Origin of the sequence: Streptomyces sp. SID12501, from assembly GCF_010550245.1 — a bacterium.
GTDB lineage: Bacteria > Actinomycetota > Actinomycetes > Streptomycetales > Streptomycetaceae > Streptomyces.
Window position 1 is genome coordinate 1 of sequence record NZ_JAAGLU010000043.1, and the last position, 57,144, is coordinate 57,144.

The window sequence follows — 57,144 nt, forward strand, 5'->3', positions numbered from 1 at the left end:
TATCCCGCAGCAGCCCGACGCACCGGCCCCCGTCACCACGCCCGGCCAGTCCCGCCCGGCTCCACCGGCACCGGCCCCGGTGGCGCCCCAGCCCCAGCCCCCGCAGCAGGCGGCACCGGCCCCCGCACCGACGCCCGAGCCCCCGCAGGCCCCCGCACCGGCCCCGCAGCCCGCAAAGCCGGGCTCAAAACCGGGCGGAGTGTGCGTACCGCTCATCGGCCTGTGCGTGGACGCGCTGAACCACCGCCACTGAGCGGGAGGGGAGGAGAAGGCGAGGGGCGAGGGGAACGAGCGGTGGCCGGTGCTACGCGACGGGGCCGGCCCGCCGGGTCAGCAGCCAGGGTTCGACCACGCCGAGCCCGCGCACGGGCCGCTGCCACATCGGCTGGAGCGCGAAGCGGTACACCGGCGGCTCCTCGCCCTCCTTCTCCGCGGCGACCGCGGCCTCGGCCGCCTCCGCCTCGGAGGCGGGCGCGTCACCGGTACGGATCAGCTCCTCGGCGAACGCCGCGTCGACGAGCACCGCGTCCCGTGGCGCTATCGACGTCAACCGCGAGGCCAGATTCACCGTCGACCCGAACACATCACCCATACGGGTGGTCACCGTGCCGAAGGCCATCCCGACCCGCAGCTCGGGCATCGTCTCGTCGTGCGCCATCGTCTCGATCAGCCGCAGCGCGATCTCGGCGGCCACACCCGGCTCGTCCGCCGCGTACAGCACCTCGTCGCCGAGCGTCTTGACGAGCCGCCCGCCGTTCGCCGCGACCAGGTCGGCGGCCGTGGTCTCGAAGGCCTCGACGAGTTCGCCGAGCTCCTCCTCCTCCATCCGCCGGGTCAGCCGTGTGAAGCCGACCAGGTCGGCGAAGCAGACGGCGAGCCGCCGGTCGACCATCTCCTCGTCGTCGGCGGCCTGCACGACCCGCCCGGTCGCGGCGGCGAGCTGGCGCCGCCAGACGTACACGATGAACTCCTCCAGCTCGGGCAGGAGCAGCTCGATCAGCGGATACGTCACCTCGGTGCGCGTCATTCCGGGCTCGGGCGGCTCGGTCAGCCCCTCCAGGAAGGAGTCGATCTGCCACTCGGCCAGACGGGCGGTGGTCTGCCCCGTGGAGCGCGCCACCTGCACGGCCATCGCCTCGCTCAGCAGCCCCGCCTCGACGAGACCGGCGAGCCGGCGCAGCGCGAGTACGTCCGCCTCTGTCAGAGCCCTGGCCTGCCCGATGTCGGCGAAGCCCATCGCCCGCCAGAAACGGGACGCGAGTTCCATGGAGACACCGGCGCTGCGGGCCGCCTGAAAAGGGGTGTAGCGCCGCTCGGCGCCGAGGATGAGCTGTTCGAGGCGCAGGGCGAGCGGATCACCGGGGTCGGCGTCCTGGCCGTCTACCCGGCTGGCCGCCGTGTCGGAGCCCGTGTCGTCGACGGTCACGCCTGCTGCCCTTCCGATCTGTCACGGTCAGATATCGACCGCCCTCAACGATACGGCCTCACTCCGCCAGGTCCAGCAGGGACGACACACCGGAGTTGCTGTGAGCCGCGCCGGAGAACGTGCCGAGACGGGTGGACGGGTGAGAAATTCGCTCAGGCCGGCCGCAGGTGCACGACATCTCCCGCACCCACCGGCTCCTGCACCCCCTCCGCCGTGGCCAGCACCAGCCGACCGTCCCCGTCCACGGCCACCGCTTCCCCCACCACACTCCGGTCCCCCGGCAACTCCGCCCGCACCGTCCGCCCCAACGTCGCGCACTCCCCCGCATAGGCCTCCTGGAGCCCCGACGACACCGGGTCCCCCTCCACCGACCGCCACCGCACGTACCACTGCTCCAGCGACCGCAGCACCGCCCTCAGCAGCGGATCCCGGTCCGTCGCCACCGCCCCGGCCAGCGCCAGCGAGCCCGCCGTCGGCACCGGCAGCTCGTCCTCGCGCAGGGTGACGTTGATGCCGATGCCGATCACCACCGCGTCCTCGCCGGACCGCTCCGCGAGGATCCCGCCTGCCTTGCGCTCCGCGCCCTCGACGCTCACCAGCAGGTCATTGGGCCACTTGAGGGACGTATCGACGCCCGCGGCACGCGTCAGCCCCGTCGCCACCGCGACCCCGGTGAGCAGCGGCAGCCAGCCCCAGCGGGCCACCGGGACCTGCGTCGGCTTCAGCAGCACGGAGAAGAACAGCCCGGAGCGGGCGGGCGCCGTCCACTGCCGGTCCAGCCGCCCGCGCCCGGCGGTCTGCTCCTCGGCGAGCAGGATCAGCCCCTCCTCCGCCTTGCCCGCACTCACGAGCCCGACAAGGTCGGCGTTCGTGGACCCCGTACTGCGGACGACCTCCACCCCCGACCAGAGCCCGCCCTCCCGGACAAGCGCCCGGCGCAGCGCACCGGCGTTGAGGGGCGGCCGGTCGAGGTCGGACCACCGACCGTCACTGTCTGCTGAGTCATCTCGCGGCGTCATGCAAGCCACAGTAGATGTGGTAAACGCCGCACTGCCGATGGGTAGGCACGCCACTACGCTACGGATGAGTAGCCAACCCCCCTTCTGAGCACGTCACTCTTTACAGGGAGCCGCATCCCGATGGCCGAGCCGGTACAGCCGCAGCAGATCGACATCCACACCACCGCGGGCAAACTCGCCGACCTGCAGCGCCGCGTCGAGGCGGCCACGCACGCCGGATCGGGACGGGCTGTCGAGAAGCAGCACGCCAAGGGCAAACTGACGGCCCGTGAGCGGATCGAACTGCTCCTCGACGAGGACTCGTTCGTAGAACTGGACGAGTTCGCCACGCACCGCTCCACCAACTTCGGGCTGGAGAACAACCGCCCGTACGGAGACGGCGTGGTGACCGGTTACGGCACCGTCGACGGCCGTCCGATCGCCGTGTTCTCGCAGGACTTCACCGTGTTCGGCGGCGCGCTGGGCGAGGTGTACGGGCAGAAGATCGTCAAGGTCATGGACTTCGCGCTGAAGACCGGCTGTCCGGTCATCGGCATCAACGACTCGGGCGGCGCCCGTATCCAGGAGGGTGTCGCGTCCCTTGGCGCGTACGGCGAGATCTTCCGCCGCAACACCCACGCGTCCGGGGTCATCCCGCAGATCAGCCTTGTCGTGGGCCCCTGCGCGGGCGGAGCCGTGTACTCGCCCGCCATCACCGACTTCACGGTCATGGTCGACCAGACCTCGCACATGTTCATCACCGGCCCGGACGTCATCAAGACGGTCACGGGCGAGGACGTCGGCATGGAGGAACTGGGCGGCGCCCGCACCCACAACTCCGCCTCGGGCGTGGCCCATCACATGGCCGGCGACGAGAAGGACGCCATCGAGTACGTCAAGCAGCTGCTGTCGTACCTGCCGTCCAACAACCTCAGCGAGCCCCCGCTGTTCCCGGAGGAGGCGGACCTCACCGTCACGGACGAGGACCGCGAGCTGGACGTCCTGATCCCGGACAGCGCGAACCAGCCGTACGACATGCACACGGTGATCGAACACATCCTGGACGACGCCGAGTTCTTCGAGACGCAGTCCCTGTTCGCGCCGAACATCCTCACCGGGTTCGGCCGGGTGGAGGGCCGTCCGGTCGGTGTCGTCGCCAACCAGCCGATGCAGTTCGCGGGCTGCCTCGACATCGACGCGTCGGAGAAGGCGGCCCGCTTCGTCCGTACCTGCGACGCCTTCAACGTCCCGGTCATCACCTTCGTGGACGTCCCCGGCTTCCTGCCGGGCGTCGACCAGGAGCACACGGGCATCATCCGCAGGGGCGCGAAGCTGATCTACGCCTACGCGGAGGCGACCGTCCCGCTCATCACGGTCATCACCCGCAAGGCCTTCGGCGGCGCCTACGACGTCATGGGCTCCAAGCACCTGGGTGCCGACCTCAACCTCGCCTGGCCGACCGCCCAGATCGCCGTCATGGGCGCCCAGGGCGCGGTCAACATCCTGCACCGCCGCACGATCGCCGAGGCGGAGGCGAACGGGGAGGATCTGGACGTGGTCCGCGCCCGCCTCATCCAGGAGTACGAGGACCACCTCCTCAACCCCTACATCGCGGCCGAGCGTGGTTACGTCGACGCGGTGATCCTGCCGTCCGACACCCGCCGCCAGGTCGTACGGGGCCTGCGCCAGCTCCGTACGAAGCGCGAGTCGCTTCCCCCGAAGAAGCACGGCAACATCCCCCTCTAGACCGTCCGGACCGCGCAGACCGTTCAGACAGTTCAGGAGCCGTTGTGAACATCAAGGTCGTACGGGGCAATCCGACCCCCGAGGAGCTCGCCGCCGCCCTGGCGGTGGTCCGAGCCCGCGCCGTGGCGGCGTCCTCCACGCCGCCCGGCGCACCCGGCACGAAGGACGCGTGGGCGGACCCGTCCCGTATCTCCGCCCAGCACCTGCCCCACCCGGGCCCGACATCCTGGAGCCGGACCTACTGGCCGAGCTGAGCGGAACCGTTCGGGGAAGTTGAGTACGCCTACTCAGGCGCCCCGGCCCGCCAGGCCGCACGCTGGTGGAATGTTGTGGTCCGACCCCGAGAACGAGCCGCCGAAGGAACTGCGCGACGCGCAGCAGATGCTTCGGCGGCTCGGGTTTCTCATGGCGCTGGCCATGCTGCTCGCGATGATCGTGCTCGGCGTGCTGTAGGGCCTGTCGGGGCCCCGTACAGCGCCGATACCCTGGCCGCATGACCGATGATCAGCCGCGCCGCCGTCTCGTGCTCGCCTCCCAGTCTCCCGCCCGGCTCAACCTGCTCAGGCAGGCCGGACTCGACCCCGAGGTGATCGTCAGCGGGTTCGACGAGGACGCCGTGACCGCGCCGACCCCGGCCGAACTGGCCCTCGCCCTCGCCGAGGCCAAGGCGGCCGTGGTGGCCGCGCGGCCCGAGGTTCACGGCGCGCTGGTGATCGGCTGCGACTCCGTCCTCGACCTCGACGGCGAGGCGTACGGCAAGCCCGCCGACGCCGAGGAGGCCACCGCCCGCTGGAAGTCGATGCGCGGCCGGTCGGGCACGCTGGAGACCGGCCACTGCGTCCACGACACCGCGACGGGGCGCTCCGTCTCGGCGACCGCGTCCACCGTGGTCCGCTTCGGCGAGCCGACGGACGAGGAGATCGCCGCGTACGTCGCCTCGGGCGAACCCCTCCACGTCGCCGGGGCGTTCACGCTCGACGGCCGCTCGGCGCCGTTCATCGACGGCATCGACGGCGGCCACGGCAACGTCATCGGCATCAGCCTGCCGCTCGTACGCAAACTGCTCGCCGAACTGGGCGTCGGCATCACCGAGTTGTGGACGCCCCGGGCGAAGTAGCCGCCGTGACGGTGACGGTAACGGTGGCGGTCAGGGGGTGCTGGGGGCCGGCGGGGGCGTCAGCGGGGAGGCGTCCTCGGGGACATCGGGAACATCGGGGGAGCCGGGGACGTCGGGTGTCTCGGTCGCGGTGGGGTCCTGGTGGTCGTACGTCATCAGCAGGAGCACCACCAGCGTCAGCACCACGATCATGGCGAGGAACGCCTGCACGCCCACCAGCCCCCAGACGAACGCCCCCAGCAGCGCGTGCACCACGGCCACACTGATCAGCAGGATGCGGCCGAGCCCGGCCGGGGAGCGGTCGCGCCAGGCGACGAGCAGGGCCACCACACCGCACAGCGCGAAGTAGAGGCCGAAGAGCACGCCGCCGATCTTCGAGGAGATGGACATCATGTCCGGGTCGAGGCCGGCGAGGGACATCTGCTGGTTGCCGACCACGATCCCCAGGAACCAGTTCAGGGCGGCTATGCCGAACGCCTCCACGAAGAGGATGATCGCGACGATCCATGCCACCGGTCTGCGGACCACCGGCCCCCACCCACTTTCGACTGCGCACGGTCGCCGCACAGGCGCCGCACGAGCAAGGCTGCTGTTACCACTAGTACGTTCAGTTGGTACTACGTTCGGTACATCGTGAACGCTACTAACCGGTAAACGTACGGACAAGGGTTCGGGAGAGGTTCCTCGGCGGGCAAAGAATCATTGGGCCGTTCGTAGGGTGTCCACAAAGAAACCGAGTGGGCCGCAGCACGCTCTCACAGAGACCTTGACCACATCAGGGGGCTAGGGTTTCCCGATGGAGTCCCGCGTACATAGGTGCGACAAGGGATTTCACGGGTAGGGCGAGCCTCGCATCACGCTCCGTGTGGGCAAGCTCACCAGTGGGGACGGGTCGATGCGCCGTGTCGGCAGTCCCTAAACTCGGCTTGTTTCAAGGAGGGAGCCTCAATCGTGCGCAAGGTGCTCATCGCCAACCGTGGCGAAATCGCTGTCCGCGTTGCCAGGGCCTGTCAGGATGCCGGGATCGCGAGCGTGGCCGTGTACGCCGACCCGGACCGGGACGCGCTTCATGTGCGCGCCGCGGATGAGGCGTTCGCCCTGGGCGGTGACACCCCGGCGAGCAGTTATCTCGACATCGCCAAGGTGCTGCAGGCCGCCAAGGACTCGGGGGCGGACGCGATCCATCCTGGATACGGCTTCCTCTCGGAGAACGCCGACTTCGCCCAGGCAGTCATCGACGCCGGCCTGACCTGGATCGGCCCGCCCCCGCAGGCCATCCGTGACCTCGGCGACAAGGTCGCCGCCCGGCACATCGCCCAGCGTGCCGGTGCCCCGCTGGTCGCCGGCACCCCCGACCCCGTCTCCGGCGCGGACGAGGTCGTCGCCTTCGCCGAGCAGCACGGCCTCCCGATCGCGATCAAGGCCGCCTTCGGCGGTGGCGGACGCGGCCTCAAGGTCGCCCGGAACCTCGAAGAGGTCCCGGAACTCTACGAGTCCGCCGTCCGCGAGGCGGTGGCCGCGTTCGGCCGCGGCGAGTGCTTCGTCGAGCGCTATCTCGACAAGCCCCGGCACGTGGAGACCCAGTGCCTGGCCGACTCCCACGGCAACGTGGTCGTCGTCTCCACGCGTGACTGCTCGCTCCAGCGCCGCCACCAGAAGCTGGTGGAGGAGGCCCCGGCGCCGTTCCTCTCCGAGGCTCAGGTGGCGGAGCTGTACGCGTCGTCCAAGGCGATCCTGAAGGAGGCCGGCTATGTCGGCGCCGGGACCGTCGAGTTCCTGGTCGGCACGGACGGCACGATCTCCTTCCTGGAGGTCAACACGCGTCTGCAGGTGGAGCACCCGGTCACCGAGGAGGTCGCCGGCATCGACCTCGTACGCGAGATGTTCCGTATCGCCGACGGTGAGGAACTCGGCTACGGCGACCCCGAACTGCGCGGTCACTCCATCGAGTTCCGTATCAACGGCGAGGACCCCGGCCGCGGATTCCTGCCCGCCCCCGGCACCGTCACCACCTTCACCGCGCCGTCCGGCCCCGGTGTCCGCCTCGACGCGGGCGTCGAGTCCGGCAGCGTCATCGGCCCGGCCTGGGACTCACTCCTCGCCAAGCTGATCGTCACCGGCGCCACCCGCGCCCAGGCCCTCCAGCGGGCCGCCCGCGCGCTGGCCGAGTTCCAGGTCGAGGGCATGGCCACCGCCATCCCGTTCCACCGCGCGGTCGTCTCCGACCCCGCGTTCGCACCCGAACTCACCGGCTCCGACGCTCCGTTCACGATCCACACCCGGTGGATCGAGACCGAGTTCGTCAACGAGATCCCGGCCTTCGCCGTGCCCGCCGACACCGAGGCGGACGAGGAGGCGGGCCGCGAGACCGTGGTCGTCGAGGTCGGCGGCAAGCGCCTGGAGGTCTCCCTCCCCATCTCGCTGGGCATGTCCCTGGCCCGCACCGGCCTCGCCGCCGGCGCCAAACCCAAACGCCGCGCCGCCAAGAAGACCGGCCCCGCCGCCTCCGGCGACACCCTCGCCTCCCCGATGCAGGGCACCATCGTCAAGGTCGCCGTCGAGGAAGGCCAGGAAGTCAAGGAAGGCGACCTCATCGTCGTCCTCGAAGCCATGAAGATGGAACAGCCCCTCAACGCCCACAAGGCCGGCACCATCAAGGGCCTCGCCGCCGAGGTAGGCGCCTCCCTCACCTCCGGCGCCCTGATCTGCGAGATCAAGGACTGACCCGTACAGCACTGCGAGGCGCCCGGCGGACTGAGCGATCAGTCCGCCGGGCGCCTCTTTTCATGGCGTACGGTGCGCGCAGCGCCCGTACGCCAGGGGCGCGGGGCTGTATCCGATCTGCGGCTCCGCCGCGGGGCGCGACAAGCCACAACGGACCGTCAGCCCACCACGCACCGCACCCCCCACGGCGACTGGCCAATGGCATGCTGAACCCCCGGAACAAGTACAGGAAGGCCAGGTGAACCCATGGCCCAGCCGCCGGCAGGCCTCCGTGCCGACGCCCGCCGCAACTACGAGCGGCTGCTCACCGAGGCGCGTTCCGCCTTCGCCGAGCACGGGACGGACGCCTCCCTGGAGGACGTGGCACGGCGCGCCGGAGTCGGTATCGGCACGCTCTACCGTCACTTCCCCAACCGGCACGCCCTGCTGAGCGCGGTCTTCGAGGACGCGGTGAGTGACCTGCTGGCCCGCTCCCGCGAACTGCTGACCGACCCGGAGCCGTGCGCCGCGCTGGTGACCTGGCTGCGCGAGATCGTCACGCACGCCGGTGAGTACCGCGGCCTGGCACGGGCGCTCATGTCGGTGTCGTACGACGCCGACTCGGCCCTGGCCAGGTGCAGCAACCCGATGCGGGAGGCGGGCGCGGCCCTGCTCGCCCGCGCCCAGCAGGCCGGCACCCTGCGCACCGACGTCTCCATCGGCGACCTGCTCCAGCTCACCAACGCCATCGCGCTGGCGGCCGAGGAGACTCCGGACGACCCGGACCTGGCCGACCGCCTCCTGACCCTGACGCTGCGGGGCCTGAAGGCCGTACCCCGCTAACCCGGTATCCAAGTAACCCGGTAAGCCGGTAAGCCCGTTCCGTACACCCAGGTCCTTGCGCCCCGGTTCGTACGAGGGTCAGCGGCGGCGGAGGTCCGCCACCCGGGCCCGTTCCCGCTCGCGCTCACCGGGTCCGCCGGGCTGCTCGCCCAGCATCGTGCCGCGCAGCGGATGGCCCGCCGGGCCGCCGGGGAGCTGTCCCCGGCGCGGGTTGGGAAGCGGCACGTCCCGGCGCTGTTGGCGCGTGGGGACCTGCTCACCGCCCTGCGGCCCGTTTCCCGGCGAGTTGCTGCCCGAGCCCGACGATCCGGCCACGGCGATCTGCACTCCCTGGTCCGCCAGGGCCTGGAGTTCCGTACCGGCGCGGTCGTCGTGGACGGGCGGTTCGTCGGTGACGAGGCGGGTGATCACATCCGTGGGCACGGTCTGGAACATGGTGTCCGAACCGAGCTTGGTGTGATCGGCGAGCACGACGACCTCGGCGGCGGCCTGCACCAGCGCGCGGTCGACGGACGCCGACAGCATGTTGGAGGTGGACAGCCCGCGTTCGGCGGTGAGCCCGCTTCCGGAGAGGAAGGCCTTGGACACCCGCAGCCCGTGCAGGGACTGCTCGGCGCCACTGCCGACCAGGGCGTAGTTGGAACCGCGCAGAGTGCCACCGGTCATCACGACCTCCACTCTGTTCGCGTGGGCCAACGCCTGGGCCACCAGAAGGGAATTGGTGACAACGGTCAGCCCGGGGACCCGCGCGAGCCGGCGTGCCAGCTCCTGCGTGGTGGTCCCCGCCCCGACCACGATGGCCTCGCCTTCTTCGACGAAGCTCGCGGCGAGGTCGGCGATGGCCGTCTTCTCGGCGGTCGCGAGATGGGATTTCTGCGGAAAGCCGGATTCTCGCGTGAACCCGCCCGGCAATACCGCACCGCCATGCCGGCGGTCGAGGAGTCCTTCTGCCTCCAGTGCGCGCACGTCCCGCCGTACGGTCACTTCGGAGGTCTGGACGACGCGGGCGAGCTCACGGAGCGACACGGCTCCATTGGCACGCACCATTTCGAGGATCAATTGACGACGTTCTGCAGCGAACACGAAACTGACAGTAACCCCAAGGACCGTCTGCTTTCAGCAGTTTGCGCCGAATAGCAGAAGTTGTTCGCAGGTGGGTACGCGAAGTGGTATACGCGCCTATCTCCCCGGCTTATGCCGCGGGAATGGCCGACAAATCCCCGTGACCAGCGGGAAGTTGCTCTCCCTGGCGCCTCACCGGCGCCTCCCGACCGTCAGGCCTCGCCCGCCGCCTTGCGCGTGTGAAGCTGCCGGGCGACCTCGGCGATCGATCCCGAAAGGGACGGATAGACCGTGAACGCGTTCGCGATCTGCTCGACCGTCAGATTGTTGTCCACGGCGATCGAGATCGGGTGGATGAGTTCGGAGGCGCGCGGCGACACGACGCACCCGCCCACGACAATCCCGGTGCCCGGCCGGCACATGAGCTTGACGAAACCGTCCCGGATGCCCATCATCTTGGCGCGCGGATTGCGCAGCAGCGGCAGTTTGACGACCACTGCCTCGATCTTCCCGGAGTCGACATCGGCCTGGCTGTAGCCGACGGTCGCGATCTCGGGGTCGGTGAAGACGTTGGAGGAGACGGTCTTCAGGTTCAGGGGGGCCACCGCGTCGCCGAGGAAGTGGTACATGGCGATACGGCCCTGCATGGCGGCGACGGACGCGAGGGCGAAGACGCCGGTCACGTCACCGGCGGCGTACACGCCCGGGGCTGTCGTCCTCGACACCTTGTCGGTCCAGATGTGCCCGGAGTCGCGGAGCTTGACCCCGGCCTCCTCCAGGCCCATTCCGGCGCTGTTGGGAATCGCGCCGACGGCCATCAGACAGTGCGAGCCGCTGATGACCCGCCCGTCGGCGAGGGTGACCTCGACCCGGTCGCCGACGCGCTTGGCGGACTCGGCGCGGGAGCGGGCCATGACGTTCATGCCACGGCGCCGGAAGACCTCTTCGAGGACGGCGGCGGCGTCGGGGTCCTCACCCGGCAGCACACGGTCACGGGAGGAGACGAGGGTGACCTTGGACCCGAGAGCCTGATAGGCGCCGGCGAACTCGGCACCGGTGACACCGGACCCGACCACGATGAGCTCTTCGGGCAGCTCGGTGAGGTCGTAGACCTGGGTCCAGTTGAGGATGCACTCACCGTCGGGCTGCGCGTCCTCCAGCTCACGCGGGTGTCCACCGGTGGCGATCAGCACGGCGTCGGCGACGAGCGTCTCCTCGCTGCCGTCCACGGCCCGTACGACGACCTTCCGGGAGCCGTCGACGCCCTGCAGTCCGTCGAGCCGCCCGCGCCCGCGCAGGACGCGTGCGCCGGCCCGGGTGACGGAGGCGGTGATGTCGTGCGACTGGGCGAGGGCGAGGCGCTTCACCCGTCGGTTGACCTTGCCGAGGTCGACACCGACGACGCGGGCGGCCTGCTTGTCGGGTGGGGTGTCGTCCGCGACGATGATCCCCAGTTCCTCGTACGAGGAGTCGAAGGTGGTCATCACCTCGGCCGTGGCGATCAGGGTCTTCGACGGTACGCAGTCGGTGAGCACCGACGCCCCGCCCAGACCGTCGCAGTCGACGACGGTCACCTCCGCGCCGAGCTGCGCTGCCACCAGCGCCGCTTCGTAGCCGCCGGGTCCGCCACCAATGATCACGATCCGAGTCACATACCCCATTGTCCCGTACGCCCCGGGGTGCCGACGCCCCGGGGCCGCCGCACGGGTCCCGGGGCGGGTAACAGGGGGGACGGCCGACGGGTGCGGCACGGGCGAGGACGGACGTCTGTACGGGTATGGAAGGGGCGCGTGCTGCCGGAGTGGCGGCCGTGTCCGCTGCCGTACTCTCGATCCATGTCGCTCTACGCCGCCTACGCCGGCAATCTCGACGCCCGGCTCATGACGCGCCGCGCACCGCACTCGCCGTTGCGCGCCACCGGCTGGCTGACCGGCTGGCGGCTGACGTTCGGCGGCGAGCACATGGGCTGGGAGGGCGCTCTCCCGACGATCGTCGAGGCACCCCGCTCCCAGGTCTTCGTCGCCCTGTACGAGGTCGCCCCGCTCGACGAGGACTCCCTGGACCGCTGGGAGGGCGTGGGTCTCGACATCTACCGCCGGATGCGGCTGCGCGTCGACACTCTGGAGGGCAAGGAACCGGCGTGGGTGTACGTCCTCAACGGGTACGAGGGCGGCCTGCCGTCGGCCCGGAACCTGGGCGAGATCGCCGACGCGGCGGAGTCGGCGGGGGCGCCGCACGACTATGTGATGGAACTGAGAAAACGTCCCTGTTAGGACCTCCCCGTCAAGTCCTCCCCGGGCCCCCTCCACCCCTTGCATGGACTTGTATGGAAACGACAAGACAACGATCGTCATCCCGTAACCTCCGTCATCTACGCGCGTAGGCTCGAACCGGATACGCTCATGCGCGTGAACGCATCTCTTCTTCCGGACGACATCCAGGGCGACCCCTACTCCGCCGCCGACGCCGCCGCCGCGCGCCTGCGGGAGCTCACGGGCGCCGAGACCCACGACGTCGCCCTCGTGATGGGCTCCGGCTGGGCACCGGCCGTGGACGCCCTGGGCGACCCCGAGGCCGAGTTCCAGGTCACCGAGCTGCCCGGCTTCCCGCCGTCGGCGGTCGAGGGCCACGGCGGCAAGATCCGCTCGTACCGGATCGGTGACAGGCGCGCGCTGGTCTTCCTGGGCCGCACGCACTACTACGAGGGCCGGGGCGTCGCGTCCGTGGCGCACGGTGTCCGTACCGCCGTGGCCGCCGGCTGCAAGACCATCGTCCTGACCAACGGCTGCGGCGGCCTGCGCGCCGACATGCGCCCCGGCCAGCCGGTCCTGATCAGCGACCACATCAACCTCACGGCGACGTCCCCGATCGTCGGCGCGAACTTCGTCGACCTCACGGACCTGTACTCGCCGCGACTGCGTGCCCTGTGCAAGGAGATCGACCCGAGTCTTGAGGAGGGCGTCTACGCCCAGTTCACGGGCCCGCACTACGAGACGCCGGCCGAGATCCGGATGGCGCGGGCCATCGGCGCGGACCTGGTCGGGATGTCGACGGTGCTGGAGGCGATCGCGGCACGGGAGGCCGGCGCCGAGATCCTGGGCATCTCCCTGGTGACGAACCTCGCGGCGGGGATGACGGGGGAACCCCTGAACCACGAGGAGGTCCTCCAGGCGGGCCGCGACAGCGCCACCCGCATGGGCGCCCTCCTGACCAAGGTCCTGGACCGCCTGTAACGCTTGGCCCGCCCCGACCTCAGCGCTTTTAGCCCGTCCGGCGTTTGAGGACGAGGCCCGTTCAGGGCCGAAAGCGGGGGTCTGGGGGCGGCGGCCCCCAGGGATGGGACGGGTAGGGGCGGCGGGGGCGACAACAATCGACCCGCACCCGACCACGCACCGCAACCACCACAACGAGAGGCACCGACGTGCACGACGACGAACTCATCGCACGCGCCAAGGCGTGGCTGGCCGAGGACCCCGACGCCGAAACCCGTGAGGAACTCGCCAAGCTCATCGACGCCCAGGACCTCCCGGAGCTCACCACCCGCTTCACCGGCACCCTCCAGTTCGGCACCGCGGGCCTCCGCGGCGAACTCGGCGCCGGCCCCATGCGCATGAACCGCTCGGTCGTCATCCGCGCCGCCGCCGGCCTCGCCGCGTATCTCAAGGCGAAGGGCGAGACCGACGGCCTCGTCGTCATCGGCTACGACGCCCGCCACAAGTCGGCGGACTTCGCCCAGGACACCGCCGCCGTGATGACCGGCGCCGGCCTCAGGGCAGCCGTCCTCCCCCATCCCCTCCCCACCCCGGTACTGGCGTTCGCCATAAGGCACCTCGGCGCCGTCGCGGGCGTGGAGGTCACCGCAAGTCACAACCCGCCCCGAGACAACGGCTACAAGGTGTACCTGGGCGACGGCTCCCAGATCGTCCCGCCCGCCGACGCCGGGATCGCCGCCGAGATCGAAGCCGTACGCGCCCTCGCCGACGTACCGCGTCCGGAATCCGGCTGGGAAACCCTCGACGACACCGTCCTGAACGCCTACCTGGCCCGTACGGACGCCGTCCTCACCCCCGGTTCCCCCCGTACCGCCCGCACGGTCTACACCGCGATGCACGGCGTCGGCCGGGACACCCTCCTCGCGGCCTTCGCCCGGGCCGGTTTCCCCGCCCCCGAGCTGGTCGCCGAGCAGGCCGACCCCGACCCGGACTTCCCGACCGTCGCCTTCCCGAACCCGGAAGAGCCCGGCGCGATGGACCTCGCCTTCGCGAAGGCCCGAGAGACGAACCCGGACCTGATCATCGCGAACGACCCCGACGCGGACCGCTGCGCGGTGGCCGTACCGAGCGGTGACGGCTGGCGCATGCTGCGCGGCGACGAGGTGGGCGCCCTCCTCGCCACCCACCTGGTCCGGCACGGGGCGCGGGGCACGTTCGCCGAGTCGATCGTCTCCTCGTCCCTCCTCGGCCGGATCGCCGAGAAAGCGGGTCTGCCGTACGAGGAGACCCTCACCGGCTTCAAGTGGATCGCCCGCGTCGAGGGCCTGCGCTACGGCTACGAGGAGGCCCTCGGCTACTGCGTGGACCCCGAGGGCGTACGCGACAAGGACGGCATCACCGCCGCGCTCGCCATCACGGAACTCGCCTCCGGGCTGAAGGCCGAGGGCCGTACGCTCCTCGACCTGCTCGACGACATCGCGGTCGAGCACGGGCTGCACGGCACCGACCAGCTCTCGGTCCGCGTCGAGGACCTGTCGGTCATCGCGAACGCCATGCGCCGACTGCGCGAGCAGCCTCCGACGCAGCTGGCGGGCCTGCCGATCACGAGGGCCGAGGACCTGACCAAGGGCACGGAGACGCTCCCGCCCACGGACGGCCTGCGCTACACGCTCGACGGCGCCCGCGTCATCGTCCGCCCCAGCGGTACGGAGCCCAAGCTGAAGTGCTACCTGGAGGTCGTCCTCCCGGTGCCCACACACGCGGACCTTCCGGCGGCCCGCGCGAAGGCGACGGACCTGCTGGAGACGATCAAGCGGGACCTCTCCGCGGCGGCGGGCATCTGAGCGTCCGCCGGCCGGACGTACAGGAATCCCTCACCAAGTCCCTCACCCTCGATGGGGTGCCCCCGACCGGAGGCACCCCATCGAGTGATTCGCGCCCGCTCGCTGACGCGCGCTCCACCACGGGCCCCGCCCCCGGGAACGGTGACCTGCGAGCCGCCCCGGCTTCCTCGTCCCGGCCTTCCCGCTCCTGCTGCCCCTCGCGGTCGATCCCGCCCGCGCCTCCCGCCGATTCCGCGAGTGCGCGATCACGACGGCGGTGGCACTGTCGGCGTACTGCGGCGCCTACACGTCCCGGGTCCGGCCGAGCGCGCCCTGAGGCCGTCGATTCCCTGCGACCCGATCCGTCGGGCAGGCCCTGACCCGCCCGACGTACGCTCTCAGCGCGCCGCCACCAGCACCACCACCCACACCGCCGCCAGTACCGCGGTCAGCGGCCAGAGCGGCCGACCCTGTTGCGCCGCGTCGCTCTCACCGGTCGGCCGCAGCTCGGCGTCGAGGCGCATGGCGGTCAGTTCGGCGGCCAGGGCGTCGTACGGGTGGGTCAGCCCCAGGCGTCGCTGGAGCCGGCCCCAGCGGGGCGCGGAGACCGACCAGACGCCGTCCTGCCAGTCGATCCTCAGCTCCAGTGAGCGGCGTCGTACGAAACGGAGGTCGTCCCAGGGCACGTGCTGGGGCCTGCGCAGCCCACTGATCCAGATGCCGGACCGGTCGGCGGTGACGCGCCAGGCAAGCCTCATGGGGACGACCACCGCGCCCAACAGCCCATACACGGGGAGGCTTACCAGCTTCCATGTCGCGAGGTCGGGGTCGTCGAACCAGTTCCGGACCGGCCACAGGCACCACAGCACGACAAGCACGGTGGCCAGCCAGTCCAGCCACCCCGCCCGCCACCACCGCACCTTGCCGGTGGCCGCACGCTGCTCGGCCAACTCCCGCCCCTGAAGCTCCAGTTGGATGCTGTCGGCGGCGTGTTCGCGGTACCGGGCCACCCGTCTGCGGCCCGCGTCCGGCGACAGCGGCCGGACCGGCCCCGCCGACCACTCCGTCAGCGGCGGCTGCTCGGGATCCTCGTCGGCGCTGACGACGAGCACCTCGGCGCCGTCGAAGGGAGCGCCGTAGAGAACGGCCTCCCGGACCGGCCCGAGGGTGTCGTCGTCGAGGCCGAGAAGCACCCGCCGAAGCTCGTCGTCACCGTCCCCACCGGCCGGATCATCCCCGTCCTCGTCCCTATACCCCTCGTCGTCGTCCTCGTCGAAGGAGGTGAGGTCGACGGTGAACAGGGGCCGCTCGGCGGCGAGATCGTCGGCGGCGTACACCTCCGTACCGCCCTGTGCGTCGTCCCGTACGAGGACGCGCAGCACCGGCACCGGAGCCCCGCGCAGCGCGCCCGCCCGCTGCCGGCCCAGCCATGCCGAGGCCAGCGCGGTCACCCCGAGGCCGGCCAGGAAGACGGTGACGACCCAGGCGCCCTCCTGGTCCTCGGCCGAGCCCCAGCGACCGGCGGTGCTCCCGGTCAGCACGCCGAGCGCGAGGACGACGAACCCCATCGCGAACAGCAGCCGCCCACGCCGTACGGGGGCCTCGGCGCCCGGCACGGGCACGGCGACACCCCCGGCAGCCGCCACGGCCCGCTCCAGCTGCTCACCGCGCGCCCGCAGCCGTACGGCCACGACAGCCCAGGAGCCCAGCACGACCACCACTCCGAAGCCGGTCAGCGCCCACGACTTCGCGGAGGCCTCCACCGCGAGGGCGAGCAGCAGCAGGGGTGCGCCGACCCACACGAGCTCGGGCCGGGCGAGCACCCACAGCACGTACACCGCGAACCCGGCGGCGACGAACGGCCACAGGCCGCCGGCCATCGCCACCAGGGCGCCCACGCACAGCACAAGGGTGGCGAGGCCCGCCGCGACCGAGCGGCGCACCCGGAGGAAGGTCCAGCGCGGCGGCAACGCGGCCGACCAGCCCGCCGCGCGAGCAGTGGTCCAGTCCTGGCAGCCGTCGGGTATGGCTGCGGAGGGCAGCCGCAACGACTCGTCGGGGAAGGTCACGCGGATCAGCCGACCGCGAGCAGAATCGCCAGCAGAACCGCACCCGCGGCAGCGGGCGCCATGATCTCGTACGCCCACTTCACGGTCACCTCGCCCTGTGAGGTGGCCGCCTCCTCCCGGGCCTCCCGCAGCCGGCCCAGGTCGTCCATGATCTGGTCGGTCTGGGCACGGGTCGGACCGGACGGCACCAGGGGCGTCCGTCCGGCGGTGCCCCCGGCCTCGCGGGTCTGACGCATCATGGCCCGGTTGGCCCGCTTGCGGGCGCGCAGCGAGACGGGGACGGCCCAGAGCTGGTACTTGGCGCCGGACCCCACGACGACCTCGTTCGAGAAGCCCGACCGGAACCCGGCGACGGCCCCCCAGGGCAGCACGACGATCCGGAACGGGTTGCGCACGCGCAGCCGGTGGTCGTTGGCCAGCACGACGGGCCGCAGCGTGAAGGCGATCACCAGCGGTACGACGAGGAGCAGCGTGGCGAGCGCCAGCCACGGGGTCCGCCCGTGGCCGGCGAACAGCGCGTCACCGCCGAGCCAGGCCGCGATCCCGAGCAGCAGCACTCCGGCCACGAGGGCGGAGGGTGACCGGTAGACCCGGTCGGGAGACTCGGGCTGGGTAGGGCCCTGCACGGGCGACGGGTGGTCCGGGGTCGTCATGCCCCCGATTCTGCCCGACGCGCCGAACACCGCCCGCGCACGGCCCCTCCCCCACCGAAGTTCCCGGCACCCGGACAGTGCCGCCCCGGCCGCCTCACCCCTGCCTCACCCGCCTCCTTTCTGCGGATTCCTCGGGCTGTACAGCCGCTACGCGCGTAGATATGCTCGGCTTGTGACCATGCCCACCACTGCATCAACCGCACTCCCGCTCAAGGACGTGACCGCGTCCGACAGCACGCTGCGCCGCTACCTTCACGGGCTGCCCGGCGTCGACGCGGTCGGCCTGGAGGCGCGCGCCGCCTCCCTCGGCACACGTTCCATCAAGACGACGGCGAAGGCGTACGCCATCGACCTCGCCATCTCGATGGTCGACCTGACGACGCTGGAAGGCGCGGACACCGCCGGCAAGGTCCGGTCGCTCGGCGCGAAGGCGGTCCGCCCCGACCCGACCGACCGCACGGCCCCCGCCACCGCAGCCGTCTGTGTCTATCCCGACATGGTGGCCGTCGCGAAGGAGGCCGTCGCCGGGTCCACCGTCAAGGTCGCCTCCGTCGCCACCGCCTTCCCCGCCGGCCGCGCGGCCCTCGGCGTGAAGCTGGCCGACGTGCGTGACGCCGTCGCCGCCGGTGCCGACGAGATCGACATGGTCATCGACCGCGGCGCCTTCCTCGCGGGCAACTACCTGAAGGTGTACGAGGAGATCGTCGCCGTGAAGGAGGCCTGCGGGGCGTCCGCCCGGCTCAAGGTCATCTTCGAGACCGGCGAGCTGTCGACGTACGACAACATCCGGCGCGCCTCCTGGCTCGGCATGATCGCCGGGGCCGACTTCATCAAGACGTCCACCGGCAAGGTCGCCGTCAACGCGACGCCCTCGAACACCCTCCTGATGCTGGAGGCCGTACGCGACTTCCGCGCGCAGACCGGCATCCAGGTGGGTGTGAAGCCGGCCGGCGGCATCCGTACCACCAAGGACGCCGTGAAGTTCCTGGTCGTGGTCAACGAGACCGTGGGCGAGGACTGGCTCGACAACCACTGGTTCCGCTTCGGCGCCTCCTCGCTGCTGAACGACCTGCTGATGCAGCGCCAGAAGCTGGCCACCGGCCGCTACTCCGGCCCCGACTACGTGACGGTGGACTGATCACCATGACCATCGAGAAGCGGTCATCCGCATTCGAGTACGCACCGGCGCCCGAGTCCCGCGCCGTCGTCGACATCGCACCCTCCTACGGCCTGTTCATCGACGGCGAGTTCACCGAGGCCGCCGAAGGCAGGGTCTTCAAGACCGTTTCCCCCTCCACCGAGGAGGTCCTCGCCGAGGTCGCCCAGGCGGGCGAGGCGGACGTCGAACGTGCGGTGAAGGCCGCCCGCAAGGCCTTCGAGAAGTGGTCGGCGCTCCCGGGCGCGGAGCGCGCCAAGTACCTGTTCCGCATCGCCCGCATCATCCAGGAGCGCTCCCGCGAGCTCGCCGTCCTGGAGACCCTGGACAACGGCAAGCCCATCAGGGAGACGAGGGACGCCGACCTGCCCCTCGTCGCCGCCCACTTCTTCTACTACGCGGGCTGGGCCGACAAGCTCGGCCACGCCGGCTTCGGCGCGAACCCGAAGCCGCTGGGCGTCGCGGGCCAGGTCATCCCCTGGAACTTCCCGCTCCTGATGCTGGCCTGGAAGATCGCCCCGGCCCTGGCGACCGGCAACACGGTCGTCCTGAAGCCCGCGGAGACCACTCCCCTCTCGGCGTTGTTCTTCGCGGACATCTGCCGTCAGGCGGGCCTGCCCAAGGGCGTCGTCAACATCCTTCCCGGGTACGGCGACACGGGCGCCGCGCTCGTCGCGCACCCGGACGTCAACAAGGTCGCGTTCACCGGCTCGACCGCCGTCGGCAAGGAGATCGCACGCACCGTCGCAGGCACCCGCAAGAAGCTGACCCTCGAACTGGGCGGCAAGGGTGCCAACATCGTCTTCGACGACGCGCCCATCGACCAGGCCGTCGAGGGCATCGTCACCGGCATCTTCTTCAACCAGGGCCAGGTCTGCTGCGCGGGCTCCCGGCTCCTCGTACAGGAGTCGATCCAGGACGAGTTGCTCGACTCGCTCAAGCGGCGTCTGTCCACGCTCCGCCTCGGCGACCCGCTGGACAAGAACACGGACATCGGCGCGATCAACTCCGCCGAGCAGCTCGCCCGGATCACCTCGCTCGTCGAGGCGGGTGAGGCGGAGGGCGCCGAGCGCTGGTCCCCGGCCTGCGAACTCCCGTCCTCCGGCTACTGGTTCGCCCCGACGCTCTTCACGAACGTCACCCAGGCGCACACCATCGCCCGCGACGAGATCTTCGGCCCGGTGCTCTCGGTCCTCACCTTCCGCACCCCGGACGAGGCCGTCGCCAAGGCCAACAACACCCAGTACGGCCTGTCGGCGGGCATCTGGACGGAGAAGGGTTCGCGGATCCTGGCCGTGGCCAACAAGCTTCGCGCCGGCGTCGTCTGGTCCAACACGTTCAACAAGTTCGACCCCACCTCGCCGTTCGGCGGCTACAAGGAGTCGGGCTTCGGCCGCGAGGGCGGTCGCCACGGCCTGGAGGCGTACCTCGATGTCTGACCCCCGAGTGGACACACGGCCGGACGCGCGTCTGTCCGTCTTCAAGACCTACAAGCTGTACGTGGGCGGGAAGTTCCCGCGTTCCGAGAGCGGCCGGGTGTACGAGGTGAGCGACGCGAAGGGCAACTGGCTGGCGAACGCGCCCCTGTCCTCCCGCAAGGACGCCCGTGACGCGGTCGTCGCCGCGCGCAAGGCGTTCGGCGGCTGGGCCGGGGCCACGGCGTACAACCGCGGTCAGATCCTCTACCGCGTCGCCGAGATGCTGGAGGGCCGCAAGGAGCAGTTCGTCCGGGAGGTCGCCGAGGCGGAGAGTCTGTCGAAGCCGAAGGCCACCGCCCAGGTGGACGCGGCGATCGACCGCTGGGTCTGGTACGCGGGCTGGACCGACAAGATCGCCCAGGTGGTGGGCGGCGGAAACCCTGTAGCAGGCCCCTACTTCAACCTGTCCTCCCCCGAGCCGACCGGCGTGGTCGTCGTCCTGGCCCCTCAGGAGTCGTCGTTCCTGGGCCTGGTGTCGGTACTCGCCCCGGTGATCGCCACCGGCAACACGGCGATCGTGATCGCCAGCGAGAGGTCCCCGCTTCCCGCGCTCTCCCTCGGCGAGGTCCTGGCCACCTCGGACGTACCCGGCGGAGTCGTCAACATCCTCTCCGGCCGTACGGCGGAGATCACCCCGTCCCTGGCCGCGCACCAGGACGTGAACGCGATCGACCTGGCGGGTGTGGCCGCCAACGACGCCCTCGCGAAGGAGCTGGAGATCGCGGCGGCCGACAACCTCAAGCGAGTCCTGCGTCCACAGACTGTGGACAACGCTCAGTGGTTCGCCACGCCGGGCATCGAACGCATGACGGCCTTCCTGGAGACGAAGACGGTCTGGCACCCGACGGGTTCACTGGGCGCGTCGGGTTCCTCGTACTGACCGACGCCGGGTGAAACCGAGAGCCGAGGGCCGCGTCTCCCACCGTCCGGGGAGGCGCGGCCCTCTTCTGTCGTGCCGGGCGGGCGGTCAGCCGCCCAGCAGCCCCGCGGCCTGCCCCAGCACCGGAATGCTGCCGATCGACTGCGCCTGCGCGACCGGACCGGTCAGCGCCTGGGAGGTCAGGGGTTGGAAGTCGGCGAGCTGGGTGCCCACGCCGTTGTCGAGCGGGTCGACGCCCGTACCGGCGAGGGGGTTGGGCTTGAGTCCCTGGACCGCACCCGTGACATAGCCGACCGAGCCGGTGAGCGCCGCCAGGCCCGACTGCGGGTCGATGTTCCCCAGCGAGGTGGTGGGGTTCATGCGGATGGCGTCCACCGCGGGTCCACCCTCGGCGGCGGAGGCCGTCGCGGCGCCGGCCCCCAGGGCGGCGCCGGTGGCCGCGAGGGCGATCAGGGCGCGCTGGGCGGTCTGGTTCTGGGTGGACGTTCGTCGTGCCATGACTGGTGGCCGCCTTCTGGTGCGCCGGGTAATCGGATCGACACGTAGGGTAGTTGACGCGTGATGCGCCTTTCAAAGCCGACCCGCGGGGTCGGCAAGGGGGCACTCGATGCCGCACACTGGTGTCTCGTGACCTCCCACCCGCCCATACCCACGCGAGTCGTGCTGCTCTGCGGCCCTTCAGGCTCCGGCAAGTCCCTCCTCGCGGCCCGCTCCGGTCTCCCGGTGCTGCGGCTCGACGACTTCTACAAGGAGGGCTCCGACCCGACGCTGCCGCAGGTCCTGGGAAGCACCGACATCGACTGGGACCACCCGCAGTCGTGGGACGCGGACACGGCGGTCACCGCGATCACCGAGCTGTGCCGCACGGGGCGTACGAACGTCCCGGTGTACGACATCTCGCTGAGCGAGCGCACGGGCGAGGAGAGCGTCGGGATCGGCCGGACCTCCCTGTTCATCGCGGAGGGGATCTTCGCCGCCGAGATCGTCGCGCGCTGCCGGGAGGAGGGCGTCCTCGCGGACGCGCTCTGCCTGAGCCGGGGGCCGGCTCGGACGTTCCGCCGGCGCTTCCTGCGGGATCTGCGCGAGGGTCGCAAGTCGGTGCCGTTCCTGCTGCGCCGCGGGTGGCGGCTGATGCGCGCCGAGCGTTCCATCGTGGCCCGCCAGACGGCCCTGGGCGCCCACGCGTGCGACCGGGACGAGGCGATGGGCAGACTGGCGGACGCGGCGGCGGGCCGCCGCACACGGACGAGCACGGCGGCCTGACCCGCGTACGCACCCCGCACCCCGCACCCGAAACACACGTACACGAAACGCACGTACGCACACGAAAAGCGGGACTGGACGGACCCCCCGGCCCTCCAGTCCCGCTCTTTTTGTGCTTCCCCCGTGTGGTGCCACCCCCGCGGCCCCCCAGCCCCGGTGGTTCCCCCCTGGTGGTGCTCCCCCGTGCTTCCCCCCGTTTACCGCTCCCCCGTTTACCGCTCCCCCGAGCGGTGCTTCCCCCACACCCTCAGGCGACCAGCTCCCCGAAGGATTCCTCCTCGTCACGGCCGAAGCTGAGGACCTCGTCCTCACGCATCCGGCGGAGCGACCGCCAGATGCTGGACTTCACCGTGCCGACACTGATGTCGAGGATCTCCGCGATCTCCGGGTCCGTGCGGCCCTCGTAGTAACGAAGGACCAGCATCGTCCGCTGGAGTTCGGGAAGCCGGGCGAGCGCCTGCCACAGGACCGCGCGCAGCTCCGTGCCGCGCATCGCGTCCGTGTCGCCGGCCGTCTCCGGCAGCTCCTCGGTCGGGTACTCGTTCAGCTTGCGGCGGCGCCACGCGCTGATGTGCAGATTGGTCATCGTCCGGCGGAGGTACCCGCCGACCGCGGCCTTGTCACTGATCCGGTCCCAGGCCCGGTACGTCGAGAACAGCGCGCTCTGGAGCAGGTCCTCGGCCTCGAAGCGGTCACCGGTGAGGTGGTAGGCGGTTGCGTACAGGGAGGCGCGGCGCTCCTGGACGTAGGCGGTGAACTCCGCCTCCGACAGCGAACGACGCTCCCCCGTGGACTCCCTGTACGCGGCCCCCGCAACCCCCGTGGTACCGCTGCCGCTTCCCCCCGTATGTGCGTCAACCACCGACATGTACGTGGTGTGCTGACGCCCGGTGCCGCGAACGCACCCCCGTCCGTTCACGGCACCGGACTTCTCGGTGGTCCTGGTGACGTCGTGCAGACGCGTGATCACTGCGTTCGCGCTTGTGCTGTGCAGCGTGCTCATCTCGCGCCCCCCGTCGTGGACTTCCCGTCTTCGGCCCGGTCCGATGTGCTCCCTTGCCTGTGCCGAGAAGCTTGCCCACGCCACTTCATGACGGTGTCCGCCGACTGTCACAGGCGTGCAACAGGGGCACTTCTCAGGAACATGACGGCGAACAACACAGGAAGGTCACAGAGTGGCGCGGTAGAGGCCCGCCGACACCCCGAAATCGCCCGACAAGCACCTGACAGTCGCAGCCCGGCCCGGCCATGGGCCAGAATGCATCCGTGCCTTCCCTGTTGCTGATCGAGGACGACGACGCCATCCGTACGGCCCTGGAGCTGTCTTTGACCCGCCAGGGCCACCGGGTCGCCACCGCTGCCACCGGTGAGGACGGTCTGAAGCTGCTGCGTGAGCAGCGGCCGGATCTGATCGTCCTGGATGTGATGCTGCCCGGCATCGACGGATTCGAGGTGTGCCGGCGCATCCGGCGCACGGACCAGCTGCCGATCATTCTGCTCACCGCGCGCAGCGACGACATCGACGTGGTCGTCGGGCTGGAGTCCGGCGCCGACGACTATGTCGTCAAACCGGTGCAGGGGCGGGTGCTCGACGCCCGTATCCGGGCCGTGCTGCGGCGCGGGGAGCGGGAGTCCAGCGACTCGGCGACCTTCGGTTCGCTGGTCATCGACCGTTCGGCGATGACGGTGACGAAGAACGGCGAGGATCTGCAGCTGACGCCCACCGAGTTGCGGCTGCTCCTGGAGCTGAGCCGGCGGCCCGGTCAGGCGCTGTCCCGGCAGCAGTTGCTGCGGCTGGTCTGGGAGCACGACTACCTGGGCGACTCGCGGCTGGTGGACGCGTGTGTGCAGCGGCTGCGCGCCAAGGTCGAGGACGTGCCGTCGTCGCCGACGTTGATCCGTACCGTCCGCGGGGTCGGCTACCGGCTGGACTCGCCTCAGTGACCAAACCGCAGGACAAGCTCCGTGGCTGGGCCGCGGCGCGCAGGGCGATACTTTCCGGGCTGCGCTTCACCAGCCTGCGGCTGCGGCTGGTCGTGGTCTTCGGCCTGGTGGCGCTGACGGCCGCCGTGTCGGCCTCCGGGATCGCGTACTGGCTCAACCGCGAGGCCGTGCTCACACGTACGCAGGACGCGGTGCTGCGCGACTTCCAGCAGGAGATGCAGAACCGCGCGGGCATTCTGCCGACCAACCCCACACAGGGCGAACTCCAGCACACGGCGGGCCAGATGGCCGCCAGCAGCCAGCGGTTCAGTGTGCTGCTGGTCGCCGAGGACGAGAGCGGGCGGACGGTCGTCGGCAACTCCGGGGCGCTGGACCCCTTCTCACTGGCGGACGTGCCCGAGTCGCTGCGTACGGCGGTCGGGAAACAGCAGTCGATCACCTCGAACAACAAGTCCCCGTACCACCTGTACTGGCAGCGGATCATAGACGGCGACAAGCCGTACCTGGTCGCGGGCACGAAGGTGATCGGTGGCGGTCCGGCCGGCTACATGCTGAAGTCGCTGGAGCCCGAGGAGAAGGACCTCAACTCGCTGGCCTGGTCGCTGGGCATCGCCACCGGGCTCGCGCTGATCGGCTCGGCGCTGCTCGCGCAGGCCGCCGCGACGACCGTACTGAAGCCGGTGCAGCGCCTCGGTATCGCGGCCCGGCGGCTCGGTGAGGGGAAGCTGGACACCCGGTTGCGGGTGTCGGGCACGGACGAACTGGCCGACCTCGCCCGGACGTTCAACCACACCGCGGAGGCCCTGGAGAAGCGGGTCGCCGACATGAGCGCCCGTGACGAGGCCTCGCGGCGGTTCGTGGCGGACATGTCCCACGAACTGCGTACGCCTCTCACCGCGATCACCGCCGTGACGGAGATCCTGGAGGAGGAGCTGGACGCGGAGACCGGCAGCGTCGACCCGATGATCGAACCTGCGGTACGGCTGGTGGTGAGCGAGACCCTGCGGCTCAACTCCCTGGTGGAGAACCTGATGGAGGTCACCCGCTTCGACGCGGGCACCGCCCGGCTGGTCCTCGACAACGTCGACATCGCCGACCAGATCACCGCCTGCATGGACGCCCGCGCCTGGCTGGACGCGGTCGAACTGGACGCCAAGCGCGGCATCATGTCCCTGCTCGACCCGCGCCGTCTGGACGTCATCCTGGCCAACCTCATCGGCAACGCCCTCAAGCACGGCGGCTCGCCGGTACGGGTGTCGGTGCGCGCTTCCGACGGCGATGCCGATACCGACGGCGACCTGCTGATCGAGGTGCAGGACAACGGTCCGGGCATCCCCGAGGACGTCCTGCCGCACGTCTTCGACCGCTTCTACAAGGCGAGCGCCTCCCGCCCCCGCTCCGAGGGCAGCGGCCTGGGCCTGTCCATCGCCCTGGAGAACGCCCACATCCACGGCGGCGAGATCACCGCCGCCAACTCCCCGGAGGGCGGCGCGGTGTTCACCCTGCGGCTCCCCAGGGACCCGTCGGCACTGACGGAGACACCGGCCGAGCCGGACGGCGCGAACGGCGACGGGGAGAGCGCGTGACGAACGTACGAGGCGTACGAGGCGCAGGGGGCGTACGAGGTGTTCGTGGCGTGCGCCGCGGGTCGGCCGTCCCGCTGCTCGGCGCGCTCGCCCTGCTGCTCGCCGGGTGCGGGATCCGGGCGACCGAGGTCCCGACGGACTTCGGTCCGGCGCCCTCCCGCGTCCCGTGCTCCCTCTCGGACGTCTCCGCCCCCTCCACGCCCTCCACGCCGGACGTCGCCGTGGAGACGTCCGCGGGCGTCCCGGTCCAGGTGTTCCTCCTGTGCTCCTCCCAGCTCGTGACCGTCGACCGCGCGGTGCGCGTCCCGGACGGTACGGCGGAGGCGGAGCGGCGCGTCCTGGTGGCCCAGGGGCTGCTGGACGAGCTGGCCAGGACTCCGACGGCGAGCGAGACCGAGGCTCGCTACACGACGGACGTACGCGGCGGGATGAGCGTGCACGGCCCGGGCCCGAAGGACCCCGGGGACACCCTGCGCCTGAGCACGTCCCCGGCCAATCTCGCGTCGTACGCCCTCGCCCAGATCGTCTGTACGTTCTCCGACTCGGCCGCCGCCGGGGGAGACGGCTCCGTCGTCCTGGGCGGCCCGGGCACCGCCCCGCTGCGCCGGTACGCGTGCACCCCTGAAGTCCGCTCCCGGCCGGGGGCCCAGGTGCCGCCGTCGTCGGGTGTGGAAGGCGGCTAGGACCCGTCCTGGGACCCGTCCCGGCGGGGTGCCGGCTCCCGTGTGGCACATGCCTCACTCGCCTGTATGGGGGCAACCCGGAACCGATCGTGCCGGTGGCCGCGTCTTGGGGGGCGTGCAGCGTCATGGTTCTGGCGGCGAAAGTGCCGCCATTCGCATCCGTGCGGCGGGAGGTGTCCTCCTCGTCGCCCATCTCGTGCTCGTCGCCTGGATCACGCTGCGTCCGCTCGACGTCCCGTGGCAACTGCCCGCCAACCTGCAGCCCTTCGCGGGTATACGGGCCGATCTGACCCTCGGCTGGCACGAGGCGGTCCGGCGCATCGCGGAGGGGCTCGCCCTGCTGGCTCCGCTGGGGGTGCTGCTGCCGATGGCGGGCGGACGCCTCGATGTCTCCCCGCTCGCCTCGCTCGTCCGTACGGTCATGGCCGGTGCCATGATCTCGCTGGGCATCGAGCTGTTGCAGACCGGCGTGCCCGGTCAGGTCGTGGACGTCGACTCGCTGCTCCTGAACACGGTGGGCGTGGGCCTCGCGTATGTCGCCGTGGTGCCCGTCGTACGGTCCTGGCTCCGCCGCAAGAGCGACCGCAGGCGCCTGGCAGCCGTCCGCACGGAGGATGCGACTCAGGGTAGGACCCCGACGATTCCCAGGGTCGGGATCGCCCCGTAGAGCGACGCTTCGCCCGCTGTGTGTCCGTAACGTCGAGTGCAGATGAGGAGACCGGACAAGCCGGTCCCACGCACCGGACTATCCGGACTCACCGAGGAGACGCCATGACCGCCCTTGCCCGCCCCACCAACGGCCGCATGATCGGCGGAGTGTGTGCCGCGCTGGCACGGCGCTTCGGCACCTCCGCGACGACGATGCGCGTGATCTTCGTGCTCTCGTGTCTGCTGCCCGGCCCGCAGTTCCTGCTCTACATAGCCATGTGGATCCTGCTGCCCTCCGAGAAGTACGAGAACAAGGCCCACGCCGCCTGGTAGCTCACCCGGACGACCCGGACGACTCGCTGTACGGCGATGGGGCGCACCCCTGGTGAAGGGGTGCGCCCCATCGGCGCGTTCACGGGGTGGGTCAGCCGAGCGGAATGCCGTTCAGCGGGAGGCCGTGGGTGGGCAGGCCCTGCAGCGGGAGGCCGCCGAGCAGACCGGAGACCGGCGCGGTCGGGCCCTCGGACAGCACCTTCGTGACGGCAGGCTGTGCGGCGGCCACGCCCGCGCCGAGCGCACTCTGTCCCTGGGCCACGGCCTCGGCGGCACCCGGCAGCGCCTTCGACGCGCTCTCCACGGGCAGCGTCTGGGTCACGGAGCCCAGCGCGGCGGAGTCCGGGAGGGCGGGAAGGGCCGGGGCTGCGTTGGCGGCACCCGCACCCACCGCGGCGAAGGCGGCACCGAGAGCGGCGACACCGAGGGTCTTGGCAGCAGACTGCTTCATAGTGAATGCGTCCTTGAATGCGAGACGGGGATGTGAGCGGTCCATGACCGTAAACACGAGAAGCCGCCCGCCGCAAACATCGAAAAGCGGCCGAGTCGCACCGGCCCGACCGCTTCCCGGAGCCTCGGGTCAGCCCTATGTCTCGACAGAACCGCTGGTGGAGGCGGTCTGCCGGAACAACCATTCGGATTTCAGCTCGGCATATCCGGGCTTGATGACGTCATTGATCATCGCCAGTCGTTCATCGAAAGGAATGAATGCTGACTTCATAGCATTGACGGAGAACCATTGCAGGTCGTCGAGCGTATAAGCGAATGCTTCGACAAGATGCTCGAATTCCCGGCTCATTCCGGTACCCGACATCAGCCGGTTGTCGGTGTTCACGGTCGCGCGGAAGTGCAGTTTGCGCAGCAGCCCGATGGGGTGCTCGGCGTAGGAGGCCGCGGCACCGGTCTGGAGGTTGGAGCTGGGGCACAGTTCGAGGGGGATGCGCTTGTCCCGCACATAGGAGGCCAGGCGGCCGAGTTTCACCGAGCCGTCGGCCTGGACCTCGATGTCGTCGATGATGCGCACGCCGTGGCCGAGCCGGTCGGCGCCGCACCACTGGAGGGCCTGCCAGATGGAGGGAAGCCCGAATGCCTCACCGGCGTGGATGGTGAAGTGGTTGTTCTCGCGCTTGAGGAACTCGAACGCGTCGAGGTGCCGGGTGGGCGGGAAGCCGGCCTCGGCACCCGCGATGTCGAAACCGACGACGCCCAGATCGCGGTACCTGTTCGCCAGTTCGGCGATCTCCAGGGAGCGGGCGGCGTGCCGCATCGCGGTGAGCAGGGCGCCCACCCGGATGCGGTGACCGTTCTCCCGGGCCCGGCGCTCACCTTCCCGGAAGCCCTCGTTGACGGCCTCGACGACCTCTTCGAGGGTGAGGCCGCCTTCGAGGTGCTGCTCGGGCGCGTACCGCACCTCTGCGTAGATGACACCGTCCTCGGCGAGGTCCTCGGCGCACTCGGCGGCGACCCGCACGAGGGCGTCGCGGGTCTGCATGACGGCGCAGGTGTGGGCGAAGGTCTCCAAGTACCGTTCCAGGGAACCGGAGTCGGCGGCGTCGCGGAACCAGGCGCCGAGCTTGTCGGGGTCGGTCTGGGGCAGTTGGGCGTAGCCCGCGTCACGGGCCAGGTCGACGATCGTGCCGGGGCGCAGGCCGCCGTCGAGGTGGTCGTGCAGCAGGACCTTGGGGGCGCGGCGGATCTGGTCCGGGGTGGGACCGGGACCGGGGCTCACGCCGGTGTTCGCGCTCACGTTCGCGTTCTGGGCCGTCTTCTGACTCGTCGTCCGATCACTCTGGCTCGTCATTTCCGCACTCTAACTCCTACGCGCGTAGATCTCCTGTCTCCTCCTCCCTTTTTCTCCCCTTCTTCGCCTGTACGTTTCCGTCGATATGTAACGGTGACCGCGAGGACGGGTCGCGTACACCGATGCTTCTGACACTGTTCTGCCATGGCACACCAAGTGACGCCGGTACGACAGGCCCGGCTCGGAAAGGCGATGGGCCCGGAGCCGACGTCGGTGAGCGGCGTGGTCCTGCTGCTTCCCGGCGGTGACGAGGTATCGACCCGCAGGCCGTCCCCCATGCTGGCGGCCGCCTCCGTCAGGACGTTGGGCCGCCGACTCGCCCGCGCGGGCCGTACGGACGGACTGGCCGTACACGTCGTCCACTACCGCTACCGCGGCTGGAACGGCATCGAGGCGCAGCTCGCGCACGACGCGCGATGGGCCGTCGACGAGATCGTACGACGGTACGGCGACGTCTCCGTGTGCCTCGCCGGCGTCGACATGGGCGGCCGGGCGGCGCTCCGCGCCGCGGATCACGAGGCCGTCAACTCCGTACTGGCGATGGCGCCCTGGCTGCCCGAGGAGGACGTGGCGGCGCCGCCGGAACCGGTACGTCAGCTGAGCGGGCGTCGGGTAATGATCGTGCACGGCACGAACGACCAACGGACCGATCCCGAACTGTCGTTCCGGTTCGCGGCGCGGGCGAAGAAGGCGAACCGGGACATCTGCCGGTTCGAAGTGCACGCGGACGGGCACGGGTTGCATCAGTACCGGCAGGAAGTGCACGCGCTGGCCGAGGACTTCGTGATGGAGGTGCTGTTCGGGCGGGGGTTCTCCCGGCCTGTGCAGGACGCGCTGATGGCTCCGCCGCCGCTGGGGTTGAGGATGCCGTTGGCCGCGGGGTTCGGTAGGTCTTTGCGCCGATAGGTTCGGGGCGGTCGGGGTTGTGTTCGAAGTGCGGGCGGGTGGGGGCTGGTCGCGCCCACGCGGCGGAGCCGCAAATGTCACAGCCCCGCGCCCCTCAAAGCAGGGCCGTCGCCGTCACGTAGGCAGCAAGTTGCCCCTTCTTGACAGCAGGAAACGCTTGAAAGCTGCCACCGGCGGGGTGTCCGGGTGGCCGTCGAGCCAAGCGACACCGATCTCTCTCGCCGCTCTTGGTGAGGTGACCGTCAGTTCTGCGACTCCCGGGCGTGGGACCGCCGGAGGCGGGAGGAGAGCCACCCCCAGCCCGGCCGCCACCAGGCCTCTCAACGTCTCCGCCTCCTCTCCCTCGAAGGCGATCCGGGGGCGGAAGCCGGCCTGCCGGCAGAGGTCGTCGGTGATGCGGCGGAGGCCGTAGCCGGGTTCCAGGGTGACGAAGGTTTCGTCGGCCGCTTCGGCCAGGCGGACTCGTCTGCGGGTGGCGAGGCGGTGGTCGGCGGGGACGACCAGGCGGAGTTTCTGTTCGTCCAGGCGGCGGGCGACCAGGTCGGGGGCGTCCGGGACGGGCGAGGTGAGGCAGAGGTCGAGTTCGCCGGAACGCAGGCGTTCGATCATGGCCTCGCCGTAGTTCTGTACGAGGGTGAAGCGGACGCGGGGATGGTCGGCGCGGAAGGCGTGCAGCAGCCCGGGGACGGTCTCGGCGCCCATGGTGTGCAGGAAGCCGAAGGCGACCTTGCCGGTGGCGGGGTCGGCGTCGGCGCGTACCTCGTCGGCGGCCCGCCCGATCTCCGCGAGGGCCCGCTCGACGGAGGCGAGGAACGTACGGCCCGCGGGGGTGAGGGAGACGGTCCGTCCCCGGCGGGCGAAGAGGTCCACGCCGAGGTCCTGTTCGAGGCGGACCATCGCCCGGGAGAGCGTCGACTGCGGGACCTGCATCTCCTGGGCGGCGCGGGTGACGTGCTCCGTGCGGGCGACTCCGGCGAAGTAGGACAGGCGGGGGGCGAGGGCGGTCACGATGTCTTCCGTGTCACTGGACGGTGACAGGCGGGCTACTGACCTCTGCTGATGCACCATGGGAACGATTATGGGGTTTCCGTGCATTGGACGGATGAACGGGGGCGTACGTAACTTCGAGGCATGCCTGCTGCCAGTACCGGGGCGTCCACGATCGTGGCCGCCGCCCCTCCGTCGCTCCCCTCGCCCCCCGTCGTCGACTCCCGTATGGCCCCGGGTGGGCCCGGCTACCGGCGGATGAGTTTCGCGCTCTTCCTCGCGGGCGTGGCGACCTTCGCCCTTCTCTACTCCACGCAGGCGCTGCTGCCGTTGATCTCCGGCGAGTTCGGGGTGCCGGCGAGCGACGCGAGCTGGACGGTGTCGGCGGCGACCGGTGCGCTGGCCCTGTTCGTCCTCCCGATGAGCGCGCTGTCGGAACGGTTCGGGCGGCGTGCGGTGATGACGGCGTCGCTGGCCGTGGCGGCCACGGTCGGGATGCTGGTGCCCTTCGCCCCGTCGCTGGGCGCCCTCGTCGCGCTGCGGGCGGTGCAGGGCGCCGCGCTGGCGGGGCTGCCGGCGTCGGCGACCGCGTATCTGGCCGAGGAGGTCCGCCCCAAGGCGCTGATCACGGCGATCGGCCTGTTCGTGGCCGGCAACAGCGTGGGCGGGATGAGCGGCCGGGTCATCACGGGCTGGGTCGCGCAGGAGTGGGGCTGGCGGGTCGCGGTCGCCGTGATCGGCGTCGTGGCTGTGGGCTGCGCGGTGGCCTTCCGGCTGCTGCTCCCCGCTCCGCGTCACTTCCGGACGGGCTCGCTGCGTCCGCGGGTGCTGGCGCGCACGGTCCGTACGCATCTGGCGAACCCGTTGCTGCGGCGGCTGTACGCGATCGGCGCGCTGTTCATGACGGTGTTCGGCGGGGTCTACACGGTGATCGGCTACCGCCTGACGGAGGCCCCCTTCGGCCTGCCCCAGGGCATCGTCGGCTCGGTCTTCCTGGTGTACCTGGTGGGTACGGTGTCGGCGTCGACGGCGGGGAAGCTGGTGGCCCGCCTGGGGCGCCGGGGTGCGCTGTACCTGGCCGGCGGTACGACGACGGCAGGCCTGCTGCTGTCCCTGTCGGACACCCTGGCGCTGGTTCTGCTGGGCCTGGTCCTGATCACGGCGGGCTTCTTCGCGGGGCACGCGGTGGCGTCGTCGGCGGTGAGCCACACGGCGAAGGAGGGGCGGGCGCAGGCCTCGGCGCTGTACCAGTCGGCGTACTACATCGGCTCCAGCGCCGGCAGTACGTTGGGCGCGGTGGCGTTCCACGCGAGTGGCTGGTCGGGGACGGTGGCGATGGGGTTGCTGGCGGTGCTCGGCGTGGTGACGGTCACGGTGATGGGGTCCCGGGCGGCTCGGAGCGTGCGGGTGCCGGCGGCAGCGTGACCGAAGCTTCTTCCTCGCCCGAGGGCGAAAAACCTTCTCCCCGGGCCGTTGTCAGTCCCCTGCGCTAGCTTTCTTCGTGTTCGGTCGCGATGAGGCGACGAAGGCAGCCATGGGGTGGGTTGGCGATGGGTGACAGTACGGCTACTGCGACAGACCTCGACGTACAACTGGAACGGCACCGCGTCGAACTGACCGGGTACTGCTACCGCATGCTCGGCTCCTCCTTCGAGGCCGAGGACGCCGTACAGGACACCATGGTCCGCGCCTGGCGGAACCACGAGAAGTTCGAGGGGCGCTCCAGCCTCCGTTCCTGGCTGTACCGCATCGCCACCAACGTCTGCCTGGACATGCTGACCGCCGGCAACAAGCGCGCCCGCCCCATGGACCTCACCGACTCCACGCCCCTCGCCAGGGCCGCCCTCTTCCCGCGCCCCGACAACACCTGGCTGGAACCGATGCCGGACGCCCGCGTGCTGCCGACCGTCGAGGACCCGGCGGAGGCCGCCGTGGCCAAGGAGTCCGTGCGGCTCGCCTTCATGGCCGCCCTGCAGCAACTCCCCGCGAAACAAAGGGCCGTGCTGATCCTCCGTGAGGTGCTGGCCTGGAAGGCGAGCGAGGTCGCCGAACTCCTCGACACCTCGGTCGCGTCGGTCAACAGCGCTCTCCAACGGGCCCGGGCGACCCTCGCCGAGCGGGACAGTGCCACCGCCGAGGCCGGTGCCGGTGCCGCCGTCTCCGACCCGCTCAGCGAAGAGCAGCAGAAACTGCTCGAGCGCTATGTCGCCGCGTTCGAGGGATACGACATGACGGCGCTCACGGCGCTGCTGCACGAGGACGCCATCATGACGATGCCGCCGTTCGACCTGTGGCTGACCGGGCCGGAGGACATCACCGGCTTCATGACGACGCTCGGCGCCGCCTGCGCGGGCTCGCACCTCGTGCCGGTCGCCGTCAACGGGCTGCCGGGCTTCGCCCAGTACAAGCCGGACGAGGAGACGGGCGGCTACTCCCCCTGGGCGGTCCAGGTGCTGGAGATCTCAGACGGCCGGATCACCGGGTTCCACTGCTTCCTCGACACCAAGCGCTGGTTCCCGCTGTTCGGCCTCCCTCTCTCGCTCCCCCTCGACGTCGAAGCCGAGACCGACCAGGTCCAGGAAGGCGAGTAGGGCGGGCGCCGGTTCCCGGAGGCGTATCCGGCCTCCGGCCCGGCGGGCGGCCAGCTGGAGCCGGGCCAGCAGTTCCACCGTGTCCAGCCCCGGCGGCCCCAGCCCCGCCACATCGCACACCACGACCGGGTCACGACCACCACCGCCGCCGCGAGTCGCCAACAGCGCACGCACGTCCTGGCACAGCCCCGGCACACCTTCGCGGGTGACGGGGCCGGCCAGCACGAGTACAGCGGGTGTCAGGGCGTCCACGAACGGTAGACCGGACGGCCGCCCGTAACTCATCGCTCGCGCGTTGGAGCCCACCCGCTGAAGCCCACCCGTTGAGATCGCTTTGACGCGCGCCCCTCCTCCCCCGGAGGGTTGCGTGTATGCCCCACGAACCGTCCCCGCCCGTGATGTCGCACGGCCGCCTCCCTTCCGCCTCCGTGAAGGAGGCTCCGTGCAAGGCGTGCTGACCGGGTTCGCGGTGATCGCCGTGGTGATCGGCGTCGGTTATGTGATCGGGCTGCGCGGCTACCTCGGGGACAACGGACGCGAGGTCCTGACCAAGCTCGCCTTCCATGTGGCCACCCCGGCCCTGCTGTTCACCATGCTCGCCCGGGCCGACCTGTCGGTGGTCTTCTCCAGCCGGCTCCTGATCACCGCGCTGAGCACGATCGCGGCGGCGAGCGTCTTCGTCGCGGTGGGCGTCGTACGCCGCTGGGGCGCCGGACGTACGACGATCGGCGCGCTCTGCTCCAGTTACGTCAACTCGGGCAACCTCGGTATCCCGATCGCCGTGTATGTGCTGGGCGATGCCTCGCTCGTCGCGCCGGTGCTGCTGTTCCAGCTGATCGTGGTCACACCGGTCGCGCTGACCGTCCTCGATCTGACGAGCACCGGTGAGAAGGGCCCGCTGTGGCGGCAGTTGATCACACCGATACGCAACCCCATCGCCGTCGCCACACTCTCCGGGGTGCTGGTGGCGGCGACGGGCCTCACCGTCCCCGCGCCGGTGATGGACCCGCTGACCCTGATCGGCAACATGTCCGTCCCGGCGGTGCTGATGGCGTTCGGTATCTCACTGTCCGGCAGTACCTGGCCGTTGCGGGGCCCCGAGCGGACTCCCGTACTGCTGTCGGTCGCCCTGAAGTCGGTGGGTCAGCCGGTGGCCGCCTGGGCGCTGGCCGCGGGTGTCTTCGGCCTGCACGGCGCGCCCCTGCTCGACGTGGTGGTCACCTCGGCCCTGCCCGCCGCCCAGAACCTCTTCACGTACGCGAGCCGCTACCGCGTGGGGGAGACCCTGGCCCGCGAGTCGATTCTGCTGTCGACCGTCCTGGCCGTACCTGTGCTGGTGGTCGTCGCGGCCCTGCTGGGCTGAGCGAACGCGGTGCGCCCGGGCAGGGATCACTCCCCACCCGGGCGCCCGCACGCTCGCTCGCTCCGTCCCGCTACCGGCTCAGGCGATCCGCTCCAGCACCACCGGCGCCGCCGTGAAGTCCGTGCCGGCCGCGCCGATGTCGTACGACCCCTCGACCGCCTGGAGCGCGTACTCGAAGCGCTCCGGGGTGTCCGTGTGGAGGGTCAGCAAGGGCTGGCCGGCCGTGACCGTGTCGCCCGGCTTGGCGTGGAGCTCGACGCCCGCGCCCGCCTGCACCGGGTCCTCCTTGCGCGCACGCCCCGCGCCGAGCCGCCAGGCGGCGACGCCGACGCCGTACGCGTCCAGGCGGGTCAGGACGCCCGAGGACGGCGCCTTGATGACGTGCTGTTCCTTCGACGTCGGCAGGGTGGCGTCCGGGTCGCCGCCCTGGGCCGCGATCATCCGGCGCCACACGTCCATCGCCGAGCCGTCGGCCAGCGCCTTCGCCGGGTCGGCGTCGCGAACGCCGGCCGCGTCCAGCATCTCGCGGGCCAGGGCGAGCGTCAGTTCGACCACGTCGGCCGGGCCGCCGCCCGCCAGGACCTCGACCGACTCCCGTACCTCCAGGGCGTTGCCGGCCGTCAGGCCGAGCGGGGTCGACATGTCGGTCAGCAGCGCCACCGTCCTCACCCCGTGGTCGGTGCCCAGGCCCACCATCGTGGACGCCAGCTCCCGCGCGTCCTCGATCGTCTTCATGAAGGCGCCCGTGCCGACCTTCACGTCCAGGACCAGGGAGCCGGTGCCCTCCGCGATCTTCTTCGACATGATCGACGAGGCGATCAGCGGGATCGCCTCGACCGTGCCGGTCACGTCCCGCAGCGCGTACAGCTTCTTGTCGGCGGGGGCGAGGCCGTCGCCCGCCGCGCAGATCACCGCGCCCGTGGTGTCCAGGACGTGCAGCATCTCCTCGTTGGAGAGCAGCGCGCGCCAGCCGGGGATCGACTCCAGCTTGTCCAGCGTGCCGCCCGTGTGGCCGAGGCCGCGGCCCGAGAGCTGCGGTACGGCGGCCCCGCAGGCGGCGACCAGGGGGGCGAGCGGGAGGGTGATCTTGTCGCCGACGCCACCCGTGGAGTGCTTGTCGGCCGTCGGGCGGGACAGGGCGTCGAAGTTCATGCGCTCGCCGGACGCGATCATCGCCGCCGTCCAGCGGGCGATCTCGCGGCGGTTCATGCCGTTCAGCAGGATCGCCATGGCGAGCGCGGACATCTGCTCGTCGGCGACCACGCCGTGCGTGTACGCGTCGATGACCCAGTCGATCTGCTCGTCGCTGAGTTCGCCGCGGTCCCGCTTGGTGCGGATGACGGAGATGACGTCCATCGACAGCATCGTCATGGCTTTGGCTTCCTTCCGGTGGTTCCGATGGTTCTGAGAACCGGTGGTTCTGCGAAACTGTGCGGCCCCCCTGAGACCGAGCGATCGTCGACTCAGGGGGGCCGTACGGGAGTTACTTGGTGAGGTGGTCCGGGCCGAAGGCCTGGGGGAGCATCTCCGAGAGGGGCAGGATGCCCGCCGGGGTCTCCAGCAGCAGGCCCGCGCCGCCGAACTCGTACAGCAGCTGCCGGCAGCGACCGCACGGGACGAGGACGTCACCCTTGCCGTCCACGCACGTGAAGTGCGTCAGCCGGCCGCCGCCGGTCAGCTGGAGCTCGGAGACCAGGCCGCACTCGGCGCACAGCCCGATCCCGTACGAGGCGTTCTCGACGTTGCAGCCCGAGACCGTGCGGCCGTCGTTGACCAGGGCCGCGACACCGACCGGGTAACCCGAGTAGGGGGCGTACGCCCGGGACATCGCGTCCCGGGCCACCGCCCGCAGCTTCTCCCAGTCCACCTGTTCGGCGTTCGTGTGCTCGGTCGCCGTCACTTGCCCTGCCCCCTTCGGTAGGGCATGCCGTCCGCCTTCGGCATCCGCAGGCGTTGCGCGGAGAAGGAGAGGACCAGCAGGGTCACGATGTAGGGCGCCGCCGTCACGAGCTGGCGGGGGACCTCGTTCGTGTCGGCGTACCAGAAGAACATCACGGCCGAGATGACCGCGGTGATGACGGCGGGCACGTACCGCTTCTTCCACACCAGGTAGGCCGCGCCGACCACCAGCAGGATCGCCAGCAGCAGGATCAGCGCGTGCACGTTGGTCGTGCCGCCGCGCAGGTTGAGGCTGTCGGTGTAGCCGAACAGGCCCGCGCCGAGGGCGAGTCCGCCCGGCATCCAGTTGCCGAAGATCATCGCGGCGAGGCCGATGTAGCCGCGCCCCGCCGTCTGGCCGTCCAGGTACACGTTCGAGGCGACGATCGACAGGAACGCGCCGCCGAGGCCCGCGAACCCGCCCGAGATGATCACGGCCAGGTACTTGTACTTGTAGACGTTGACGCCGAGCGACTCGGCGGCGATCGGGTTCTCACCGCAGGAGCGGAGGCGGAGGCCGAAGGCGGTGCGCCACAGAATCCACCAGCTGGCGGGTACGAGGGCCACCGCGATGACCGTCAGCGGGGAGAGGTCGGTGACCAGACCGCCGACGAGGCCCGCGATGTCCGAGACCAGGAACCAGTGCTTCTGGTTGAGCGTGTCCAGCCAGCTCGACAGCCCTGGGATGTCGAAGGTGCCGAGCGAGTCGATCGGCGGGGACTGCTTGGAGGAGCCCCCCTCGGCGTCCTCGAAGGTGAACTTCGAGAGGTAGCGGGCGGTGCCGAGGGCAAGGATGTTGATGGCCACACCGGAGACGATGTGGTTGACGTTGAAGGTCACCGTCGCGACGGCGTGCAGGACGGCGCCGAGGCAACCGCCGAGGATGCCGAAGATGATGCCGACCCACGGGCCCCACTGGTAGCCGGCCCAGGCGCCGAACCAGGTGCCGAGGATCATCATGCCTTCGAGGCCGATGTTGACGACGCCCGCGCGCTCGGCCCACAGACCGCCGAGGCCGGCCAACCCGATCGGGACGGCGAGCCGCAGGGCAGTGGACATCTGGCCGGTGGAGGTGATGCCGTCGGCGCCCGTGATCAGGCGCACGACCGACGTCAGGATCAGCACACCCGCGATGATCAGCAGGAGTACCGGGAGCGAGATCCGGCGCTTGCCCTTGCCGGGCTGCTGCGCCTGCGGCTTGGCGATGGTCCGGGTGCTCATCGGGCCGCCACCTCCTTCTGGGTGGTGTGGTTGTCGGCGGCGGCTGCGGCCAGTTCGGCGCCCACCTGATGCTGCTGGCGGCGCAGGCCCCACTGACGTACGGCCTCGTACGAGATGACGACCGCGAAGACGATCAGGCCCTGCATGATGGTGGCGATCTCCTTCTCGTACGGCACCGGGGTGGCGTAGTCGAGGGCGGGAGACGCCTTGTCGAGGAAGGCCCACAGCAGGGCGGCGAACGCGATGCCGCCGGGGTTGTTGCGGCCGAGGAGGGCGATGCCGATGGCGGTGAAGCCGAGGCCCGCGGGGAAGCTCAGGCTGTAGGTGTGGACCTCGCCGAGCAGCAGCGGCAGGCCGGACATGCCCGCCACACCGCCGGAGATCAGCATCGAGACGAGGACCATGCGCTTGGCGTCGACGCCGGAGGCCGCGGCGGCGGACTCGGACTCGCCGGTGGCGCGCAGGTCGAAGCCGAAGCGGGTGCGGTTGAGGACGGCCCAGTACAGGACGCCCATGAGGACGGCGAGGAAGACCAGTCCGTAGATCTCGCCGACGTCCGCGCCGAGGTCGATGCCCGGGAACCAGCCGGACTCCTTCATCACACCGGTCGTGTTGTTGTTGCCGACCTGTACGCCCAGGTTGTCGGAGAGCATCAGCCAGCCGATGAGGCTGGTGGCGATCGCGTTGAGCATGATCGTCGCGACGACCTCGCTGACGCCCCGGGTGATCTTCAGGACGCCCGCGATACCGGCCCAGAAGGCGCCGGTGAGCATGGCGACCAGGAGGAGCAGGGGGATCTGGAGGAAGGACGGCAGCGACACGTTGGCGCCGACCGCGGCGGCCATCATCGCGCCAAGGCGGTACTGGCCGTCGACGCCGATGTTGAAGAGGTTCATACGGAAGCCGAGGGCGACCGCGAGTGCGGCGATGTAGTACATCGACGCCTGGTTGACGATCAGGACCTGGACGTCGGAGAACGACGCCTGTTCCAGCATCAGGGAGTACGGCTCGAACGGGTTGCGGCCCGAGGCGAGCAGTACCACCGAGGTCAGGGCGATCGCCGCGACGAGCGCGATGACCGGTCCGGCCAGCGCGAGGAGCAGCCGCTCCTTGTCGAACTTCTTCATCGGGCCTCGTCCTCCGGGGCGGTGTCCGCGCTTGCTTCCGGGCTTGCTTCCACGCCGGCTTCGGCGCTCTCTTCGACGTGCTCCAGGTGGCCGGTCGCGGCACCCGTCATGGCCGAGCCGAGTTCTTCCGGCGTGATGGTGGCCGGGTCGGCGTCGGCGACCAGCCTGCCGTTGTAGATGACGCGCAGGGTGTCCGACAGGCCGATCAGCTCGTCCAGGTCGGCGGAGATCAGCAGCACGGCCAGGCCTTCGCGGCGGGCCTCGCGGATCTGGTCCCAGATCTGCGCCTGGGCGCCGACGTCCACACCCCGGGTGGGGTGGGCGGCGATCAGGAAGCGCGGCTTGTGGGTCATCTCGCGGCCGACGATCAGCTTCTGCTGGTTGCCGCCGGAGAGGGAGGCTGCGGTGACGTCGATACCGGGGGTGCGGACGTCGTACGCCTCCACGATCCGGCGGGTGTCCTCCTGGGCGCCCTTCGGGTCGAGCCAGAAGCCGCGCTTGCCCTTGCTGTTGGGCTTCTCGGTGACATGGCCGAGGATGCGGTTCTCCCAGAGCGGGGCTTCGAGGAGCAGGCCGTGGCGGTGGCGGTCCTCGGGGATGTAGCCGACGCCGTGCTCGCGGCGCTTGCGGGTGGGCCAGGCGGTGATCTCGTCGCCTTCGAGGGCGATGGTGCCGGAGTCGGCGCTCTGGAGGCCGATGAGGGCTTCGATCAGCTCGGTCTGGCCGTTGCCCTCGACACCGGCGAGGCCGAGGACCTCGCCCGCGTGGATGGTGAAGGTGATGTCGTCGAGGACGGCCCGGCCGCCCTCCGCCTCCAGGCGCAGCTTCTCCACCTGTAGTACGGGGCGGTCGGTGACCGTGGACTCGCTGGTCTCCGGCGTCGGCAGTTCGCTGCCCACCATCAGCTCGGCGAGCTGACGCGGGGTCGTCTCGGCGGGGACGGCCGTGCCGACCGTCGTACCGCGCCGGATGACGGTGATCTCGTCGGCGACCGACAGGACCTCGCCCAGCTTGTGGGAGATGAAGATGACGGCAAGGCCCTCGGACTTGAGTTCCCGCAGGTTCTCGAAGAGGGCGTCGACCTCCTGCGGGACGAGGACCGCGGTGGGCTCGTCGAGGATGAGGGTCCTGGCGCCCCGGTAGAGGACCTTGAGGATCTCGACGCGCTGACGGTCGGCGACGCCGAGGTCCTCGACGAGGGCGTCCGGGCGGACGCTCAGACCGTAGCGGTCGGAGATCTCCTTGATCTTCCTGCGGGCGCCGCCGCCGATACCGTGGAGCTTCTCGCTGCCCAGGACGACGTTCTCCAGGACGGTGAGGTTGTCGGCGAGCATGAAGTGCTGGTGGACCATGCCGATGCCGCGCGCGATAGCGTCGGCGGGCGACGAGAAGGCCACCTGGTCACCGTCGACCGCGATGGTGCCCTCGTCCGGCTTCTGCATACCGTAGAGGATCTTCATCAGGGTGGACTTGCCGGCCCCGTTCTCGCCGACGAGGGCGTGCACGGTGCCCTTTTTGACCGTGAGGTGGATGTCGTGGTTGGCGACGACACCGGGGAACCGCTTGGTGATGCCCGTCAGCTCGACCGCGGTCGTCGACTGAGCGGTGAGCGGAGGGCTGCTGGACGCGTCGATGGCGCACTCTCCTTGAGAAGGGGGCCTCTCTACGCGCGTAGCGCCCCTGCTTTAAATAGTGCCCGGGTCTGATCGGACTTGATCATTTGGTGATTGATCCGTACCGATCCGTTCCGAGCATTCTGCCGCGCGAACGGGGTGCGGATTGACCATCCTCTCCGCACCCCGTTCCGTGGCCGTAACGCCGTTATTACAGCGCCTGATAGGTCACGCTCAAGCCCTCTGACATCAGCGGGTTCTGCTGCGTCAGGAGGTCTTGACCTTGATCGAACCGTCCTTGATGCCGGCCTCGGCCTTCGCCAGCGCGGCCTGCAGGGTGGCGTTGTCCTTGAAGACCGGGTTGGAGTCGGCCAGGCCGACACCGCCCGAGGCGAGGTCGGCGCGGACCACACCGGTCTCGGGCTTGCCGTCCTTGACCGACTTGGCCAGGTTGTAGACCGCCCCGGCGACGTCCTTCAGGGCCGACGTCAGGATGGAGTCCTTGTACTTGGCCAGCGCGTCCTGCTTGTACTGGTCCGAGTCGACGCCGATCGCCCAGATCTTGTGGGCCGCGGCGGCCTTGATCACGCCCTGGCCGGAGAGACCGGCGGCGGCGTAGACGACGTCCGCCTTGGCGTCGATCTGGCCCTCGGCAGCGCTCTCGCCCTTGTCGGGGCTGGAGAAGCCGCCCTCCTGCGCGGTCTCGGTCAGGTACTGCGACTTGACCGTGACACCCTTCTTGGTGTCCTCGACGCCCTGCTTGAAGCCCGCCTCGAACTTGTGGATGAGCGGGACGTCCACGCCACCGATGAAGCCGACGACGTTCGTCTTCGTGGTGAGGGCGGCCGTGACACCGGCGAGGTAGGAGCCCTGCTCCTCGGTGAAGACGAGGTCCGCGACGTTGTCGGCCTGGACCTGCTCGTCGTCGATGACACCGAAGGTCACCTTCGGGAACTTGGCGGAGACCTCCTTGACGGCGGGCGCGTAGGCGTAACCGACGCCGATCACCGGGTTGTAGCCCTGCTTGGCGAGCTGCTCCAGGCGCTGGGCCTTGTCCGCGTCGGACTCGCCGTCCTGCGGCTCGACGGCGGTGCTCTTGTAGCCGAACTCCGTGTCGGCCTTGTCCATGCCGGCGGTCGCGGCGTCGTTGAAGGACTGGTCGCCCTTGCCACCGACGTCGTAGGCGAGGGCGAGACCCTTGCCCGCGCTGTCGCTGCTGCTGGAGGAGGACGAGGAGGTGGACGAGCTGCCGCAGGCAGAGGCAGTTACGGCGAGGGTGGCGGACGCGAGACCCGCAACCGCGATTCGGGACAGCCGGCGCATGGGAAGGTACTCCTTTGTGCAAGCGCCTACCAGGCGCAGGTTCCGCCGCAGCGTAACGCGCGTAGACCGGACGGAAAACCCCAACTGTCCGGTCCGTTATCGAGCTGTGGCCGCAGTCGCGGCCCACATTACGGACAGGAGGGCGCCCTTCGCGGGAAGCAAGCGGCGTATGTGCAGGAACGATGCCCGGCCGGGCGTATGAAGGGCCACCGGGACGACGCGATCCGCTGACTGTCCGCTTACCGAAGGTTGACCAAAGCCGGGACAAGGTTGACCGGGTACAGACACAGGCAAAACCAAGCCCGACCTACGTTCTGGCCCATGCCCCCACAGCCACCACCCCTTTCTCCCAGGGCGCCCCTCGCCCGCACGGCCCAGGCCTCCCGCGCCCCACTGCCCGTGCTGCCCTACCGCAAGCCCACCAAGGGCCGCGACTACTGGGTCCTCGACGACGTCCTGCCCGGCGTGGACGCCGTACGCGAGCGGTGTCTCGCCAAGGACGACTGGACCGAGGGCCACCCGTACACCTCGGAGAGCTGGCCCGGGCTGCGGGCCATGCCGGGCCTCGAACCCGCCGAGCTGGGGCGGATCGAGCGGCTGGTGAAGCAGGCGACCGGCGCGAAGGAACTCTGGGTGCAGAAGGCCCCCGGCGGCGGCACCCTCAACCACAACTGCGTCCAGGTGGTCGGCGAGGGCGAGAGCACGCCCCGCCCGCACACGGACTCACGGGCGCTGTGCCGGTACGCGGCCGTGCTCTACCTCAACCCGGGTGTCCCCAAGGACTGCGGCACCAGCTTCTTCCGCCAGTCCCTGCCCGGCGGCCGGCTCGGCGGCAACACGGTCCAGGCCCCGCACAACAACCTGGTGGAGGCGCTGGGCACCCGGTTCGTGGCACCGGACGCCTTCGAGGAGGACGTACGCGTCCCGCACAGGTACAACCGCCTGCTCCTCTACAACGCCAACCTCGTGCACAGCGCGACCGGTTACTGCGGGACGACGCTGGAGGAGAAGCGGATGACGGCCGTCTTCTTCTGGATGGCGTGAGCGGCTTCCCCTCTTCCCTTGCCCCCTGTAGGCCCAGCGGCGCCCCGGTCCCCTGGAACCGGGGCGCCGCTGCCGCTTGCCCGGCGGAGCTGGGTGTATGTGAACACGCGTGCCCGTGTTCGCTGATGAGGGTGATCGGGGCGGAAGAGGGGCGCGGATGTGCTGATCTCGTACGTATGGTCGTCCGGCAGGGCTCGGGGGAGCCCGAACGTGGACGGGGGCAAGGGCGTGGCGGAAGCAGCGGGGGCCGGCGGAGCGGGGCATGCCCGGTACACGTTCCGGCTTCGTGTGTCGTCCACCGCTCACACGCTGCTGATGGCGGAGTGGGACCGGTGCCGGTGGGTGTGGAACGAGTGCGTGGACAAGTCGAAGCAGGTCCATGCCTGGAACAGACACCGTCCCGAGGGCGCCGACAAGCAAACGTGCGGCCCGGCGCAGCTCGACAAGATGCTGACCGAGGCTCGTACCGCGAATGCGTGGCTGCGGGAAGGTTCCAGTGTTCCGCAGCAGCAGTTGATCCGGGACTTCGGGAAGTCCCGCGCCAAGGCCCAAAAAGACATCAAGGAACGTCTGCCGATGCGGCAGCGGGCCGGGATGCCGAAGTGGAAGAAGAAGCGCGAGGCGCTGCCGACGCTGAACTACACCCGGCGCGGCTTCCGGTTGAAGGACAACCGACTGCACCTGGCGGGCGGGGTCGTCCTGAGCGTGGTGTGGTCGCGTGCCCTGCCTGCCGCCCCGTCCTCCGTGCGTGTCCATCAGGATGCTCTAGGCCACTGGTACGCCAGCTTCGTCGCGCCTGCCGAGGCGGAGCCGCTGCCCGCCACCGGCCGCGTGATCGGTGTCGACTGGGGTGTGAAGGAGACCGCGACCACCACGTCCGACGCCCATGACCTTCCTCATGCCGCTCACGGCAAGAAAGCCCAGAAGCAACTGACCCGGTACGACCGGATGATGGCCCGCCGCAAGCCCAGGAAGGGGCAGGCCGCCTCGAAGGGCTACCGCGAGGCCAAGCACCTGCGCGCCAAGGCGTACAAGAAGGCGGCCCGGCAACGCCAGGACACCGGCCGCAAGTGGGCCAAGAAGGTTGTGCGCGACCACGACGCGTTGGCTGTCGAGGACTTCAAGCCGAAGTTCCTGGCCAAGTCCACCATGGCCAGGAAGGCCGCCGACGCCGCGATCGGCGCCACCAAGGCGGCCCTGACCGAGATGGGCCGCAAGCACGGCCGGGATGTACGGCTCGTGCATCCTGCGTACACCACTATGGACTGTCGACACTGCCATGCGAGAGCCAAGCACGCACTGCCGCTGTCCGAACGAACGTATACCTGCACCGTGTGCGGAGCCGTATCCCCCAGGGATAAGAACTCCGCACACGTGATGCTGGTCCGGGCTGGTCTCAACCCGGCTGGTGCCGAGGGCGTAAGACCACCAGGGGCGCGGCCCCCGGTGGCAGCCTGAGCCAGAAATCCCTGATCAACCCTGGAGGGCGAGGAATCCCCTTCCCTTCAGGGCGGGGAGGACTCAATTGGTGTTGACGGTGACCTTGCCGTCGATGATGTCCTGCTTGGCCTTGTCGACAGCGGCAACGACGTCCGTCATCGCCTTGTACTTCGGGTTGGTGTCGGCGAAACCGACGCCGCCCGACTTGAGGTCGGCGCGCACGACGCCGGTCAGCGGCTTGCCCTCGTACACGGACTTGGACAGGTCGTAGACCGCGCCGCCGACGTTCTTCAGGGCCGAGCCGAGGATGTAGTCCTTGTACGCGGCGAGCGCCTGCTGGCTGTACTGGTCGGAGTCGACACCGATCGCCCAGATCTTCTTGGCGGCGGCCTCGGAGATCACGCCCTGACCGGACAGACCGGCCGCGGCGTAGATCACGTCGGCGCCGGCCTCGATCTGGCCGCTCGCCGCGTCCTTGCCCTTGTCGGGGCTGGAGAAGCCGCCCTCCTGGGGCGTCTCCGTCAGATACTGCGACTCGATCTTGATGCTGGGGTTGACGGACTTGGCGCCCTGGACGAAGCCCGCCTCGAACTTGTGGATGAGCGGGATGTCCACGCCACCGATGAAGCCGATGTGGTTCACCTTCGTCACCTTGGCGGCGGCGACGCCGGCCAGGTAGGAGGCCTGCTCCTCGTGGAAGACGAGGTCGGCGACGTTGTTCGCGGTGACCGACTCGTCGTCGATGATGCCGAAGGAGGTCTTCGGGAACTTGGCGGCGACCTCCTTGACGGCGGGCCCGTAGACGAAGCCGACGCCTATGACCGGGTTGTAGCCGGCCTGGGCGAGCTGGGTGAGGCGCTGGACCTTGTCCGCGTCGGACTCGCCGTCCTGCGGCTCGATGTCCCGGCCGCCCATCTTGAACTCGGTGCTGGCCTTCTCGAAGCCGGCGTAGGCGGCGTCGTTGAAGGACTGGTCGCCCTTGCCACCGATGTCGTAGGCGAGGCCGATGCCCTTGCCCGAGTACGTGCCGGACGACGACGCGTCGGCGCTGTCGGCCTTCTTGCTGGACTCACCGCAACCGGCAGCCGTGAGAGCGACGACCGCGACGGCCACCGCAGCTTGAGAGAACCGAGTCCTCCGAGAAATAAGACGCACAGCAGGCACCCCTTCATCCCCACGGCACCGTCCCCGGCCCGCTTTCCCAATGCGCCACCTGCGGCAGCGATTGCGGCGCACAGTAACGCGCGTAGACAGGGAGGGGAACGGGGTTTCGAGAGGCCGTTATCGATTCGTGCCGAGCGGGGTTACGTTTGCCCACGCGCGGTTACGGCCGGGTGAAACAAAGGGACGAAGGTACATGGAAGGGGCACGGAAGGGGGCGGCACGCCGCGTGCCTGCGAGGACCCCCTCCCCAGCCACTACTAGGCCTGCCGCTGCCGGCCGTCGATCAGCGCGGCGGCGGTGAAAAGTTCCACACCGACCGTGATCGCGTACTCGTCGGCGTCGAAGTCGCCCTGGTGCAGATCGCGCGATCCCCGCTCCCCCGGCCTGCGCACGCCGAGCCGGGCCATCGCGCCGGGCACGTGCTCCAGATACCAGGAGAAGTCCTCGCCGCCGAGGCTCTGCGCGGTGTCCTCGACGGAGTGGGTGCCGCGCCGGGCGGTCATCGCGTCGCGCAACAGCTCCGTGACCTCCGCGTCGTTGACGACGGGCGGCACCCCTCGCACATAGGTGATCTCGGACTTGGCCCGGTACAGGCCGGCGATCTCGTCGATGGCCGCGTGGACGAGGTCGGGGGCCTGGTGCCAGGTGTCGAGGTCGAGGCAGCGGACGGTCCCGGAGAGCTCGGCGTGCTGGGGGATCACGTTGCAGGCGTGGCCCGACTCGATCCGTCCCCAGGTCAACGAGAGCCCGCTGCGGGCGTCGACGCGCCGGGCGACGAGCGCGGGCACCTCGGTGGCGACGCGGGCGGCGGCGATGACGAGGTCGGTGGTGAGGTGGGGGCGCGCGGTGTGGCCGCCGGGGCCGTCGAGCGAGATCTCCAGGCGGTCGCAGGCTGAGGTGATGGGACCGTGGCGCAGTCCGATCCGCCCGGCGTCGACCTTCGGGTCGCAGTGCACGGCGATGATCCGGCCGACCCCGTCGAGCGCGCCGCACTCGATCGCGTCGGCGGCGCCGCCGGGCAGGATCTCCTCGGCGGGCTGGAAGAGCAGCCGCACCGGCCGTGGCAGAGCGCCCTGCCGGTGCAGTTCGGCGAGGACGAGCCCGGCGCCGAGGACGACGGTGGTGTGCACGTCGTGACCGCAGGCGTGGGCGCGGTCGGGCACGGTGGAGCGATACGCGCAGTCACTCTTCGTGTCCGGGATGGGGAGCGCGTCGATGTCGGCGCGCAAGGCGAGCGCGGGCACGGCGGTGCCGCCGTCCTGGCCATCGGGATCGGTGCCGATGTCGCCGATGTCACAGATGAGCCCGGTTCCGGTGGCGAGCACGCGCGGCTCGAGGCCGGCCTTCTCGAGCCGTGCCTTGATGGCGGCGGTGGTGCGGAACTCCTGGTTGCCGAGCTCCGGGTGCATGTGCAGGTCGCGTCGGAACGCGACGAGTTCGGCGCGCAACGCCTCCGGCAGCGTGCCGGGAAGCGCGGCTTCCCCGGGGAGATCGGCCTCGGACTCTCGGGACATCATGTGGTTCACCCTCTGAAGGGTAGGACGCCCGGGCGGTCGGCTGACCAGGATCAACAAAATTTCAACCTGTCAGAGGAAGAAAAACTGACCGCCGGAGGCATACTCGCGAACTGGAATGGGTAAAATAGCGGCCCTTTCCCGGCAGCCACTTGCGTCTACCCCCGTCCAGGTTGCCACGCCGTCCACCGCGCCGACGGAACTGTCCACCCACCGGAACGGCCGGGGTCACGGCACATGAACATTGGCACACAGTCTCCGCCTCCCGCGTGAACGCCCCTTCGGCCGCACCACCCCCGGGTAACGTGCACCCCCGTGACCGCCCCGAACCAGGCGTCCGTATCGGACTCCATACAGGCCGCCCTACCGGACTCACCGGACTTCCTCCATGCCACCCGCGCGTCCTACGACGCCATGGCCGCCGACTACACAGAGCGATACGCGGACCACTTGGCGGACCTTCCCCTGGACCGCGCCCTCGTCGCCGCCTTCGCCGAGCTGGTGCGGGCGCAGGGCTCCGCGCCCGTCGCGGACATCGGCTCCGGTCCCGGCTTCGTGACCGCGAGACTGAACGCCCTCGGCGTCCCGGTGTTCGGCGTGGACCTGTCCCCTCGCATGGTGGCGCTGGCCCGCCGGGCCCACCCCGGACTCCGGTTCCACGTCGGCTCGATGACGTCCCTGGACCTCCCGGACGAGACCCTGGGTGGAGTCCTCGCCCTGTACTCGATCATCCACATCCCGGACGCCGCCCTGCCCACGGTGTTCGCGGAGTTCCACCGTGTGCTGGCCCCCGGCGGCCACGTCCTGCTGGGCTTCCAGACGGGCTCCGACGACGGCCCCCTGCACCTCGCGGAACGCTTCGGCCACGAGATGTCCCTGGACTACTGGTTCCGTACGCCGGACAGGGTGGCCGAACTCCTGGCGAAGGCGGGCCTGACCCTGCACGCGCAAACGATCCGCGAACCGTACGAGGACGAGACCCGGCAGCGCGCGTATCTGCTGGCGCGCAAGCCGGTGGGGTAGCCCTCAGGGAAGGAACACGGGCGTCAGCCCGTCGCCTTCGCTTCCTTGGCCGGGTGGGACGGCTCCGTCGACACGCGCTCCACGTCCCGGGCCGAACCGGTGACGCCCGAGAGGAATCCCTGCGCCCGCGGTGACGCGTTCGCCGTGAGCCAGGCCGGGTCGATGTCGCAGACGGCGACCTTGACGTCCGTGCCCGCCAGGGCCAGGGGGAGCGTGTGGACGACCGTCGAGGGGAAGCTGAGGATCGTACGGCCGATGGGGCCGCGGCGGGCGATCAGTTCCAGGGGGAGGTCCGGGCGGACCACCTCCAGGCCCGTGCAGGCCGCCAGGTCCTGGAGTTTCTCGGCGCTCTCCCGGCGGTGGGCGAAGTAGCGCGTCACACCGTGGGCCTTGGCCAGGGTACGGACCGCGTCGCGGTAACGGTCTGCGTCGACCACGCCCGTCTCGACGAGTGACGTGCCGACCATGTCGGCGCCCTCGGAGATGAGCGGGGGGCCGAAGCGGGACCGGGTCCAGGCGAAGTCGTTGGACGTGACCTCGACGCCCGCGGGGGTGTCCTCGATCGGCATCGAGGAGAAGATCTCGACCCGGCGCCTGCCGCCCGGGGTCAGCCGGCGGCGGGCCTTCGACGACACCGGGATGAACAGCAGGTCCCGCGCTCCGGGGCGCTGCGACTTGCGGTGCCAGCGCACCAGGCGCTCGCCACGCGCGAGCTGGGAGACGAACTCCATGGTCGCCGTGCCGTCGTCGACCACGACGAGGTCACGGGCCTTGGTGATGTTCAGAAGTACCTGTACGTAGCGGGAGAACGGGTCCCCCATCACGATCCGTTCCGTCCTGCGCAGCAGGGGGGCGAGACCGCCGATCGTGCGGAAGGGGGCCGAGGTTCCGGCCCGCGCGTCCTCCCAGCGGACCTCGTGACCCTCCTCGCGGGCGAGTTCGGCCATGCGGCGCAGCTGGCCCCGGGTCATCGGGTCGACCGGGGAGAGGACCACCAGGGTCAGTCCGCCACCGGCGGGTTCCCGGTGGATCTCCGGCCGGCTCCGGCCCCTGCGCCAGCGGCGCGACGCCTGTCCGGGGATCCTTCCGGAGAATTTGCCCTTTTTGCGGGCGGAAACAGCCGACGCCGGACCGCCGGCCCCCTCCGGGCTGAGCGCATGCGCGTGCACATGCGCCCATTCCAGCACGTTCAGAAGCTGGACCGGGCTCTCGACAAAGGCGAGAGTTTGGGGGCCGGTGGTACCGGCGCGTGGGCTCATCGACGTACGACCGTCGCTTCCGTGAGTACGGACTGGGGGATCCGCGTGGACGACAGTGGTCACCGGCTGGCGCCGGTGAGGCCGCTGAGTGGTGCGGATCAGGCGGTGACGGGCTCGCCCGCCGCAGCCGCGACCTCGGCGTCGGCGATGACGCCGGTGACGCGACGGAGCTTCTTCATCGGGCCGATCTCGGACTCGTAGACCTTCTTGACGCCGTCGCCGAGGGACTCGGAGATGGTGCGGATGTCACGGACGAGGCGGACCAGACCCTGCGGCTCGACGGAGGCGGCCTGGTCGGAGCCCCACATCGCGCGGTCGAGGGTGATGTGGCGCTCGACGAAGGTGGCACCGAGGGCGACCGCGGCCAGCGTGGTCTGCAGGCCCGTCTCGTGGCCGGAGTAGCCGATCGGGACGTTCGGGTACTCCTTCTCCAGCGTGTTGATCACGCGGAGGTTGAGCTCCTCGGCCTTCGCCGGGTAGGTCGACGTCGCGTGGCAGAGCAGGATGTTGTCGCTGCCCAGCACCTCGACCGCGTGACGGATCTGCTTCGGGGTGGACATACCCGTCGACAGGATGACCGTACGGCCGGTCTTGCGCAGGGCGACGAGCAGCTCGTCGTCCGTCAGGGACGCGGAGGCGACCTTGTGAGCCGGGACGTTGAAGTTCTCCAGGAACGCGACGGCCTCGGTGTCCCACGGGGAGGCGAACCAGTCGATGCCGCGCTTCTTGCAGTGCTCGTCGATCTGGCGGTAGTCGTCCTCACCGAACTCCACACGGTGGCGGTAGTCGATGTAGGTCATGCGGCCCCAGGGGGTGTCGCGCTCGATGTCCCACTGGTCGCGCGGGGTGCAGATCTCCGGGGTGCGCTTCTGGAACTTGACCGCGTCGCAGCCGGCTTCGGCGGCCACGTCGATCAGCTTGAAGGCGTTCTCAAGGTCACCGTTGTGGTTGATGCCGATCTCGCCGCAGATGTACACGGGCTGGCCGGGGCCGGCGGTCTTCGAGCCGAACGAGCGCAAGCGGGTGGTGGTCATGACTTTGGTTCCTTACTTCTTGTTGAGGGGGTCGAGAGAGGGGCCGAGGATCCAGCTGGCGATCTCTCGGATCGCGCCGTCGCCGCCGGGAACGGTGGTGACCGCGCGTGCGGCGCCGCGCACAACGTCGTGGGCGCTCGCGACCGCCACGGGCCAGCCCACGAGGGCGAAGCACGGGAGGTCGTTGACGTCGTTGCCGACGTAGAGCACGCGCTCCGGCGCGATGCCCTGCTCCTCGCACCACTGCTTCAGCGCGAGGTCTTTCCGGTCGATGCCGTGCAGCACGGGCAGCTGTAGCTTCCGTGCGCGTGCGGCGACGACCGGGTTCTGTTCCGAGGACAGGATCAGCATGGTGAGGCCGCTCTTGCGCAGAGCGGCGATGCCGAGTCCGTCTCCGCGGTGCACGGAGACGAATTCCTGTCCCTCGGAGTCGATCAGCACCCTGTCGTCTGTCTGGGTGCCGTCGAAGTCGAGTACGACCGCGTCGATGTCGTCGGCGGTCGGGAGGGCGCCGGGGCGGTTCGCGTCGAAGAGCGTCGCGAGGGCCCGGGCGCGGGCGAGGTCGTGCGGGTCGTCGATCTCCAGCACGCGGGCCGGGTCGGTGCGCACGGGTTCGGTGTGACCGAAGAAACGGTGCTTCGACTTACGGAAGCCGGTCGCGTCCATGGCGTAGACGGCGCCGGTCTCCAGGAGGTCCTGAGGGCGGTCCTGGCGGCGGGGCCGGAAGGACTTGTCGTGATTTACGCCATAGCCACCGCCGGCAGTGACCGTTTCGGTGGCCACGGAGCCGGTGCCGCCCTCGACGGCCGTGCGCTCGCCGGGCGCCGGCTGCGGGTCGTCGGCGGCGTCGCGCCAGATGAAGCCGTGGAAGGGCGCGACGGTCAGCGCGCTGTCCGCGCCGTTGTGCACGACCGCGTTGACGACGCCGTCGACGTCCTCGCGGATGATGAACGGGCTGGTGCACTGGACGAGCAGGACCACGTCGACCTTGGCGCCGTGCAGCGTCTCGTGGGCGTCCATGGCGTGCAGGACGGCGGCCTCGGAGGTCGCGGTGTCACCGGCGATGGCGGCGGGGCGCAGCACGACCTCGGCGCCGGCCTGGCGGGCGGCGGCGGCGATCGCCTGGTCGTCGGTGGAGACGACGACGTCCGTGACCAGCTTGGCGGCGAGGCACTCGCGCACAGCGCGGGCGACCAGCGGAACCCCGCCGACGGGCAGCAGGTTCTTCGCGGGCACGCCCTTGGAGCCCCCTCTCGCGGGGATCACTGCGAGCACGCGGGGCCGCGCGGTCGCTCGGCCCGCTTCCGGGTTGGACTCCGGGTTGGACATTGCCTGTACTCCTTGACGCTCTTCGCGTGTTTGACGGGGGATCCGGTGGGTCACAGTTCCCCCATCCGCCGGATCACGGGCGCGACGCGCTGCACGCCGTGCCGGTAGGCGCCGCGGGCCGCGCGACGCACGATCTGCCGCACCGCTCCCGGCTCCTTGTCGGCGGCCGGCGCTCCGGGCAGCGGAACGCCGTCGGGGCCGAGGTGGTGCCGAGCGAGAATACCCGGCAAATATCCGGGAGCCGTCATCGGTGTGTAGTACGGGGCCAGGGGCGGAAGCTTCGAGGATCCCAGAAGACGGTCGATCCTGTCGCGTGCGGCGTTAAATGCGGACTCGTACGAGCCTCCCCCAGAGGGGGTGCCCCCAGCAGCCACACCCTGGCGGGCCACCCACCCGGCATCGGGAAGGGGCTGGTGACCGGCGTCGAGCTGCTCCCAGGAGGCCAGGCAGCCGGAGCCCACGAAGTGGTGGTTGCCGAGCGCCTCGCGCACGCCGAGGTCGCTCAGCACGACGGTCGGGATGCTGCGGTGCAGGGACTCCAGAGCGGCCGTGGAGCTGATGGTGACCAGCAGGTCCGTGCGGTCCAGGACCTCGCCCATGTGCCCGTACACGAGCTTGAAGTTCGGCGGAAGGTCGGCGCGCTGGGCCAGTTTCTGGTAGGGCAGTTCCTCGATGTGGGTGGTGTGCTCGCCGGGCTTGGAGCGCAGCTTGAGCAGCACCTCGCGCTCGGGGTGCAGCTTCGCGTGCTGCACGAGCCGGTCGAGGAGATACGTACGGTCCTTGCGGCTCTCCGGGACGGAGGGCTGAGCGGCGAACACCACGGTGTACGGGTGACCATGCTCACCTGTGTAAGTCGCGCCACCCAGGAACGGAAGTGCGACTTCGGTCACAGAGGACGAGTCTGCGCCGACTCCGTCGTACACGGCCTTGAAGCGGTCGGCGTCCTGGCGGGAGTTCGCGAGGACCAGGTCGGCGCCGTGCCTCAGCAGGAGCCCGTCGGTGAGCTTTTCGTAGACGACCCCGACATAGCCGGTGACGACGACGGGGCGCAGGGCCGTGTCGTCCCACACCTGCGCCAGGCCGTGCAGCATCGCCTGGACGCCACCGCCGACGAGGGCGAGCACGAGGATGTCGTACGGCTCCTCCTGGTCCATGGCCCGCAGGAACTCCAGGGCGGTCACCTCACGCAAGGAGTCCGCTCTGACTCCGACCTCCTGGAGCTGGCGGGCGGTGGGGGTGGCTCTGCCTCTGAGGAGGTAGCCGTCAAGATGAATGTCGGAATTATCAGGAGAAATACGGCTGGCTGTGAGCGCACCCCATTTCCACCGAGTGTCGGAATCGGCGAGGACGGCGACCCTCATGGGGCTCGTGGTACTGGCTGGCACGCCCAAGACCTTAAGCCGACATGGGGGGCTTCCACCCAATCCCAAGGCAACAAAGGGTTAACAAAGGGTCGCGTCGACTTGAATCAAGACGTCAAACGTGCAGAAACCCCCTTGATTCACCGGGCGGACACATGTAGTTCACCCGACATCAAACCCCGGGTAAAGTGGGACCACCGGAGAGGCTCTAACCTCGGACTCGTGGTCAAGCTCTCGGTCATCGTGCCGTTCTACAACGTGCAGCAATACGCGCCAGACACTCTGAAGAGCCTGCGCGCCAACGCGCGTGAGGACTTCGAGTTCATCCTCGTCGACGACTGTTCTCGCGACGAGACTCCGGACATCCTCGCGCGCGCAGTGCGCGAGCTGCCGGGCGCCGTGCTGGTCAGCCACGAGAAGAACGGAGGCCTGGCCACCGCTCGCAACACCGGTATCGACAAAGCGCGTGGCGAATACCTCACGTTCCTCGATGGCGACGACTGGCTCGCGCCCGGCTATTTTCCCCAACTCCTCGAAGCTATTGAGGAGTTGGGCTGCGATTTCGTCCGTACCGACCATGTCCAGTGCACCAACAGGGCACGCGCGATCCATCGGGTCCCGCACGGCCGGCGCGGGGTGGTGATGTCGCCGCGGGACGCGATCCTGCCCACCGACCGCACCACCTCCGTCGACTACGCCTACGCCTGGGCGGGCATCTACCACCGCCGGCTCGTCGACCGCGGCATCCTGCACTTCACCGACGGGCTGCGTACGGCGGAGGACCGTCCGTGGATCTGGAAGCTGCACCGGGAGGCGGAGTCGTTCGCCGCGGTGGGGCTGCTCGGCGTCTTCTACCGGCGTGGGGTCGCCTCCTCGCTCACCCAAATCGGTGATGTTCGCCAACTCGACTTCATCCGGGCCTTCGACCAGGTCATCGAGGAGACGGCCCGGGACCCCGAGGCCGATAGGCTGCTGCCGAAAGCAGTGCGCACCTACTGCGCGATCATGGCTCATCATCTCGGAGCGATCGAGAGGTTCGAACCCGCTGTGGCCCGAAAACTGCGCTCGCTGAGCGCCGCCGCGCTGAAGCGGATGCCGCAGGACGTCCTCGCGGAGGCCATCGACTCGATGGACGTCCAGCGGGCCAACCGACTGCGGAAGGTGCGGCGCAGGCCCGTCTCCGCGTCCGCCGGGACGGTGTCCGTCTGATGTCCGCCGGCACCGAGACACACAGCACGCAGCCCCGCAGCACTCAGACCCGCGGCAAGCAGACCCGTACCACTCAGATCTTCTGTGCGTCGACGCTCTACGGCGCCGCCACGCTGGCCGCCGCCCTCGACGCCGGGCTCTTCGAGCCGGCCGACCGCAGACTGCTGCTGATCACCAACAACGCGGCCAACCCCGAGATCACCCCCGGGGTCGACGCGATGTCCGGCTTCGACCGGGTGAGCGGGCGGTTCGACGAGGTCCTCTCCTGGAACGAGACGATCGCCCCCTTCCACCCCAGCGGCTGGGGCCCGCGCGCCGACGACGTCCCGCTGTGGGAGCGGCATCTGCGGCTGCTGTGGAACCTCGGGGACGACAACATCCAGCTGGCCGTCGAGTCCGTGCAGGTCAACCCGGCCCTCGCGCTGTGCCAGCTGTTCACCGGCGCTCCCGTCGACGTCTACGCGGACGGCCTCATAAGTTATGGCCCCACGCGCGACAAGATCGACGCGCTGGTCGGCACCCGTGTCGGGCGCCTGCTGCACCTCGATCTCGTCCCGGGCCTCACCCCGCTGCTGCTCACCGAGTTCGGCGTGCCCGCCGAGCTCGTGCCGTCCGAGGCGTTCCTGAAGGTGCTGGGCGAACTCGCCGAGGCCGGGGACGAGACGGTGACCTGGGAGAGCCTCCCGAAGAGACAGCCCGCGCTGCTGCTCGGGCAGTACCTCTCCGCGCTCGGCATCCTCACCCCGCACGAGGAGGAGGAGCTGCATCTGCGCATGGTGCGCGGCGCGGTGAAGGCCGGACACCTCTCGCTCGTCTTCAAACCGCACCCGACCGCGCCCACGGCCTGGTCGCGGTCCCTGGAGACGGAGGCGAAGAAGCTCGGCGCGGAACTCACCGTCCTGGACCGGCCCGTACTCGCCGAGGTCATCTTCCAGCGGCTGCGCCCCGCACTGGTCGTCGGCTGCTTCTCGACCGGCCTGTTCACGGCCGCCGGCCTGTACGGCATCCCGGTCGCCCGGGTCGGCACGGACACCGTGCTGGAGAAGATCACGCCGTACCAGAACAGCAACCGCGTGCCCCTGACCATCGTGGACCTTCTGCTGCCGGACCTCGCGGACGCCAAGGCCGTGAAGAAGTGGTCGATGCCCTCGGACAAGCAGGTCGGCATGAACCTGGCCGGGCTCGTCAAGGCGATCGGCTTCTGCATGCAGCCCCGGATCTATCCGCGGCTGCGCCCGGAGGCGGAGAACTACCTCTCCAAGCACCTCACCGAGCAGACCTGGCGCTACTTCAAGCGCCGCCGTCTGACCTCGCTGGCGCTGCCGGGCGCCCTGCCGTCCCAGCTGTCGTTCATCCCGCGCAACGCGACCGTGCGCCGGATCGCGCGCAGGGCACGAGCACTCAGCAGGACCGTCAAGCGGTGATCGGTGAAGCCGTGAACCGCTGGATCTGTGAAGCTGTGACAACGGGTACTGCGAAGATTTAATCTGCCGAACGCGTCGCCCCCCGTTTCGTATACGGGCGGGTGGCGACGCGTAGGTGTGTGTACGCGTGCGCGCATACGTCAATGAGCTGACCGGTTGTTCATCCGTGAGAGTTCTGTGCTACCTCTTTGGCTTGCCCCTGACTCTCCTGGTTGCCGTCGATGAGTCAGTTTCTCTTGTTCTCTTGATCTCCTGCCTTCTCTTGTTCTCTTGTCCCAGCTGCGAAAGGCCACCCGATGACCGCGGCCGATCAGACCATGGCCCCCCCGCTACCGGCCCCGCCTCCGGGCCCGCGGTCCGGGAGTGCCGAACCGGCCGTTCCGCCGTCCGCCGAGGGCGTCAAGCGCCGCCCGGTCAGTCGGCTGAAGGCGCTGGACGGGCTGCGGCTGGTGGCCGCGCTGATGGTCTGCATGTACCACTTCGCCGGTAAGAACGGCACGATCGCCGAGTCCTGGCACCAGTCGCCCGGTGTGATGTTCCCGACCCTGTCGCGGTTCGCCACCTACGGCTGCCTCGGGGTGCAGTTCTTCTTCGTCATCAGCGGCTTCGTGATCTGCATGAGCAGCTGGGGCAAGACGCTGGGCGACTTCTTCCGCTCGCGCATCGCCCGTCTCTACCCGGCGTACTGGGTCGCGATCGTCATCGTCACCGCCGCCTCGTTCCTGATGCCGGTGGTCGTGCACCATGTGCGGGGCGACGAGTTCCTGCTCAACCTCACGATGATGCAGCAGCCGCTGGGCTCGCCGCGTGTCCTGGGCGTGTGCTGGACCCTGTGGGTGGAGCTCAAGTT

General features: G+C 70.1%; 52 protein-coding genes and 2 pseudogenes (1 of these 54 only partly in view). 29 read left to right on the forward strand and 25 right to left on the reverse strand.

Annotation, left to right across the window (positions count from 1 at the left end):
- A pseudogene (locus G3I71_RS50470) lies at positions 1–253 on the forward strand (hypothetical protein); the annotation flags it as partial.
- 51 nt (positions 254–304) lie between these two features.
- Here G3I71_RS50470 and G3I71_RS37870 read toward each other — a convergent pair.
- Complete coding sequence (locus G3I71_RS37870) at positions 305–1,426, reverse strand: adenylate/guanylate cyclase domain-containing protein (protein ID WP_164322208.1); 1,122 nt, start codon at positions 1,424–1,426, stop codon at positions 305–307.
- Between the two features lie 152 nt (positions 1,427–1,578).
- The gene (locus tag G3I71_RS37875) at positions 1,579–2,445 is read right to left on the reverse strand and encodes a biotin--[acetyl-CoA-carboxylase] ligase (protein ID WP_164322210.1); all 867 of its coding nucleotides are present in this window, start codon (positions 2,443–2,445) and stop codon (positions 1,579–1,581) included.
- A 120-nt stretch (positions 2,446–2,565) separates the two neighbouring features.
- On the opposite strand from G3I71_RS37875, the gene G3I71_RS37880 reads away from it, so the two are divergent.
- From G3I71_RS37880 to G3I71_RS37890, 4 genes are all read left to right on the forward strand, one after another.
- Complete coding sequence (locus G3I71_RS37880) at positions 2,566–4,170, forward strand: acyl-CoA carboxylase subunit beta (protein WP_164322212.1); 1,605 nt, start codon at positions 2,566–2,568, stop codon at positions 4,168–4,170.
- A 44-nt stretch (positions 4,171–4,214) separates the two neighbouring features.
- Positions 4,215–4,424, forward strand: coding sequence for an acyl-CoA carboxylase epsilon subunit (locus G3I71_RS37885; RefSeq protein WP_164322214.1), 210 nt, complete (start codon positions 4,215–4,217; stop codon positions 4,422–4,424).
- Positions 4,425–4,494: 70 nt separating this feature from the next.
- Complete coding sequence (mmpB, locus tag G3I71_RS52410) at positions 4,495–4,623, forward strand: morphogenic membrane protein MmpB (RefSeq protein WP_268240764.1); 129 nt, start codon at positions 4,495–4,497, stop codon at positions 4,621–4,623.
- A 40-nt stretch (positions 4,624–4,663) separates the two neighbouring features.
- Complete coding sequence (locus G3I71_RS37890) at positions 4,664–5,287, forward strand: nucleoside triphosphate pyrophosphatase (RefSeq protein WP_164322215.1); 624 nt, start codon at positions 4,664–4,666, stop codon at positions 5,285–5,287.
- A 30-nt stretch (positions 5,288–5,317) separates the two neighbouring features.
- Here the strand turns inward: G3I71_RS37890 and G3I71_RS37895 are convergent, their stop codons facing one another.
- Positions 5,318–5,815 carry a hypothetical protein gene (locus G3I71_RS37895; protein WP_164322216.1) on the reverse strand — a complete coding sequence of 166 codons (498 nt, stop codon included), beginning with the start codon at positions 5,813–5,815 and terminating at the stop codon, positions 5,318–5,320.
- A gap of 423 nt (positions 5,816–6,238) precedes the next feature.
- Here G3I71_RS37895 and G3I71_RS37900 point away from each other — a divergent pair, with 423 nt between their 5' ends.
- Together G3I71_RS37900 and G3I71_RS37905 are read left to right on the forward strand one after the other, a co-directional pair.
- Complete coding sequence (locus G3I71_RS37900) at positions 6,239–8,011, forward strand: biotin carboxylase N-terminal domain-containing protein (protein WP_164322217.1); 1,773 nt, start codon at positions 6,239–6,241, stop codon at positions 8,009–8,011.
- Between the two features lie 246 nt (positions 8,012–8,257).
- Complete coding sequence (locus tag G3I71_RS37905; protein WP_164322218.1) at positions 8,258–8,833, forward strand: TetR/AcrR family transcriptional regulator; 576 nt, start codon at positions 8,258–8,260, stop codon at positions 8,831–8,833.
- Positions 8,834–8,911: 78 nt separating this feature from the next.
- Here the strand turns inward: G3I71_RS37905 and G3I71_RS37910 are convergent, their stop codons facing one another.
- Together G3I71_RS37910 and G3I71_RS37915 are read right to left on the reverse strand one after the other, a co-directional pair.
- The gene (locus G3I71_RS37910) at positions 8,912–9,916 is read right to left on the reverse strand and encodes a DeoR/GlpR family DNA-binding transcription regulator (RefSeq protein ID WP_164322219.1); all 1,005 of its coding nucleotides are present in this window, start codon (positions 9,914–9,916) and stop codon (positions 8,912–8,914) included.
- Between the two features lie 191 nt (positions 9,917–10,107).
- A complete protein-coding gene (locus G3I71_RS37915) occupies positions 10,108–11,556 on the reverse strand; it encodes an NAD(P)H-quinone dehydrogenase (RefSeq protein WP_164322220.1) in 1,449 nt (482 codons plus the stop codon).
- 174 nt (positions 11,557–11,730) lie between these two features.
- Between G3I71_RS37915 and G3I71_RS37920 the strand changes: the two genes are divergently transcribed.
- From G3I71_RS37920 to G3I71_RS37930, 3 genes are all read left to right on the forward strand, one after another.
- Entirely contained in the window at positions 11,731–12,168 is a 438-nt protein-coding gene (locus G3I71_RS37920) for a gamma-glutamylcyclotransferase (protein WP_164322221.1), read from the forward strand.
- Between the two features lie 135 nt (positions 12,169–12,303).
- The gene (locus G3I71_RS37925; protein ID WP_164322222.1) at positions 12,304–13,128 is read left to right on the forward strand and encodes a purine-nucleoside phosphorylase; all 825 of its coding nucleotides are present in this window, start codon (positions 12,304–12,306) and stop codon (positions 13,126–13,128) included.
- A 188-nt stretch (positions 13,129–13,316) separates the two neighbouring features.
- Positions 13,317–14,951, forward strand: a complete 1,635-nt coding sequence (locus tag G3I71_RS37930; RefSeq protein ID WP_164322223.1) for a phospho-sugar mutase — start codon at positions 13,317–13,319, stop codon at positions 14,949–14,951.
- Between the two features lie 377 nt (positions 14,952–15,328).
- On the opposite strand, the gene G3I71_RS37935 is transcribed toward G3I71_RS37930, so the two are convergent.
- Both G3I71_RS37935 and G3I71_RS37940 read right to left on the reverse strand, forming a co-directional pair.
- Positions 15,329–16,999, reverse strand: coding sequence for a hypothetical protein (locus G3I71_RS37935; protein ID WP_164322225.1), 1,671 nt, complete (start codon positions 16,997–16,999; stop codon positions 15,329–15,331).
- 5 nt (positions 17,000–17,004) lie between these two features.
- Positions 17,005–17,652 carry a PH domain-containing protein gene (locus G3I71_RS37940; RefSeq protein ID WP_164322226.1) on the reverse strand — a complete coding sequence of 216 codons (648 nt, stop codon included), beginning with the start codon at positions 17,650–17,652 and terminating at the stop codon, positions 17,005–17,007.
- Positions 17,653–17,830: 178 nt separating this feature from the next.
- Between G3I71_RS37940 and deoC the strand changes: the two genes are divergently transcribed.
- Genes deoC through G3I71_RS37955 form a run of 3 tightly spaced genes read left to right on the forward strand, consistent with a single transcriptional unit; the run spans position 17,831 to position 21,166 of the window.
- Entirely contained in the window at positions 17,831–18,790 is a 960-nt protein-coding gene (gene deoC, locus G3I71_RS37945; protein WP_164322318.1) for a deoxyribose-phosphate aldolase, read from the forward strand.
- Between the two features lie 5 nt (positions 18,791–18,795).
- Positions 18,796–20,247, forward strand: coding sequence for an aldehyde dehydrogenase family protein (locus tag G3I71_RS37950; protein WP_164322227.1), 1,452 nt, complete (start codon positions 18,796–18,798; stop codon positions 20,245–20,247).
- A complete protein-coding gene (locus G3I71_RS37955) occupies positions 20,240–21,166 on the forward strand; it encodes an aldehyde dehydrogenase family protein (RefSeq protein ID WP_164322228.1) in 927 nt (308 codons plus the stop codon). The genes G3I71_RS37950 and G3I71_RS37955 overlap by 8 nt, the downstream gene beginning before the upstream one ends.
- Positions 21,167–21,253: 87 nt before the next feature.
- Here the strand turns inward: G3I71_RS37955 and G3I71_RS37960 are convergent, their stop codons facing one another.
- Positions 21,254–21,664, reverse strand: coding sequence for a hypothetical protein (locus G3I71_RS37960; RefSeq protein WP_164322229.1), 411 nt, complete (start codon positions 21,662–21,664; stop codon positions 21,254–21,256).
- Between the two features lie 60 nt (positions 21,665–21,724).
- Here G3I71_RS37960 and G3I71_RS37965 point away from each other — a divergent pair, with 60 nt between their 5' ends.
- Entirely contained in the window at positions 21,725–22,429 is a 705-nt protein-coding gene (locus G3I71_RS37965) for a uridine kinase (RefSeq protein WP_164322230.1), read from the forward strand.
- A 247-nt stretch (positions 22,430–22,676) separates the two neighbouring features.
- Here the strand turns inward: G3I71_RS37965 and G3I71_RS37970 are convergent, their stop codons facing one another.
- The gene (locus G3I71_RS37970; RefSeq protein ID WP_164322231.1) at positions 22,677–23,432 is read right to left on the reverse strand and encodes a SigE family RNA polymerase sigma factor; all 756 of its coding nucleotides are present in this window, start codon (positions 23,430–23,432) and stop codon (positions 22,677–22,679) included.
- Positions 23,433–23,695: 263 nt separating this feature from the next.
- Here G3I71_RS37970 and afsQ1 point away from each other — a divergent pair, with 263 nt between their 5' ends.
- From afsQ1 to G3I71_RS37995, 5 genes are all read left to right on the forward strand, one after another.
- Positions 23,696–24,373 carry a two-component system response regulator AfsQ1 gene (gene afsQ1, locus G3I71_RS37975; RefSeq protein ID WP_189150343.1) on the forward strand — a complete coding sequence of 226 codons (678 nt, stop codon included), beginning with the start codon at positions 23,696–23,698 and terminating at the stop codon, positions 24,371–24,373.
- Entirely contained in the window at positions 24,370–25,959 is a 1,590-nt protein-coding gene (locus G3I71_RS37980; RefSeq protein ID WP_164322235.1) for a HAMP domain-containing sensor histidine kinase, read from the forward strand. The genes afsQ1 and G3I71_RS37980 overlap by 4 nt, the downstream gene beginning before the upstream one ends.
- 50 nt (positions 25,960–26,009) lie before the next feature.
- Positions 26,010–26,642 carry a hypothetical protein gene (locus G3I71_RS37985; protein ID WP_164322237.1) on the forward strand — a complete coding sequence of 211 codons (633 nt, stop codon included), beginning with the start codon at positions 26,010–26,012 and terminating at the stop codon, positions 26,640–26,642.
- 115 nt (positions 26,643–26,757) lie between these two features.
- On the forward strand, positions 26,758–27,309 hold the full coding sequence (locus G3I71_RS37990; protein ID WP_164322239.1) for a VanZ family protein: 552 nt from the start codon (positions 26,758–26,760) through the stop codon (positions 27,307–27,309).
- A gap of 104 nt (positions 27,310–27,413) precedes the next feature.
- On the forward strand, positions 27,414–27,623 hold the full coding sequence (locus G3I71_RS37995) for a PspC domain-containing protein (RefSeq protein ID WP_164322241.1): 210 nt from the start codon (positions 27,414–27,416) through the stop codon (positions 27,621–27,623).
- 91 nt (positions 27,624–27,714) lie between these two features.
- Here G3I71_RS37995 and G3I71_RS38000 read toward each other — a convergent pair whose 3' ends face one another.
- The gene (locus tag G3I71_RS38000; protein WP_164322243.1) at positions 27,715–28,074 is read right to left on the reverse strand and encodes an ATP-binding protein; all 360 of its coding nucleotides are present in this window, start codon (positions 28,072–28,074) and stop codon (positions 27,715–27,717) included.
- Positions 28,075–28,209: 135 nt separating this feature from the next.
- Positions 28,210–29,424, reverse strand: coding sequence for an adenosine deaminase (locus tag G3I71_RS38005; RefSeq protein ID WP_203732447.1), 1,215 nt, complete (start codon positions 29,422–29,424; stop codon positions 28,210–28,212).
- 144 nt (positions 29,425–29,568) lie between these two features.
- On the opposite strand from G3I71_RS38005, the gene G3I71_RS38010 reads away from it, so the two are divergent.
- A complete protein-coding gene (locus G3I71_RS38010) occupies positions 29,569–30,330 on the forward strand; it encodes a prolyl oligopeptidase family serine peptidase (RefSeq protein WP_164322246.1) in 762 nt (253 codons plus the stop codon).
- A 114-nt stretch (positions 30,331–30,444) separates the two neighbouring features.
- Here the strand turns inward: G3I71_RS38010 and G3I71_RS38015 are convergent, their stop codons facing one another.
- A complete protein-coding gene (locus G3I71_RS38015) occupies positions 30,445–31,398 on the reverse strand; it encodes a LysR family transcriptional regulator (protein WP_164322248.1) in 954 nt (317 codons plus the stop codon).
- Positions 31,399–31,461: 63 nt separating this feature from the next.
- Between G3I71_RS38015 and G3I71_RS38020 the strand changes: the two genes are divergently transcribed.
- A complete protein-coding gene (locus G3I71_RS38020) occupies positions 31,462–32,742 on the forward strand; it encodes an MFS transporter (protein ID WP_164322250.1) in 1,281 nt (426 codons plus the stop codon).
- Between the two features lie 125 nt (positions 32,743–32,867).
- Positions 32,868–33,908 carry a sigma-70 family RNA polymerase sigma factor gene (locus tag G3I71_RS38025; RefSeq protein WP_164322252.1) on the forward strand — a complete coding sequence of 347 codons (1,041 nt, stop codon included), beginning with the start codon at positions 32,868–32,870 and terminating at the stop codon, positions 33,906–33,908.
- A 30-nt stretch (positions 33,909–33,938) separates the two neighbouring features.
- Here G3I71_RS38025 and G3I71_RS51655 read toward each other — a convergent pair.
- Positions 33,939–34,193: pseudogene (locus G3I71_RS51655) on the reverse strand (hypothetical protein); the annotation flags it as partial.
- A 157-nt stretch (positions 34,194–34,350) separates the two neighbouring features.
- Here G3I71_RS51655 and G3I71_RS38035 point away from each other — a divergent pair.
- Positions 34,351–35,271, forward strand: coding sequence for an AEC family transporter (locus G3I71_RS38035; RefSeq protein ID WP_164322255.1), 921 nt, complete (start codon positions 34,351–34,353; stop codon positions 35,269–35,271).
- Between the two features lie 78 nt (positions 35,272–35,349).
- On the opposite strand, the gene G3I71_RS38040 is transcribed toward G3I71_RS38035, so the two are convergent.
- From G3I71_RS38040 to G3I71_RS38065, 6 genes are all read right to left on the reverse strand, one after another.
- Positions 35,350–36,633: a thymidine phosphorylase gene (locus tag G3I71_RS38040; RefSeq protein WP_164322322.1), complete on the reverse strand. Its 1,284-nt coding sequence runs from the start codon at positions 36,631–36,633 to the stop codon at positions 35,350–35,352.
- Between the two features lie 121 nt (positions 36,634–36,754).
- Positions 36,755–37,171: a cytidine deaminase gene (locus tag G3I71_RS38045; RefSeq protein WP_164322257.1), complete on the reverse strand. Its 417-nt coding sequence runs from the start codon at positions 37,169–37,171 to the stop codon at positions 36,755–36,757.
- Positions 37,168–38,430 carry an ABC transporter permease gene (locus G3I71_RS38050; RefSeq protein WP_164322259.1) on the reverse strand — a complete coding sequence of 421 codons (1,263 nt, stop codon included), beginning with the start codon at positions 38,428–38,430 and terminating at the stop codon, positions 37,168–37,170. The genes G3I71_RS38045 and G3I71_RS38050 overlap by 4 nt, the downstream gene beginning before the upstream one ends.
- On the reverse strand, positions 38,427–39,557 hold the full coding sequence (locus tag G3I71_RS38055) for an ABC transporter permease (protein WP_164322261.1): 1,131 nt from the start codon (positions 39,555–39,557) through the stop codon (positions 38,427–38,429). The genes G3I71_RS38050 and G3I71_RS38055 overlap by 4 nt, the downstream gene beginning before the upstream one ends.
- Positions 39,554–41,191 carry an ABC transporter ATP-binding protein gene (locus G3I71_RS38060; protein ID WP_164322324.1) on the reverse strand — a complete coding sequence of 546 codons (1,638 nt, stop codon included), beginning with the start codon at positions 41,189–41,191 and terminating at the stop codon, positions 39,554–39,556. Before G3I71_RS38060 ends, G3I71_RS38055 begins: the two co-directional genes overlap by 4 nt.
- Positions 41,192–41,437: 246 nt before the next feature.
- Entirely contained in the window at positions 41,438–42,493 is a 1,056-nt protein-coding gene (locus G3I71_RS38065) for a BMP family protein (protein ID WP_164322263.1), read from the reverse strand.
- A 399-nt stretch (positions 42,494–42,892) separates the two neighbouring features.
- On the opposite strand from G3I71_RS38065, the gene G3I71_RS38070 reads away from it, so the two are divergent.
- Positions 42,893–43,537, forward strand: coding sequence for a DUF6445 family protein (locus G3I71_RS38070; RefSeq protein ID WP_164322327.1), 645 nt, complete (start codon positions 42,893–42,895; stop codon positions 43,535–43,537).
- Positions 43,538–43,765: 228 nt separating this feature from the next.
- Complete coding sequence (locus G3I71_RS38075) at positions 43,766–44,995, forward strand: RNA-guided endonuclease TnpB family protein (RefSeq protein WP_164322328.1); 1,230 nt, start codon at positions 43,766–43,768, stop codon at positions 44,993–44,995.
- Positions 44,996–45,058: 63 nt separating this feature from the next.
- Here G3I71_RS38075 and G3I71_RS38080 read toward each other — a convergent pair whose 3' ends face one another.
- Together G3I71_RS38080 and G3I71_RS38085 are read right to left on the reverse strand one after the other, a co-directional pair.
- Positions 45,059–46,090: a BMP family ABC transporter substrate-binding protein gene (locus tag G3I71_RS38080; protein ID WP_343243189.1), complete on the reverse strand. Its 1,032-nt coding sequence runs from the start codon at positions 46,088–46,090 to the stop codon at positions 45,059–45,061.
- Positions 46,091–46,398: 308 nt separating this feature from the next.
- Positions 46,399–47,655, reverse strand: coding sequence for an amidohydrolase (locus G3I71_RS38085; RefSeq protein WP_164322332.1), 1,257 nt, complete (start codon positions 47,653–47,655; stop codon positions 46,399–46,401).
- A gap of 315 nt (positions 47,656–47,970) precedes the next feature.
- Between G3I71_RS38085 and G3I71_RS38090 the strand changes: the two genes are divergently transcribed.
- Positions 47,971–48,678 (forward strand): class I SAM-dependent methyltransferase, encoded by a 708-nt coding sequence (locus tag G3I71_RS38090; RefSeq protein WP_343243190.1) that lies wholly within the window; start codon positions 47,971–47,973, stop codon positions 48,676–48,678.
- A gap of 23 nt (positions 48,679–48,701) precedes the next feature.
- Here G3I71_RS38090 and G3I71_RS38095 read toward each other — a convergent pair whose 3' ends face one another.
- The 4 genes from G3I71_RS38095 to G3I71_RS38110 form a co-directional block, all read right to left on the reverse strand.
- Entirely contained in the window at positions 48,702–49,937 is a 1,236-nt protein-coding gene (locus G3I71_RS38095) for a hypothetical protein (RefSeq protein WP_164322265.1), read from the reverse strand.
- A gap of 98 nt (positions 49,938–50,035) precedes the next feature.
- The gene (locus G3I71_RS38100) at positions 50,036–50,971 is read right to left on the reverse strand and encodes an N-acetylneuraminate synthase family protein (protein ID WP_164322267.1); all 936 of its coding nucleotides are present in this window, start codon (positions 50,969–50,971) and stop codon (positions 50,036–50,038) included.
- 12 nt (positions 50,972–50,983) lie between these two features.
- Positions 50,984–52,300, reverse strand: a complete 1,317-nt coding sequence (locus G3I71_RS38105; RefSeq protein ID WP_164322269.1) for an N-acylneuraminate cytidylyltransferase — start codon at positions 52,298–52,300, stop codon at positions 50,984–50,986.
- Between the two features lie 50 nt (positions 52,301–52,350).
- Positions 52,351–53,685 carry a DUF6716 putative glycosyltransferase gene (locus G3I71_RS38110; protein ID WP_164322271.1) on the reverse strand — a complete coding sequence of 445 codons (1,335 nt, stop codon included), beginning with the start codon at positions 53,683–53,685 and terminating at the stop codon, positions 52,351–52,353.
- A 198-nt stretch (positions 53,686–53,883) separates the two neighbouring features.
- Here G3I71_RS38110 and G3I71_RS38115 point away from each other — a divergent pair, with 198 nt between their 5' ends.
- From G3I71_RS38115 to G3I71_RS38125, 3 genes are all read left to right on the forward strand, one after another.
- Positions 53,884–54,870 (forward strand): glycosyltransferase family 2 protein, encoded by a 987-nt coding sequence (locus G3I71_RS38115; protein WP_164322274.1) that lies wholly within the window; start codon positions 53,884–53,886, stop codon positions 54,868–54,870.
- Complete coding sequence (locus tag G3I71_RS38120) at positions 54,870–56,294, forward strand: alpha-2,8-polysialyltransferase family protein (RefSeq protein WP_239149580.1); 1,425 nt, start codon at positions 54,870–54,872, stop codon at positions 56,292–56,294. Before G3I71_RS38115 ends, G3I71_RS38120 begins: the two co-directional genes overlap by 1 nt.
- Before the next feature lie 296 nt (positions 56,295–56,590).
- Positions 56,591–57,144, forward strand: partial view of an acyltransferase gene (locus G3I71_RS38125; RefSeq protein WP_203732452.1) — the 5' end (the start) only. It continues 643 nt past the right edge of the window; the window shows 554 of its 1,197 coding nt (coding positions 1–554); it begins with the start codon at positions 56,591–56,593; its stop codon lies beyond the right edge, outside the window.

What these genes read in the sequence shown, in the direction of transcription:
- G3I71_RS37875 (WP_164322210.1), bottom strand. Translation starts at nt 2,445, where the DNA reads ATGACGCCGCGAGATGACTCAGCAGACAGTGACGGTCGGTGGTCCGAC.
- G3I71_RS37880 (WP_164322212.1), top strand. Translation starts at nt 2,566, where the DNA reads ATGGCCGAGCCGGTACAGCCGCAGCAGATCGACATCCACACCACCGCG.
- mmpB (WP_268240764.1), top strand. Translation starts at nt 4,495, where the DNA reads ATGTTGTGGTCCGACCCCGAGAACGAGCCGCCGAAGGAACTGCGCGAC.
- G3I71_RS37890 (WP_164322215.1), top strand. Translation starts at nt 4,664, where the DNA reads ATGACCGATGATCAGCCGCGCCGCCGTCTCGTGCTCGCCTCCCAGTCT.
- G3I71_RS37905 (WP_164322218.1), top strand. Translation starts at nt 8,258, where the DNA reads ATGGCCCAGCCGCCGGCAGGCCTCCGTGCCGACGCCCGCCGCAACTAC.
- G3I71_RS37915 (WP_164322220.1), bottom strand. Translation starts at nt 11,556, where the DNA reads ATGGGGTATGTGACTCGGATCGTGATCATTGGTGGCGGACCCGGCGGC.
- G3I71_RS37920 (WP_164322221.1), top strand. Translation starts at nt 11,731, where the DNA reads ATGTCGCTCTACGCCGCCTACGCCGGCAATCTCGACGCCCGGCTCATG.
- G3I71_RS37940 (WP_164322226.1), bottom strand. Translation starts at nt 17,652, where the DNA reads ATGACGACCCCGGACCACCCGTCGCCCGTGCAGGGCCCTACCCAGCCC.
- deoC (WP_164322318.1), top strand. Translation starts at nt 17,831, where the DNA reads ATGCCCACCACTGCATCAACCGCACTCCCGCTCAAGGACGTGACCGCG.
- G3I71_RS37950 (WP_164322227.1), top strand. Translation starts at nt 18,796, where the DNA reads ATGACCATCGAGAAGCGGTCATCCGCATTCGAGTACGCACCGGCGCCC.
- G3I71_RS37955 (WP_164322228.1), top strand. Translation starts at nt 20,240, where the DNA reads ATGTCTGACCCCCGAGTGGACACACGGCCGGACGCGCGTCTGTCCGTC.
- G3I71_RS37960 (WP_164322229.1), bottom strand. Translation starts at nt 21,664, where the DNA reads ATGGCACGACGAACGTCCACCCAGAACCAGACCGCCCAGCGCGCCCTG.
- G3I71_RS37970 (WP_164322231.1), bottom strand. Translation starts at nt 23,432, where the DNA reads ATGAGCACGCTGCACAGCACAAGCGCGAACGCAGTGATCACGCGTCTG.
- G3I71_RS37995 (WP_164322241.1), top strand. Translation starts at nt 27,414, where the DNA reads ATGACCGCCCTTGCCCGCCCCACCAACGGCCGCATGATCGGCGGAGTG.
- G3I71_RS38000 (WP_164322243.1), bottom strand. Translation starts at nt 28,074, where the DNA reads ATGAAGCAGTCTGCTGCCAAGACCCTCGGTGTCGCCGCTCTCGGTGCC.
- G3I71_RS38005 (WP_203732447.1), bottom strand. Translation starts at nt 29,424, where the DNA reads ATGACGAGCCAGAGTGATCGGACGACGAGTCAGAAGACGGCCCAGAAC.
- G3I71_RS38010 (WP_164322246.1), top strand. Translation starts at nt 29,569, where the DNA reads ATGGCACACCAAGTGACGCCGGTACGACAGGCCCGGCTCGGAAAGGCG.
- G3I71_RS38015 (WP_164322248.1), bottom strand. Translation starts at nt 31,398, where the DNA reads ATGGTGCATCAGCAGAGGTCAGTAGCCCGCCTGTCACCGTCCAGTGAC.
- G3I71_RS38020 (WP_164322250.1), top strand. Translation starts at nt 31,462, where the DNA reads ATGCCTGCTGCCAGTACCGGGGCGTCCACGATCGTGGCCGCCGCCCCT.
- G3I71_RS38025 (WP_164322252.1), top strand. Translation starts at nt 32,868, where the DNA reads ATGGGTGACAGTACGGCTACTGCGACAGACCTCGACGTACAACTGGAA.
- G3I71_RS38050 (WP_164322259.1), bottom strand. Translation starts at nt 38,430, where the DNA reads ATGAGCACCCGGACCATCGCCAAGCCGCAGGCGCAGCAGCCCGGCAAG.
- G3I71_RS38055 (WP_164322261.1), bottom strand. Translation starts at nt 39,557, where the DNA reads ATGAAGAAGTTCGACAAGGAGCGGCTGCTCCTCGCGCTGGCCGGACCG.
- G3I71_RS38065 (WP_164322263.1), bottom strand. Translation starts at nt 42,493, where the DNA reads ATGCGCCGGCTGTCCCGAATCGCGGTTGCGGGTCTCGCGTCCGCCACC.
- G3I71_RS38085 (WP_164322332.1), bottom strand. Translation starts at nt 47,655, where the DNA reads ATGTCCCGAGAGTCCGAGGCCGATCTCCCCGGGGAAGCCGCGCTTCCC.
- G3I71_RS38095 (WP_164322265.1), bottom strand. Translation starts at nt 49,937, where the DNA reads ATGAGCCCACGCGCCGGTACCACCGGCCCCCAAACTCTCGCCTTTGTC.
- G3I71_RS38100 (WP_164322267.1), bottom strand. Translation starts at nt 50,971, where the DNA reads ATGACCACCACCCGCTTGCGCTCGTTCGGCTCGAAGACCGCCGGCCCC.
- G3I71_RS38105 (WP_164322269.1), bottom strand. Translation starts at nt 52,300, where the DNA reads ATGTCCAACCCGGAGTCCAACCCGGAAGCGGGCCGAGCGACCGCGCGG.
- G3I71_RS38120 (WP_239149580.1), top strand. Translation starts at nt 54,870, where the DNA reads ATGTCCGCCGGCACCGAGACACACAGCACGCAGCCCCGCAGCACTCAG.